This window comes from Nocardia asiatica NBRC 100129 (assembly GCF_000308415.1).
Lineage (GTDB): Bacteria > Actinomycetota > Actinomycetes > Mycobacteriales > Mycobacteriaceae > Nocardia > Nocardia asiatica.
Genome location: NZ_BAFS01000183.1, coordinates 1 through 56,154, shown reverse-complemented (window position 1 = coordinate 56,154; position 56,154 = coordinate 1). Strand labels below are relative to the sequence as shown.

Below are 56,154 nucleotides of genomic sequence, written 5' to 3'. Positions count from 1 at the left end.
CACCGACGAAGAGGGGTGAATTCACGGCCGCGGTGCTGATCGCCGGGATCGGCAACATCTTCCTCGGCGACGACGGATTCGGACCCGAGGTGGTGCGGCGGCTGCCGCGCCACCCCGACCCCGGCGTGCGCGTGGTGGACTACGGCATCCGCGGCATGCATCTCGCCTACGACCTGCTCGATCCCTGGGCCGCCCTGGTGCTGGTCGACGCGGTGCCCGGCCGCGGCGCGCCCGGCCGGGTCGAGGTGTTCCGCGCCGTGCCGGAGGACACCGGCGCCGCGCTCGACGCGCACGCGATGAGCCCGGACGCGGTCTTCGCCGGGGTGCGCGCCCTGGGCGGCGTGCTACCACCCACCGTGGTGGTCGGCTGTCAGGTCGCCCGCGTGGACGAGGGCATCGGCCTGTCCGAGCCGGTCGCCGCGGCGGTGGACGAGGCGGTCGCCGCTGTCGGAGGTGTGCTCGCCGACTTACTGCACACCGGCGCCGCGCCGCTTCCGCCGGCCACAGCGCGACAGGAGGACTGACGGATGTGTCTCGGCATTCCCGGACGGGTGATGGCGATCCCCGAGGGCTACCACGAGCAGATCGCGCTGGTCGAGGTGTCCGGCGAGCCGCGCAGAGTGAACATCGGCCTGCTCGGCGACGATCCGGCGCGCCCGGGTGACTGGGTGATCATCCACATGGGTTTCGCGGTGGAGAAGACCGACGAGGCGGGCGCGGCGGCGGCGCTGGACGGACTGCGGCTGCTGCAACGCGGAGACCTGCCATGACCACCGAGCGGCTGCGGCGGCGGCTCCTGGTGCGCGGCGTGGTGCAAGGCGTCGGGTTCCGCCCGTTCGTCTACACCACCGCCGCCGAACTGGCCCTGTCCGGCAGCGTGGGCAACGACAGCGGCGGCGTCGTCATCGAGGTCGAAGGCGGGCCGGCGGGACTGGACGAGTTCGCCGAGCGGCTGCGGCTGCGGCCGCCTCCGCTGGCGGTGGTCGAATCGGTCGAGCAGACCGACATCCCGGTGCGCGGCGGCACCGGATTCCACATCGCGGGCACCACGCGCGACGGCGGCGGCCGTACGCTGGCCTCACCCGACGTGGCGATCTGCGCGGACTGCGAACGCGAGTTGCGCGATCCCGGCGATCGGCGCTATCGGCACCCGTTCGTCAACTGCACCAACTGCGGTCCGCGCTTCACCATCATCGCGAGCCTGCCCTACGACCGCGAGCGGACGTCGATGGCCGATTTCGCCATGTGCGGCCGGTGCGCGCGGGAGTACGCCGATCCCGCGAACCGCCGTTTCCACGCCCAGCCGATCGCCTGCCCGGACTGTGGTCCGGTGCTGACCTACACCGGACCGGGAGCCGGTGCGCCGCTGACGGCCGCGCGGCGACTGCTGCGCGCGGGCGGCATCCTGGCGGTCAAGGGCATCGGCGGATACCACCTCGCGTGCGACGCCACCAACGAGTCGGCCGTCGCGGAGTTGCGCAGGCGCAAACGGCGCGGAGCCAAACCTTTCGCCGTGATGGCGCCGGATCTCGCCACCGCCCGGGCCATCGTCGCCGTCGACAGCGCCGCCGCGACGCTGCTGACCGGCCCGGCCCGGCCGATAGTGCTGCTCGCGCGCCGATCCCTGCCGGAAGAATCCCGTTCGTCCCGCACGAGGCCCGGCCGGGGCGATGCTGCGGCGCCGGTGGGCGGCGAGACACATCCCGACCCGATCCCGGCTCCGTCGGTGGCGCCCGGCAACCCGGATCTGGGCGTGATGCTCGCCTACACTCCGCTGCACCTGCTGCTGTTCGGCCTGCCCGGCGACCCGCCCGGCCCGCGGGTGCTCGTGATGACCTCGGGCAATCTCGGCGGCGAGCCGATCTGCTACCAGGACGACGACGCCCGGACCCGGCTGGCGGGGCTGGCCGACGGCTGGCTGTCGCACAACCGGCGCATCCTGGTGCCCTGCGACGACTCGGTGGTGCGCTCGCTCGACGGCCGCGAGCTGCCCGTACGGCGCTCGCGCGGTTACGCGCCGCTGCCGCTGCTGCTGCCGGTGCCGCTGCCGCCGACCCTCGCGGTCGGCGCCGACCTCAAGAACACCTGCGCGCTGGCCGAGGGTCGCTACGCCTGGCTGAGCCAGCACATCGGCGACATGGACGACCTGGCCACGCTGCGCTCCTTCGACGCCGCCCAGCGCCACCTCGCGGAACTCACCGGCGTGCGCCCGCGGCAACTGGTCGCCGACGCGCACCCCGGCTACCGCTCCACCGCGTGGGCGCGCGGGCACGCGGGCGAGCGAGCCGTGTACACCGTCCAGCACCACCACGCGCACATCGCCGCCGTGATGGGCGAGCACGGACTCGGCGCCACCGATCAGGTGGTCGGCATCGCCTTCGACGGCACCGGCTTCGGGCCGGACGGCGCGGTGTGGGGCGGCGAGGTCCTGCTGGCGGGCTACAAGGGCTACCGGCGGCTGGCGCACCTGAAGTACGTGCCGCTCGCGGGCGGCGACCTCGCGGTGCGCAGGCCCTATCGCATGGCGCTGGCGCATCTGTGGGCGGCCGGGATCGGCTGGGACGAGGACATCCCGGCGGTCGCCGCGTGCCCGCCCGCCGAGCGATCGGTGCTGGCCCACCAGTTCCGCACCGGATTGGGCTGCGCGCCCACGTCGAGCATGGGCCGGTTGTTCGACGCGGTGTCGTCGCTGTGCGGCGTCCGCCACGAGGTGGATTACGAAGCCCAGGCGGCGATCGAACTGGAAGGACTGTCCCGTACCGGCGCGGACGACGTCATCGCCTACCGGTTCCCGGCGGCGGACGGCGATCCCGCCGCGATCGATCCCGCACCGGTGCTCGCGGCCGTCGTGGCCGACGTTCGCGCGGGCGTGCCCGCACCGGTGGTCGGCGCCCGGTTCCACGCGGCGCTCGCCCGGCTGGTGCTCGACCTCGCGATTCGCTACGCCACCCCGGCGACGGTCGTCGCGCTGTCCGGCGGAGTGTTCCAGAACGCCCTGCTGCTCGCGCGATCGTGCGCGCTGCTGCGCGACAACGGGTTCACCGTGATCACCCACCGCCGACTGCCGCCCAACGACGGCGGCCTCGCATTCGGGCAACTCCTCGCGGGCAGCGAGGGATGAGCGAAGGAGAGCAACGATGTGTCTTGCGGTACCAGGCAAAGTGCTCAGCCTGCACGAGCGGGACGGCACGCTGATGTCGGTCGTCGACTTCGGCGGCGTGCACAAGGACGTGTGCCTGCAATACATCCCGGACGCGGCAATCGGTGACTACGTCGTGGTCCACGTCGGCTTCGCGATCCAGCGACTGGACGAGGACTCCGCGCTGCGGACCCTGGCCGAGTTCGAGCACCTCGGCGTACTGAACGAGGAATTCGGCGACGGCTTCGAGATCGCCGCCGAGCAGGCGGGTGTGGACAATCCCGCCGCCGAGCCACCACGCGAGGAACCGGAGGCGACGTCATGAAGTACCTGGACGAATTCAGCAACCCCGACCTGGCCCAGCGCCTGCTGGATCGGATCCGCGCGGCGACCAGCCGCCGCTGGGCAATCATGGAAGTCTGTGGCGGTCAGACCCATTCGATCATCCGCCACGGCATCGACCAGCTGCTGCCCGAGCAGATCGAGATGATCCACGGCCCCGGCTGCCCGGTCTGCGTCACCCCGCTCGAGGTGATCGACAAGGCGCTGGAGATCGCCGCGCAGCCGGGCGTGATCTTCTGCTCGTTCGGCGACATGCTGCGCGTGCCCGGCAGCGCCAAGGACCTGTTCCGGGTCAAGAGCGAAGGCGGCGACGTGCGGGTGGTGTACTCGCCGCTGGACGCGCTCAACTTGGCCAGGGAGAACCCGGACCGCCAGGTCGTGTTCTTCGGCATCGGTTTCGAGACCACCGCTCCGGCCAACGCCATGACGGTGTACCAGGCCAAGCGGCTCGGCATCGGCAACTTCTCCCTGCTGGTCTCGCACGTGCTGGTCCCGCCTGCCATCGCCGCGATCATGGAGTCGCCGACCTGCCGGGTGCAGGGGTTCCTCGCGGCCGGGCACGTCTGCACCGTGATGGGAACCGACGAGTACCCGCCGCTGGCCGAACGGTACCGGGTCCCGATGGTGGTCACCGGATTCGAGCCGCTGGACATCCTGGAGGGTATCCGGCGCACTGTGCTGCAACTGGAGTCGGGCAGGCACGAACTGGAGAACGCGTATCCGCGGGCGGTGTCCGCGGCGGGAAACCCAGCGGCCAAAGCCATGCTGCAGGACGTGTTCGAGGTCACCGACCGGGGCTGGCGCGGCATCGGCGTGATTCCGCACAGCGGCTGGCGGTTGTCGGATCGCTATCGGGAGTTCGACGCCGAACAGCGCTTCGCCGTGGGCGACATGCACACCGCCGAGTCGACGATCTGCCGCTCCGGCGAGGTGCTGCAAGGGTTGATCAAACCCAACGAGTGCGCCGCCTTCGGCAAGCAGTGCACGCCGCGTAACCCGTTGGGCGCCACCATGGTGTCCTCCGAGGGCGCGTGCGCCGCCTACTACCTGTACCGGCGCCTCGACCTGCCCGCGGAGGTGGCTCATGCGTGAGGAACGCGCGGCGCCCGCGACCATCGACATGGAGGGCTGGGTCTGCCCGATGCCGCTGCGGGACGCGCCGAACATCGTGATGGGCCACGGCGGCGGCGGCGCGATGTCCGGCGAGCTGATCGAGCATCTGTTCCTGCCCGCGTTCGGCTCGGCCGCCACCGCCGACCTGACCGACTCCGCGGTCGTCACGCTCGGTGGGGCGCGATTGGCTTTCTCCACCGATTCTTTCGTGGTCAAGCCGATCGTCTTCCCCGGGGGCACGATCGGCGAGCTCGCGGTCAACGGCACGGTGAACGACCTGGCCATGTCCGGGGCGCGGCCGATGGTGCTGTCCACCGCGTTCATCCTGGAAGAGGGCACCGCGCTGGCCGACATCGCGCGGATCGCGCAGGCGGTCGGCACCGCCGCGCTCGCGGCGGAGGTCCAGCTGGTCACCGGCGACACGAAGGTCGTCGACGCCGGGCACGGCGACGGGATCTACCTCAACACCGCCGGGATCGGTGTGGTCGACCCGGGCGTGGACATCCGGCCGCAGCGCGCGACCCCGGGTGATGTCGTGCTGGTCAGCGGCGACATCGGCGTGCACGGTGTCGCGGTGCTCAGCTGCCGCGAAGGCCTGGAATTCGGCACCACCGTGCTCAGCGACACCGCGCCGCTGCACGGCTTGGTCGCGGCGATGCTGGCCACCGGCGCCGACGTGCACGTGCTGCGCGATCCCACCCGAGGCGGAGTCGCGGCCTCGCTCAACGAGATCGCCCGCGCCGCGAACATCGGTGTGGCGCTGGACGAGCGGCAGCTCCCGGTGCCCGACGGCGTGCGCGACGCGTGCGGACTGCTCGGCTTGGACCCGATGTACGTGGCCAACGAGGGCAAGCTGCTGGCGTTCGTCCCGCCCGAGGACGCCGATCACGTCCTCGCGGCGATGCGGGAGCACCCGCTGGGCGCGCAGGCGGTGGCGATCGGCCGGTGCGTCGCCGAACATCCCGGGATGGTCGTGGCCCGCACCGGGCTCGGTGGTACGCGCGTGGTCGACCTGCCCGCGGGCGAGCAATTGCCGCGAATCTGCTGACGGCCGACCGAACCGGTCCGGAGAGAAAGCGAGGTGGGCGTCATCGGTCGGATCGCCGATAGTCCCGCGGCGCCGCGCGGCCCGCTGGCCCGGCTGGACGGGCGCCGGCGTCGCGGCGTCGCGGGGATGGCGTCGGTCGTCGTCGCCCTGCACGTCCTCGGCTGGTCGGCGCTGCTGCTGCTCGTGGTCCCCGGCGGGTATGTGGTGGACGACGCGGTCTTCGGCGTCGGGCTCGGCGTCACGGCCTACACGCTCGGGATGCGGCACGCGTTCGACGCCGACCACATCGCCGCGATCGACAACACCACCCGCAAGCTGGTCGCGGACGGACGTAAGCCGCTGTCGGTCGGATTCTGGTTCTCCCTCGGGCACTCCACCGTCGTCTTCGCCCTCGTCGCGCTGCTGGCGTTCGGCGTCAAGGCGCTGGCGGGGAGCCTGCGCGAGGAGAACTCCGGGCTGCAACGGTGGACCGGCCTGTTCGGCACCGGCGTCTCGGGGACGTTCCTGCTGGCCATCGGCGTGTTGAACCTGGCCTCGCTGATCGGCATCTGGCGGGTGTTCCGCGGGATGCGGCACGGGACCTGTGACGAAGCCGCGCTGCGGCAGCGATTGAACGACCGCGGCGCCCTGCAACGGGTGATCGGCCCGCTGATCCGGGCGGTGCGCGCACCGTGGCAGATGTACCCCGTCGGGCTGCTGTTCGGGCTGGGTTTCGACACCGTCACCGAGGTGAGCCTGTTGGTGATCGCGGGCGGCGCGGCGGCGACCGACCTGCCGTGGTACGCGATTCTGGTGCTGCCGGTGCTGTTCTCGGCGGGGATGACTCTCTTCGACGCACTCGACGGCGCGTTCATGAACTACGCCTACGGGTGGGCCTTCGCCGGGCCGCTGCGCGCGGTCTACTACAACGTCGTCGTCACGGCGCTGTCGGTTGCCGTAGCCCTGCTGATCGGCGCACAGGAGATCATCTCGCTGCTGGCCGCGGAGTTCGGCATCGCGGAAGGCCCACTGGCCTGGGTCGGCGGGCTGGATCTCGGGGCGATGGGTTTCCTGATCGTCGGGCTGTTCGTGCTCACCTGGGCGGTGGCGGTCGCGGTGTGGCGATTCGGCCGGCTGGAGCAGCGGTGGACTCCCGGGCACGCCGGTGAAAGGCCTTGCTGATGGCGGGCAGCGGAGCGGAGATGTTCGCCCGGTACGCCTACGCCCCCAACCGGCTCGGCTACTGCGGGCCGCCCGACGCGGCCGCGCTGCGGGACGGTTCGGACGAACAGGTGCGGGCGGTGGCGCGCCGGTTCACCGGCGCGTGGCCCTACTTGCGGGTGATGGCCCGGATGACCGGCATCGCCGACCCGCTGGACCGCCGCCTCGTCGAGTCGTACTGGCTGGGCGGCGGCGTCGGCGCGGACCTGGACCCCCGTGAGTTCACCGCGGAGCTGCTGAACCTGCTCGGCCCGGTCGCGGGCGGCTACTGGACGCACCTGACCCCGCGGCTGGCGGAGGAGGCCGCGGCCAACCACTGCTTCCATGTGTTCGGCGTATACCCGTGGTCGCGGCTGCTCCGGCACGGCAACGCGCATCCCCTGCACGTGCTCGACAGCTGCCGGATCAGCTGGGGCACCGTGCTCGACCGCACCGGCGGCGAGGTCGCGCTGCGCTCTCGCGCGCTCGACTGGGACGGCGAGCGTCTCGCGCTGTCGACGGAGACCGTGCGGAGGGTGCCGATCCGGGTGGACGGGTACGCGGCGGTGCCGGACGTCGCGGTGGGGGAGCAGGTGGCGGTGCACTGGGGGCGGCTGTGCGGGCGGCTGGACGATGCCCAGGCGAATGCTCTGACGGCGGGGACGCTGCGTCAGCTGGAGGTCACCAACCGGCGACTCGCCGCGCGGGGAATCTCGGCGAAAAGCTGATCAGCGCGTTTCGGGAATTGTCCGTACTCGACGGTGCGGTGGAATTCCGCACGCTCTCCGACGTGTTTCGCCGACGCGTGTGCGGAGTATGATGTATATGGCTGTCGAGCCCGGCTTCGAGGAGCGACGCGTGGAATCGCCGATGGCTGCAAGTGAAGAATTCATTGCCACCCAGGAATTGTTCCGGGGTGATTCTCACGGTGTGTCGGCGCGTCCCCTCGGCGCCGTGCCCGATGGGCCGATCCGCGTATCGGATTCTGCCCGAGGGGAGGTGAACTACCGTGATGGAGCAGATGATGGGGATGGCACGCGACTGGTGGAATCGCATGTTCCCCGGCATGCCGATGCCGATGCTGCCGATGATGTCGTAGCCGCCACGTGGTAGCTGAAAGCGAATTCGCTCGCGGTGTGGTGTGCCGGTGTTTCGGTTACTCGGCGAAAGAAAGCGGAGCCGCCTATTCGGCGGGCCGCAGAATTCGGTCCGGATAGCCGGCGGTCTCTTCGACGCGGGGGTGTGATGTTCCGCTCGGCGGGTACGTCTGTTCTCGTATCCGATCGAAATGATTGCACCATTCACCTACACGGAGAGCGACTGTCCACTGGTTTCCTGGGCGGCGTCCACGGCGGACCGAGCGGCGTCGGCAGGCCGGGAAGTTCCGGCTCGGTGGCGGTCGACCGATGCGAGGTGATCGACCTCGTTGGAGGCATGCGATGAACGGAGCTTCGCAGCAGGGAAAGCAGCCGGTGAGTGCCGTGCTGGCCGGTCCTTACGGACATCCGTTCCACCCGATCCTGGTCACCGTGCCGATCGGCGCCTGGGTCGCCAGTCTCGTGTTCGACCTCGGGTCGCGGTTCGTCGACGATCCGGAGTTCCTGGCCGAGGGCTCGTCATGGCTGATCGCGATCGGCGTCCTGGGCGCCTTGGCAGCGGCGACGATCGGATTCCTCGACCTGCTCGCGATCCCGACGGGTACGCCCGCCTTCCGCACCGGCTTGCTGCACATGACCCTCAACTTGCTGGTGACCCTCGCCTATGCGATCGGCTTCGTGTGGCGGCTGGGCGCCGATGCGCCCGTCGCGGCCGGGCCGCTCGCGCTGTCGGTGGCCGCCCTGGTGGCGTTGGCGGTCTCGGGGTATCTCGGCGGCAAGCTCGCCTATCACTACGGCGTGCGGGTCGCCGACGAGGCCACCCAGGCAAGCGGCTTCACGCACCGAACCCCTTAGGAGGCACAGATGGGCATCGCCGCGTTGATCTTCTGGTTGCTCACCGCGGGCGGCGGTTTCTTCCTGCTCGGCACGTGGATCGCCAAGGGCGGTACCCGGCAGCCGAATTCGACCCAGCTGCCCGCGCCGGTCGTGTTCGGTCACTTCGCGCTCGCCGTGGCCGGACTGATCCTCTGGATCGTGTACCTCTTCGCCGACGCGGACGCGCTGGCGTGGGTGGCGTTCGTATTGCTGATCCCGGTCGCGCTGCTCGGATTCGCGATGCTGCTGCGCTGGATCCCCACCTACCGCTCCAGGTCCGCCGGTACGGCCGAACCTCCTGAGGCGCACTTCCCGGTCGCCGTCGTCGCCGGACACGGTGTGCTGGCCGTGGCGACCGTCGTGCTGGTGCTCTTGACCGCGCTCGGGGTGGGTTGATCGACCGAGCCGGTACGAACGATGGCCGCGCGAGACGCCGCGCGGCCATCGACATCGTCTCGCCGGCCGTCAGATCTTCCGGATGACCGTGACGACCTTGCCCAGGATCTGCGCGTCGTTACCGGGGATCGGCTCGAAGACCGGGTTGTGCGGCATCAGCCAGACGTCCTTGCCGGTGCGCTTGAACGTCTTCACCGTGGCCTCGCCGTCGATCATCGCCGCTACGATGTCGCCGTTGTCGGCCACGTTCTGCTGCCGCACGACCACCCAGTCGCCGTCGCAGATCGCCGCGTCGATCATGGACTGGCCGACGACCTTCAGCAGGAACAGCGAACCGTCGCCGACCAGTTCGCGCGGCAGCGGGAAGACGTCCTCGACGGCCTGTTCGGCCAGGATCGGGCCACCGGCGGCGATCCGGCCGAGCACCGGGACGAACGTGGGGACGGGCCGATCGACGTCGACGGCGACCTCGCCGTCGTCCACCCCGGCCACCGGCAGGCTGGTCACCGACCGCACCACCTCGTCCAGGCCCCGGACGTCCACGGCGCGCGGCCGATTCGGATCGCGGCGCAGATAGCCTTTGCGCTCCAGGGCGCGTAGCTGATGCGCGACCGACGAGGTGGAGGTCAACCCCACGGCGTCGCCGATCTCCCGAATGCTCGGCGGATAGCCGCGCTCGCTCACCGAGGTGCGGATCACCTCCAGCACCTTGCGCTGACGCACGGTGAGATCCGCCCCGGTACCCGCCGCGTCGGCGCCGCTGTCGGTCTCGTCGCCCGTGTCGTCCGTGTGCCTCACCGCAACCGCCCTTTCCTGCTCTGCCAGGCGGTTGGGTGCCCGGCATGTGTCTGCATGACCTGTCCTGTCTTCGGTTCTTCGAATCTAGTCCGGTCGCGTCACTTGATCAAACATCTGTTCGACGCATGTCGGGCGTTTCTGCTGACTTTGTCACCGGACCGTGGTAGAAATCGAACACCAGTTCTTCGAACACTTGAGCGAATGGCGACTGCACAGGTGTTCGAACACGCAGCCCGGCTCGTATGGCGACGGAGCACCCACACGGAGGTTTGTCCGATGCGCACTGCGCTCAGCGATAGCACCCCATCCATCGATGTGACGACGACGAGGCTCGACAGCGGCATCGCAGGTCTCGATCCGGCGCAGGACGATCTCGGATACGAGACCGCCCGGCTGATGCTGCGCGGCGGTGCACGCGCACGGGCGCTCGCGCTCGCGCACCGGTCCGCGGTCGATCGGCGCCCGCTCGGCGCCCGTCCCGGCGGCGGCGCGGTCGATTACACCCGGGTCGCAGGGACTTTCGCGCAGCGGCACGCGTGCGGTGTCCATCCGATGCGCCGGGTCGAGCAGGCACAGGTCGGTTTCGCGGCGCTGGCCGTCGCCGCCCTGCTCACCGCGCTCGTGGTGATCGGGCTCATCGCCTTGGCGCATGTGCGGGCGGGGGAGTGGGGCGGCGGGCCCGGTGGGGCGGTGTCGGCGGTGGTGGACGGCCCAGGTGCGTCGGAAGGCGGCCACGGGCGCTGAGGGAGAGGAATTCGGCCACGATGCGTGGCCCGAGATGTTGATCGACAAACTAGAACGTGTTGCTACCGTGCTGAAAACGTGATCCGGGCAACACCGCCCGAACGATGGCGGGACCTCTCAGCACATGACACTCCACACCGCGGGCCGCTCGGTTCGCGTTCTCACCCGCGCGGCTGCCCTGTCCTTCAGCCTGGTCTTCGGGATGGGCGCGGCGGCCACCGCTCATGCGGAACCGGCCTATGCGGCGTATCTCGATCTGCCGTCCGTCAACGGTGACGGTGCGGGGGCGGGCGGGCTCAATCCACTGCTGCCGCTGAACGAAGCGGCCCTCGCGGAGGCGGTGCGCCAGGCACGATCGGACTCGGTGGAGCCCCGCCGGTACGCGACCTTGCTCCACCAGTACTGGTTGGTGAGCGCCACCCGTAACGCCGACATCGACCTCGCGACTTGGGATCCCGGACGCGGCCCACGCGCGAACGAACGCGTCTTCAACCAGGTGTACGTCAACTATCTGCGGTTGGCCACCCGGCATCCGGAGTTCTACTGGGCCGGGCTGGCCGGGATCGCGGGCGGATCGTTCGCCTCCGGTTTCTTCGACATGAGCGACGCGGCGGTCGTCCTGGACGTGCCCGGCATCAGGGAACTCGGCGCCGCGGTCGCCGACAGCTTGCGCGCCACCCCGCCGGAATTGGCACGCGCGCTGCCGCAGGACATCCATCTGCTGGCCACCGAGGGTTCCCGCCTGAGCGCCGCGGACGTCACCTGGTACCAGACGCGCCTGATGATCATGCAGAAGCACATCTTCACCGATCTGGTGCCGATGCACGAGGCCTACGTCGCGCTCGGCATGCGCGGCATCGAGGAAATGTACGCGGCGGGCTTGCTCGACGACGACATTCGCGCCGCCTGGCAGTCGATCGCCGCGGGCACCCGGGAGGGCTGTGTCGACGCGCTGGTCCGGATGACCGACCGGGAGCAGAACCACGTCGTCGCCGACCAGTGGGACGAGACGGCGGCGGGACGTGCGCCGATCGGCCGGGTGCTCACCTACGTCAGCACCGTGGCGGGCAAACCCGCCGTTCCCGGCGTCCGCGCGCCCGGCGTGTTCGCCCCGGCCGTGGTCACCGCCGAGGTAGGAGGCCGCAGCCTGGCGCTGCGCGTCCCACTGCCCGGCTTCAACTGGGCCGATCGCGAAACGCGATGGAACTACATCACCGGTGACCTGGTGCCCCGCCACATCGATCTGGAGACCGACCCCGTGCTGGCCGCCGCCGTCCTCGGCGAGGCGTTCTGGGGCAAGCTCGCCCGCGGTCGTCTGGCCGCCCGCTTGCCGGACCTCCTCGCGGACCTGTCCGCGCACTGGCAGATCACCGGATGAGGCTGCCCGGCCGGTTGCCGGGGTGAGTGCGACGATCCGGGGACCCGGACGGGTATCCTCGAAGTGTTATGCAGGCATTCCGCGTGTCGCACGCGGACTGTCTGGTACCGGGGTATAGACCTCGGTACACGGGCTCGTCGGACCGATCGCCGCCACGGCGTTCGATCCGGACGCGAGCACGCGCATCGACGAAGGATTTCTCGGATGCATTGCCCGTTCTGCCGACACCCCGACTCCCGGGTGGTGGACTCGCGCGAGGCCGACGAAGGCGCGGCCATCCGCCGCCGCCGCGCGTGCCCGCAGTGTGGGCGACGGTTCACCACGGTGGAGACCGCCATCCTGTCGGTGGTGAAGCGCAGCGGCGTGACGGAGCCGTTCAGCCGCGAGAAGGTCATCCGCGGCGTGCGGCGGGCCTGCCAAGGCCGGGAAGTCGACGACGACGCGCTGAACCTGCTCGCGCAGCAGGTGGAGGACGCGGTGCGCGCCAAGGGTTCTCCCGAGGTGCCCAGTCACGAGGTGGGCCTGGCCATCCTGGGCCCGCTGCGCGACCTGGACGAGGTGGCCTATCTGCGGTTCGCCTCGGTCTACCGGTCGTTCACCTCGGCCGCGGATTTCGAGCGCGAGATCAACGAGATGCGCAGAGCCCGCGCCGAGGCGCTGTCGGCCGCGGAGTGACTCAGCGCCGGGCCGCCGCGATCGCCTTCTCGATTCGCTTGGCGGACACCGGGAACGGGGTGCCGAGCTTCTGCGCGAACAGGCTGACCCGCAATTCCTCGATCATCCACCAGATCTCGGTGACGGTGGATGCGTGTCTGCGGTTGGCGGGCAGCGACTCGACGAAGCGGTCGTAGGCGGCGAGCACCCGATCGAGTTCGGCCATGCCCTGCCGATCGCGTACGGCCGAGCCGGGCAGTGCCGCGAGTCGCGCCACCGCTGCCTGGAGGTAGCGGGGCAGCTCGCGCAGTCTGGCCGCGCCCGTCTCGGACACGAAGCCCCGGAATACCAGGTTGTCGAGCTGATGGCGGACGTCCTCGGCGATGTCGCGCTCACCGGTTCGCGCGAGCGCCGCGGAAACCTGATGGGCGCCGGCGAGAACCGGCACGACCAGGCGGACGTAGCGCGCGACCGAGGAAGCGAAATCCGGGCGGATCCGGGCGACGAGCGCGTCGAACTCCGCCGGGTCGCGCACCGGACCGCCCGCGGCGGCGAGCAACTCGTCGGCGGCGGCTGCGCGGCAGTCGTCGAGCAGCGCCTCCAGCGAGCCGTACGGATTCTGGCTCAGGGCAAGGCGATCCGCGGGCGACAGGCCCGCGGTGGCGCTGCGGGCCGACGCGGGCAGCGCGTTCAGCAGCAGCGCCCTGGTGCCGAGGCGCATGGCGGCGGCCTGCTCGGTGGGAGAGCTGAGCACCCGGACCGCCACGCCGTCGCCCTCGGCGACGAGCGCGGGGTAGCCGGTGACGGTCTGCCCGGCCACTTCGCGCCGCACCGTCGGCGCGATGGTGCCCAGCGATTCGGAGGTCCACGCCGTGGCCGGTGGGCGTTCCGCCCCGGCGGTGGCCCGGGCGACAGAGGCGGAGACCTGTTCGGCGAGCTGGGTTTTCAGCGCGGCGAGGCTCTTGCCGCGCGCGAGCGTGGCACCGTCCGCGCCGACGGCGGCGAAGGTCATGCGCAGGTGATCGGGCAGCGCGGAGAGGTCGAAATCAGTGGGGGCGATGGACACCGAACCCAGCCGGGACAGCTCGCGCGCCAGCCCGGCGCGCAGCGGCTCCGCCCGCGGGGTGAGCGCCGCCAGCGCGGCGGCGGCGAAGTCGGGAGCGGGAACAACGCTGCGGCGCAACGTCTTCGGCAAGGTCTTGATCAGCGCGGCGGCCAGCTCGTCGCGCATGCCGGGCACCAGCCAGTCGAAGCCGACGGCGCGGACGTGGGCGAGCTGTTCCACCGGAATCCGTACGGTGACGCCGTCCTCCTCGGTGCCGGGCTCGAACTGGTAGGAGAGCGGGAAACTGAGTTCGCCCTGGCGCCAGGAGTCGGGGAAGGCCGCCGGGTCCAGCGCGGCCGCGCCTTCGTTGACCACGGTGGAGGTGGTGAATTCCAGCAGCCCCGGATCTGCTCGCCGGGCGGAGCGCCACCAGCTGTCGAAGTGCCGCACCGAGACGATGTCGGCGGGCAGGCGCTTGTCGTAGAACTCGAACAGCACTTCGTCGTCGACGAGGATGTCCCGGCGGCGGGCGCGGTGCTCCAGGTCGGCGACGTCGTCGAGCAGCGCGCGATTGCGGTGGAAGAACTCGTGCCGGGTCTGCCACTCGCCCTGGACCAGGGCGTGCCGGATGAACAGCTCCCGCGACAATTCGGGGTCGATCCGGCCGTAGTCCACCGCTCTGCCGGTGACCAGCGGAATCCCGTACAACGTGACCCGCTCGTAGGCGCGCGCCGCTCCCCGCTTGGCCGACCAGTGCGGTTCGGAGTAGGTGCGTTTGACGAGATCGCCCGCGAGCCGTTCGGCCCATTCGGGCTCGATCTTCGCGGCCATCCGGCCCCACAGCCGCGAGGTCTCGACAAGTTCGGCGGCCATCACCCACCGCGGCGGTTTCTTCGCCAGCGACGAGCCGGGGAAGATCATGAACTTGGCGTTGCGCGCGCCGAGGAACTCCCGGGATTCCGCCTCCCGGACCCCGATGTGCGACAACATGCCCGCCAGCAGCGCTTGATGGATGGCGGTGGAATCCCAGGGCACGCCTTGGTCCTCCGTGGCTGCACTCGCCATGACGGGCCGATCACGTTCGGCGCCGGATCTCCCGTCGCCTCGGCGCCGTGCCGGGCCGCTTCGGCGCGACCTGCCGGCGGATCCGCGATTCGGTGTTTCGGCGTCGGCTCGGCGCGGGGCGTCGGGCGCTTCCTCCGCTCGCGTCGACCAGCCGAGGCCCTTGGTGATCGTGCGCAGTTGCCCGTGCAGGTCCTGCCATTCCCTGATCCGCAGATAGTGCAGGAATTCCTCCCGGCACAGCCGCCGGAACTGATTGGACGACAACGATTTGCGCTGATCGCCGAGATATTCCCATAGTCGCAGGTAGGCCAGGAAGTCGGAGCCCTCGACCGTGAAGCGCGCGTGCTTGGTGTCGGCGGCCTGCTGCTGGTCGGCGGGCCGCTCTCGGACGTCCTGGATCGACAGCGCCGCGACGACGACCAGCACGTCCGCCAGGCAGCCGTTGCGGTGCGCCTCCACCAGCATCCGCGCCATTCGGGGATCTACCGGCAGCTGGGCCATCTCCCGTCCGATCGGCGTCAGCGTGAGCGCGGCGTCGCCGTCGGCCGAAGTTCTGCCGTCGCGCCGTGCGAGGGCGCCCAGCTCTTCGAGGAGCGCGACACCGTCGCGAATGGCGCGGCGATCCGGCGCCTCGACGAAGGGGAAGTTCTCGATGTCCCCGAGCCCGAGCGCGGTCATCTGGAGGATGACCGCGGCCAGGTTGGTGCGCAGGATCTCCGGTTCGGTGAAAGCCGGCCGGGATTCGAAATCGTCCTCGGAGTACAGGCGGATGCAGATGCCGTCGGCGACGCGACCGCATCGTCCGGACCGCTGCCGCGCCGACGCCTGCGACACCGGTTCGATCGGCAAGCGCTGCACCTTGGTCCGCATGGAGTAGCGGGAGATGCGTGCCGTGCCCGGGTCGACCACGTACCGGATGCCGGGCACCGTGAGCGAGGTCTCCGCGACGTTCGTCGCCAGCACCACCCGGCGCCCGGCGTGCGGGGCGAACACGCGGTGCTGCTCGGCGGTGGACAGCCGGGCGTACAGCGGGAGGATCTCGGTGCGCGGCAGCTTCAGGTCGCGCAGCGCGTCGGCGGTGTCGCGGATCTCGCGTTCGCCGGACAGGAACACCAGCACGTCACCGTCGCCCGCCTCGAACAGCTCGGTGACGGCGGCACCGATCGCGTCCACCGGATCCCGGTCGACGATGCGGGTGTCCTCGTCGTCTTCGTCCGCGTCGGCGCCGGGCAGCTCCAGCGCGAGCGGCCGATAGCGGATCTCCACCGGATAGGAGCGGCCGGAAACTTCGACGATCGGGGCGGGAGTGCCCGCCGCGTCCGCGAAGTGCCGGGCGAACAGCTCGGGATCGATGGTCGCCGAGGTGATGATCACCTTGAGGTCGGGCCTGCGGGGGAGCAGCTGTTTGAGGTAGCCGAGCAGGAAGTCGATGTTGAGGCTGCGTTCGTGCGCCTCGTCGATGATGATCGTGTCGTAGCGGCGCAGCAGCCGGTCGCGCTGGATCTCGGCGAGCAGGATGCCGTCGGTCATCAGTTTGACCAGGGTGTGCTCGGCGGCGTGGTCGGTGAACCGCACCGTGTAGCCGACGACGTCGCCGAGTTCGGTGCCCAGCTCTTCGGCGATGCGCTCGGCCACGGTGCGTGCGGCCAGCCTGCGCGGCTGGGTGTGTCCGATGGTGCCGCGGATGCCGCGGCCGAGTTCCAGGCAGATCTTCGGAATCTGGGTGGTCTTGCCCGAGCCGGTCTCGCCGGCGACGATCACCACCTGATGCTCGGCGATGGCCGCGGCGATGTCCGCGCGACGGGCGGTGACCGGAAGTTGCTCCGGGTAGCGAATCTCCGGCACGGCGGCGCGCCGGGCCTCGACCCGCAGTTCGGCCGCCGCGATCTCGGCTTCGACCTCGCCCAGGTCACCGCCGCGCGCTTTGTCGAGCCTGCGCCGCAGCCGGTGTTCGTCGCGAAGGGAAAGATTCGCCAGACGGGTGCGAAGGTCACGGGAGTCGGTGGCGGCTGTCCTGGTCATTGCATCGACCAGCCTAGCGAAATCCGCCAGCGGATTTTTTGGCGCCGGGCGCCACGGCTGGTAGCCCGATGGAAGCTGGGGCGGTGCGGTGACGCGAGCGGCGGGGAGCGGGATCCGGTAAAGGTGGAGATATGAACGCCCTGTGGCACGGCTTCGCCGACATGGGCGCCGTCGAGCGCGACGGCGCGTTCGTGGTCGCTCGCGGCGACGGCGTCTACGTTTTCGACCGGGCGGGCAATCGCTACCTGGACGCGACCGCCGGCCTGTGGTTCGCCAACGTCGGCCACGGCCGCGGGGAAATCGCCGACGCGGTGGCCGCCCAGTTGCGCAACATCGCGCACTACTCGAATTTCGGTGACATCACCGAACCCGCCACCCAGGAGCTCGCCGAGCGGCTCTCCGGCCTCGCGCCGGTGCCGGGCAGCAAGATCTTCTTCACCTCGGGCGGCTCCGACTCCGTCGACACCGCGACCAAGCTGGCCCGCCGCTACTGGCACGAACTGGGCAGGCCGGACAAGACGATCGTGGTCGGCCGGCGGATGGCCTATCACGGCATGCACGTGGCAGGCACGGCGCTGGCGGGCATACCGGGCAACCGCGAGGGTTACGGCGAGCTGATGCCCGCGACGCGGACTGTGGAGTGGGACGACGCGAAAGCTCTGCTCGCTCTGATCGAGGAGGTCGGCGCGGAGCGGATCGCCGCGTTCTTCTGTGAACCCGTGATCGGCGCGGGCGGTGTGTTCCCGCCGCCGGAGGGCTACCTCGCCGAGGTGCGGCGCATCTGCCGCGACCACGACATCCTGTTCGTGGCCGACGAAGTGGTGACCGGTTTCGGCCGCATCGGAGGAGCCTGGTTCGCGTCGTCGCGTTTCGCGCTCGAACCCGACCTGATGACCACCGCGAAGGGACTGACCTCCGGCTATCTTCCGATGGGCGCGGTCTTCGCCGCACCGCACGTGGCGGAGCCGTTCTTCGCCGGCGGCGTGTGGTGGCGGCACGGCTACACCTATGGCGGCCACGCGGGCGCCGCGGCCGCCGCGCTGGCGAACCTCGACATCATCGAGCGCGAGAGCCTGCTCGACGCGGCTCTGCGCCTGGAATCCAGCCTGCACGAGCGACTGTCGGTGCTCGCGGCACATCCCAGGGTCGCCGAGGTGCGCAGCGGGGTCGGCGCCGTCGCGGCGATTCAGCTCGCCGATCCCGCCGAAGGGCCTGCGCTGGTCAAGACGTTGCGCGCGCAGGGCATCTCCGGTCGTGCCGCGGGCCAAGGCGCCATGCAGGTCTCCCCGGCGTTCGTCATGACCGACGAGCAGGTCGCCGCACTCGTCGACGGATTCACCCGCGCCCTGAACGATGTGTGATTCGCCACGTCCGTGTTCGGCCGCCCCACTCGGTGTCGCAGGGCACGGGTCATAGAAACGCTGTGCGGGTCCGGGCGGCAGTCGCCGGATCGCGCGCACTGTAATTCGAAGCCGTGCTCGGCATAGAACCGGTGCGCGCCCGATTCGAAGCTGACGGAAGCCGCGCAGCGGCCTTGTCGAATGGACGCAACAGGGTGGAAGCGATACCGCGGCGTTGCTGGGTCATGGCGGCGCGTGCATTCGAGTTCGGCGTGCTCGTCCTCGTGGCATTTCAGAGCAGCGCATCCGGCGAGGCACGCCGCTGACGCGACGCAATCGAAAAGGTCACCCGCATCACTGCCGGGATGCGAACATGGAAGGGCGACGACCGTGGTCGCCGTGTTGAGAGGTGGTGGGGTGTGGCGCAATTCGTGCAGGAGTATGCCGTATTGCGGTGGATGGTGGTGGCCGCGTTCGTGATCGCCGCGGGCATCGTGGTGACACGGGTGACGGCGCCCGCGGCGTCGCCGGTCGATTCCGTCCCGGATGCGCCCGCGCCATCGGATGCTGTGGTCGAGCACGCCGAATCCGATGCGGCGCATCTGGTGATGTGCCTGGTCATGCTCGGCATGCTGGTGTTTCCCTCGGGGTCGAGCCCGCACGCGTTGCGCGGTGTGCTCACAGCGATGGCCGTGGTCTTCGCCGGACTGCTACTGATCCGCGCCGCGGAGTACGTCACCGAGGGGCGGCCGCTGCCGATCGACCGGCTGGTTCCACTCGGCTACCACATCGTGGCCGTCGCGGCGATGCTCTACGCGATGTCCGGCCATACGGCCTCCGGTCACGCGGGCGGTCCGGCGCCCGGCCCCGCGCTCGGTCTCGCCGCCTTGTTCCTTCTCGACGCACTCGTGGTCGCGTTCGCCGCCTGCACCGGCTGGGCGCATACGCGGATGCCGGGGCCGCTGGGGCTGCTGGCGCGTTCCGGGGGGTGCGTCGCCGCTCTCACCGGTCCCGCGCGACCGTGGGCGGCGTTGCCGCACGTGGTGATGGATGCCGGTACCGCCTACATGCTGGTGGCCGTGATCGCTGGTTGACCGGGGGACCAATCCGGTCCCCCCCGCATACCGAACCCCTGTTCATGCAGGCACGGGATTCGGCCATGAGCAACGAACACGGTTCTGCTTCATCCCTTCGATCCGGCGATCCGGCGCGAGTGCGAGAGGAACCCGGCGATTCCGCCCTCGCGTGCCCGCTGCCGTCCGGCTACGACCGCTCCCAGGCCACCCTCGCCAGCCGCAAGCTCGCTGCGCTGCTCGCCGCCGCGGGGGCGGGCGATCGCGGCGCCTTCACCGAGTTCTACCAGCTGACCAGTCCGCGGGTGTTCGGGCTGACGGTGCGGATCCTGCGCAGTCACGCCGCCGCGGAAGAGGTGACCCAGGAGGTGTACCTGCAGGTCTGGACGATGGCCGACCGTTACGACGCCACGCTGGCCAGTCCGGTCGGCTGGATCATGATGCTCGCACACCGGCGTGCGGTGGACCGGGTGCGCGCGGAGAGTTCGGCCACCAACCGGGATCTGGTCTACGCGCACGAGCACCTGGCGCGCGACCACGACGTGGTCGCCGAATCGGTCGCCCAGCGCATCGAGGAGCAGCAGGTGGCAGACTGTCTGGAAACTCTGACCCCTACCCAGCGCGAAGCGATCGCACTGGCCTACTACAGCGGGCGGACCTACCGGGAGGTCGCCGATCATCTCTCGGTGCCGCTGCCTACGATCAAGACCCGCATCCGCGACGGGCTGAAGCGATTGGAGAAGTGCTTGTCCGGGGAGCACACCGATGGTTGACACCGCACCGCGGCCGGACGCGGATCTCATCGACCTCGCCTATCCCTGCGCGCTGGACGCGATCGCCGACATCGAACGCAGACATATCGATGCCCGTTTGGCGGCCGCCGACCCCGACGTGCGGCGGGAGTTCTCCGATACGGTCTGGCAGATGCGCGACGTCTTGGGGCGATTGGCGGTGCTCGACGAACTCGCACCGCCGCCGGAGCTGGAAGGCCGGATCCTGGCGGCGCTGCCGGACCGGCGCGAGGGGAGATCGGTCACCCGGATCCCCTCGTGGCGGCGATCGCTGCGCTGGGCGGCGCCGATCGCGGCGGCCGTCTGCCTGGTGGTCGGCGCGAGCTTCGTCGCCGTTCAGTTCACCGGCTCCTCTTCCGACCCCGTGGCCGCCAGTCAGGTACCGGCCGCGCCGGTGGAGCGGACGGTCAGCGGGGCGTTCGCCGGTGGCGGTCTGCTGGTCGTCGACGCCTCGCCGGAACTCGGCCGCGCGGTCGTCGTGTTCGACGGGGTCGCGCCGCCGCCCCCGGGCCGGGTCTATCAGGTGTGGCTGGTCGGCGCAGACGGGCAGCCCCGTTCGGTCGGGGTGCTGAGCGATGCGCCGTCGACCGGCCGGCCACTCGTGACCGGATTCCGGCCGGGCGAGGTCTTGGCGGTGAGCATCGAACCGGACGGCGGCTCGGACGCGCCGAGCGCAGATCCGGTCGTCGGCGTCACCCTGCCGTGAGCCGCGGCTGGATCTCCACCGGCTGGTCGGCGACGACGCGACCGCCGAGGCGCACCCAGCCGTCGGAGTCCCACTGGGTGAACAGTTGCGAGCCCTTGCCCTGGGTGATCATCAACCCTTTCCGCAGCAACGCCGTCAACGCCACGGCAGCGGCTCCGGTCGCCTCGTCCTCCGGGACGCCCATGGTCGGTGCGAACATGCGCGACCGCAGGGCGGCGCGATACTCGTCGGTCCAGGCCCACAGGTAGTGCGGGCCGCCGGGGAACTCTTCCGGGCGCACGGTGGCCAGCTCCTCGGCGTCTTCCAGCTGATGAAAGGTGAACGGGGGCGCCCATTCGCCGCGCGCGGTGATCCAGGTCAAGCCCTCGGTGAGTTCCACCGCCACCGGCCCCGCCGGGACGTCCAGCGTCCGCACCGGGACGCCCTGAGCCGCGAACCACCAGGCGGTGCCCACGGACGGGTGCCCGGCGAAGGGAAGTTCCACCGTGGGGGTGTAGATCCGCACCGCGACGGTGCCGTCCACCGGTTCCTCGACCACCACGGTCTCGCTGTATCCGGCTTTCGCCGCCAACGCCTGCCGATCGACCGCGGCCACGTCGGCCGCGCGTGCGATACCGAGCTCGTTGCCGAACCGGCCCGCCGCGTCGGTGAACACTCGCACCACGTCAACCTGTGTGCTCATGCTCCCCGAGCCTACCCGGGTACGCTGGCGTCGAGCTGTCGTCCGGACCACATGGAAACGCGAAAGAGGCCCCTGCCGCAGGACAGGGGCCTCTTTCCGGTCGAAATCAGATCGCGGCAGTGCTGAGGGCTTCGGTCGACTGCACCGCCTGGCCGACGCCGGCCACGATGGCGGCGGCACGCAGCGATTCGAAGATCACTTCGCGGGACACGCCCGCCTCGCGCAGCGTGTGCTCGTGCGCCTCGAGGCAGTGCGCGCAGCCGTTGATCGAGGAGACCGCGAACGACCAGAGCTCGAAATCGGCCTTCTCGACGCCCGGCGCGCCGATGATCTGCATGCGCAGCCCGGCCCGCAGGTCGTCGTAGCGGCCCCCGAGGAACGCCTTGCCCCGGTAGAACACGTTGTTCATGCCCATGATCGAGGCGGCGCCGAGCGCGGCGTTGTACGCCTCCGCCGACAGCACGTCGGCGGCCTCCTCGGCGATCTCGCGCAGGGTGGTCGTCGACCGGGTCGCGGCCGCCGACGCCAGCAGGGTGCCCCACAGTTGCTGCTCGTTCAGCACCGTGGTGCGCGCGAGGGATGACAGATTGAGCTTGAGGTCCTTGGCGTACTCGGGGAGGGAGTTCTTCAGGTTCTCAATGCTCATGCGGCGATTCCTCTGCTCGATGCGGTCCCGCGCGGGGACCGGGTCGTTGTTCTGTGATGGGGGTGACACACCCGGAACCCGGGTGCGACGGCGGTTCTCAGACGCTGGCGGCCAGGAGCTCGCCTGCGTTGATGGTCGGGTCGCCTTTCTTCCAGTTGCAGGCGCACAGCTCGTCGGACTGCAGCGCGTCCAGCACGCGCAGCACCTCGTCCACGTTGCGGCCCACCGACCCTGCGGTGACCGAGACGAACTGGATCTCGTTGTTCGGGTCGACGATGAAGGTGGCGCGGTCGGCGACACCGTCGGCGTTCAGCACACCGGTGGCCGTGGCCAATTCGCGCTTGAGGTCCGACAGCATGGGGAACGGGAGGGTCTTGAGGTCCTCGTGCTGGGCGCGCCACTGGAAGTGCACGAACTCGTTGTCCACCGACGCGCCGAGCACCTGCGCGTCGCGGTCGGCGAACTCGTCGTTCAGCTTGCCGAACGCGGCGATCTCCGTCGGGCACACGAAAGTGAAGTCCTTGGGCCAGAAGAAGATGACGCGCCACTTGCCCGCGTGGTCGTCGCTGGTGATCCGGGTGAAGTAGTCGTCAGGCTGCTGAGCGTCGACCTTCGACAGGTCACCGCCGATGACTGCGGTGAGGTTGTATGCCGGGAATTGGTCGCCGATGGTCAGCAGGGCCATGCTCGTCTCCTCGTCAAGTTGGTTTGCTACCTGTGTTCTGCGGTATTGCGGGCCCGTCACGGTCTGCCGAAGCACCGCCTCGGGCCGGGCACTCACACCGCGGGTGAAAAGCTCCCCGGCGATCTTGCCCAAGGGTGCGCGAAAGGTAAAGGTGATCAGTCGCACTACACTGATAGGAGTGACTGATCAGACTTATCAGCCCACCCTGTCACAGCTGCGTGCGTTCGTGGCGATCGCGGAATACCGCCATTTCGGCACCGCGGCCGCCCGCCTCGGTGTGAGTCAGCCCACGCTATCGCAGGCGCTCGCGGCGCTGGAGCACGGGCTCGGGCTACAGCTGATCGAACGGAGTACCCGGCGGGTGCTGGTGACCGCGGCGGGGATGCGCTTGCTGCCCAAGGCGATGGCGACGCTGGAAGCCGCCGACCGCTTCGTCGCGTCGGCCACCGGCGACGGACTCGGCGGCACGCTGCGGATGGGCATCATCCCGACGGTAGCCCCTTATGTGCTGCCCGGGTTGCTGCCCGAACTGCGCAAGCGGCTGCCCGAGCTGCGCCCGCAGATCATCGAGGACCAGACCGCCCGATTGCTGGACGGGCTGCGCACCGGCGTGCTCGACGTCGCGCTGCTCGCGGTGCCCACCGAAATGCCCGGCCTGGTCGAGATCCCGCTCTACGCGGAGGAATTCGTGCTGGTCACGCCGCGCGGTCACGAGCTGGCCGGGCGTACCGATCTCGTGGCGTCGGCGCTCGACGCGCAGCCGCTGCTGCTGCTGGACGAGGGGCACTGCCTACGGGACCAGACGCTCGAGGCCTGCCGCTCGGCCGATGTGCACCCGGCCGCCGTCGGCGACACCAGAGCCGCCTCCCTCTCGACCGTGGTGCAGTGCGTCGCGGGCGGGCTCGGCGTGACCCTGATCCCGCAGATGGCCGTCGCGACCGAAACCGCACGGGGCACACTCGATGTCGCGCATTTCTCGGCCCCTGCTCCCGGCCGCGCCATCGGCCTGGTCTTCCGCACGTCCAGTGCTCGCGCCGACGATTACGAATATCTGGCCGCCATTGTCCGTGCCCAGCGGCCGATGTAGGTGCGCGGGACGGGCGCGGCGGGCACAGTGGGTGCGGCAGGCGAGGAGCGGCGAATGGACACCGAGGCACTGGGATCCGGGCGGCTGAGCCGCCTGTCCGGGCTCGACCACGCGCTGTTCGTCTACGGCACGCTGCAGTTCCCCGAGGTGCTGCGCACGCTGATCGGACGCGTCCCGCCGCTGGAACCGGCCGAGCTGACCGGTTGGCGCGCTGCCACGCTGCCGCGGCGGATCTACCCGGGGCTGGTCGCCGCGCCCGGCGGGCTGACCCGTGGCGCCGTGCTGAGCGGGCTCACCGCGCAGGAGTGGACGGTTCTCGACGCCTTCGAGGACGACGAGTACGACCTGCGCAGGGTGCGGCTCGAGGACTGGAGTGCTCCGGTGTGGACCTATGTGTGGACGGTGGCGGCGGATTCGACGGACTGGCAACGGGATCGGTTCGCCGCCGAGCACCTCGAGCGTTTCGCCGCTCGATCCGCCCTGTGGCGCCGTGATCCCGCCAGTTTCCCGGATTCCGCCGGGCCGGGATGGTCGGGTCCGATGGTGTGAGGCCGATGGTGGCGCCGGGACCACATGGTCGGCTCTGGTCGGAGCGACGAGAACGGCCGGGTTGCGATTCCAAGACGACCGGTCGTATATTCGTCGTGTGGCACGATCTCGACGCAGTGAAGACACCCGGCGGCTTCTGGTCGAAGCGGGCGCCTCTGGATTCCTGACCAACGGATACCACGGCACCGGGATCAAACAGATCCTGGACGAGGTGGGTGTGCCGAAGGGATCGTTCTACAACTACTTCGACAGCAAGGAGAGTTTCGGCCGCGCGATCATCGAGCATCACTCACGGTGTGTGCAGCGGAATCTCACCGAGGCGTTCGGCGCCGCCCCGGACCCGGTAAGCGGCTTGCGGGCGTTCTTCGCGCGGCTGATGGACGATTTCGTCGCCGCCGAATTCACCGGCGGCTGTCTCATCGCGAACCTGGGCGGCGAACTGGAGGGCAGTGAACTGCTGCGGGAATCGCTGTCGGCAGCCTGGGGCGCGTGGCGCGATCGCGTCGCCGAGCAACTCGCGCACGGCCAGCGGCTCGGCATGATCCGCTCCGACATCGCCGCCGACGAACTGGCGGATCTGCTGCTCGAGTCCTGGGAGGGCGCGGTGATCAGGATGAAGATCGATCGCACCCTCGCACCGCTGCACAAGTGCCTTGATCGGCTGCTCGGCGACTATTTCCTGCCCTGACTCCGGGGTATCACCGCGCTCGGCGACTTCGGCTGCCCATTCGAAGACGACCGGTCGTATAACAGAAGGGAACGACATGACGAAGACGGTTATCGTGACCGGTTCCTCCAGTGGGATCGGCCGCGATATCGCGCGGGCGTTCGTGACACGCGGCGACAACGTCGTGCTCAACGGACGCGACGCGGACAAACTGACGCGGGTAGCCGCCGAACTGGACGCGCCGGAGCAGGTGGCCACGGTGGCGGGCGACATCGGCGCGACCGCCACCGGAGCGACCCTGGTCGAAGTCGCCGTCGAGCGGTTCGGCGGCGTGGACGTACTGGTCAACAACGCGGGCGTCTTCGGAGCCAAGCCCTTCGTCGAGGTCACCGAGCGCGACCTGGACGGCTACCTGAACGGGAACCTGAAGGGCACCTACTTCACCACGCAGGCCGTGGTGCGGCGGTTCCTGACCCAAGGGCGGGGCGGCAGCATCGTGAACATCGGTACGGTGCTGATCGACCACGCCCTCGCGGGGCTGCCCGCCTCGGCGGCCTTGGTGAGCAAGGGCGGGGTGCACGCGCTGACGACCAGCCTTGCCGCGGAACTCGCCGCCGATGGCATCCGGGTCAACGCGGTAGCCCCCGGCATCATCCGCACCCCGTTGTTCGGCGACGGCGACGAACAGGCCTCCGGCAGGCTCGCGCTGCTGAACCGCATCGGGGAAGTCGCGGAGACCACGGCCGCGGTGGTGTATCTCGCCGACGCCGCATTCACGACCGGACATATCTTGCCCGTCGACGGCGGGTTCATCTCGGGAAGGGCCGCCTGACATGCCATACGTGAACATCAAAGTCACCGACGAAGGCGTGACCCGCGAGCAGAAGGCGCGGCTGATCAAGGGCGTCACGGAGCTGTTGCACGACGTGCTCGGCAAGGCGCCCGCGAGCACGTACGTCGTGATCGATGAGGTGCCCTTGTCGAACTGGGGCGTCGGCGGGGTAGATGTCGAGCGCTGGCGCGAGCAGCAGCGCTCCTGACTCGCGATTCCGCGGAGACTCGCCAACGAAGAAGTCAGCGCGAACCGCTGCGTTTCCGCCCGCGGCCGAGGTCCAGGTACGACAAATACAGCTCGACGGAGGGGAGCTGCGGTGCCGACACTGCTGGAAATCTCGAATCGTCATGCCGCGCGGCGAGCTGCTGGACCGGATCCGCGCGCGCTTCGAGCCGCTGGTCGGCTATCTTCTGCTGCCCGCCTTCTTCATCTACACCGGTCTGAACACCGAGCTCGGCTTGATCTTCGAGCCCGAGGTGCTGACGATGACCGTGGTGGTGCTGGTGGTGTCGTGCGCGGGCAAGTTCGGCGCCGTCGGGCTCGTCGCCCGCTCGCAGGGCATGGGCCGGCGCGATGGGCGCGCTGGCCAACGCGCGCGGACTGATGGAGCTGGTCCTACTGAACGTCGGGTTCTCGGCCGGGTTGATCGCCCCGGAGTTGTACACCGTGCTGGCCGTCATGACGACGGTCACCACGTTCGTCGCGACCCCGTTGCAGCGATGTTCAAGCGCAGCGCGTGGAAGAACGGCATGGTGTTCGGGCCCGGCGGCGAGGAGCCGAAGACGGCGACAGCATCGCAGCGGCCGCACCAGCCGCCCGCGGACCCGGCGCGCCTGTGACCGCGTGACAAACGCCGAATGCGCCGGTCCCGATCGGAACCGGCGCATTCGGGCGCGTCGGCTAGACCCGCAGGGCGTGCGGTTCGATCGCGCCGCGCACCAGCGCTCGCGCGTCGATGGTTTCCGGCTTGTAGGGCAGCCGCGCCAGGCGATCGGTCATGGCCGCGACCGGGTCGTCGATCGTATCCACCAGACCGAACAGGAACGACCACTCGTGCTCGTCGCTGCCGTAGTGCACGACGGTGCCGAACTGGTCGTGGAAACGCTCCCAGGACCGCTTCAGTGTCTCGTTGCGCCACATCGTCGCGCAACCGGCCTGGGCGCTGAGCACGCCTCCGGGCGCGAGCAGCGCGCGACATCGGGACAGGAACTCCGCCTCGTAGAGCCGGTTGTGCTGCGCGTCCTCGACGCGCTCGTCCGGCAGATCGATCACGATGACGTCGTAGCGGGTGCCCGCCTGCGCGGCCGCGGCCAGGAAGTCCCAGCCGTCGGCGTAGTGCACCGTGATCGGCCCCTCGCCCGCGACCGCGGCGGCCAGCTCGTCACTGGTGTAGCCGTAGGGCAGGTGCCGGGCGCACAACTCGACCTCGAGCTGATCGATGTCGACGTGATCGACGTGGGTGGCGCCCGCGGCGACCGACATCTGGCTGGCCACGCCTTCGCCCGAGCCGATGACGAGTACCTTGTCCAGCCGCGCGGCCAGCGCGAAGGCGGGAACCATCATCGCCTCGTGGTAGGTCAGCTGGGAGAACTCGGTGGACTGGCGGTCGTCGTCGGAGAACAGGCTGATGCCCTGCTCGGTCCGCGCGATGACCATGTGCTGGAACGGGGTGTGCGTGTCGACGATCACCTCGTGCAGGTCCCAGATGCGGGTCAGGCCCGCGCCCACCGGCTCCTCGATCCGCTGGCTGCCGTGTCCCCTCCGGATGACCTGCATGCGAACATCCCTGGGCGCCAACGCGTCCCGCAGCAGCTCGACCGCTTTCGACGCGCCGGCGCCGATGCTGCCGCAGGTGAAGACGTCGACGAAGATGTCGCCGGACTCCGGATAGGTGTGAATCGAGGCGTGGGACTCCGACAACAGCGCGAGGACGGTCACCCCCTGCGGTTCGAACTTCTTGTGTACGACATCGCAGATGGTGACGCCCGCCGCGATCAGAGACTCACGCAACGCCGATTCGAGTCGTTCGAGATCGTCGCAGAGGTCCGCGTCGACACCACCGAACTCGGCCAGCACATGCCAACCGGTGAATTCCGCCGTCATGGGCAAACTCACTCTCGCTCAGCGCCCGAGACATGAACGGTCAAGGGCGGAAAACCATTGAAGGACACCGACGAATAACTCGCGGTATAGGCGCCGGTGTCGAGGATTCGAACGCGATCACCGGCTCGCAACGTGGTCGGTAGGAGGACTCGCGTGCGTTGATACAGTACATCGTCGCCGTCGCAGGTCGGACCGGCCACCACCGCCTCGTCGACGGGATCGCCGTCCCGGTCGGTGACGAACCGGTAGGCGATGTACTCGTTCTCGGTCTCGGCCATGCCGTTGTAGCGGCCGATGTCGAGATACACCCAGCGCCGGCCGTCCGGCGCGGTGCGGACGCCGACGACCTCGGCGTGAATCGTGCCCGCCGAACCGACCAGTGCCCGTCCCGGTTCGACGACCAATCCGATTTCATCGGAAAGGAATTCGGCCGCCGCCTGCTCGACGACCGCGGCGATCTCGCCCAGTTCGGGCGCCGGATCGGCATAGGAGATCGGCAGTCCGCCACCGATATTCACGGAGCCGACGGCAACATCCTTGTCGGCCAACGCTTCCGCGATGCGGCCCGCCTGCTCGATGCCGATCCGCCACGAGGCGGGATCCAGTTGCTGGGAGCCGACGTGGAAGTACGGTCCGGCGACGATCAGCCCGAGATCCCTGGCCCGGACCAGCAGCCGGAACGCCTCACCCGGGCTGCACCCGAACTTCGTGCCGAACGGCGTGCGCGACTCCGGCGCCGCGGCGAGGAAGCGGCACTCCACCTCGGAGCCGGGCGCGTGCTCGGCGATGCGCAGCAGGTCGTCTTCGGTGTCGAAGGCGAACCGGCGCACACCCTGGGCATACGCCCGGGCGATGTGGGCGGCCTTCTTGATCGGGTTGCCGTAGCACAACCGCTCCGGCGCCACGCCCAGCCCAAGGCACAAATCGATTTCACCGATGCTGGCGACGTCGAATTCCGCGCCTTCCTCGTCGAGCAGGCGCACGATCTCCGGCACCGGAGCAGCCTTCACGGCGAAACGGATCCTCGTCGCGGCGCCGGTGTCGGTGGACAGGGCGGCGGCGAGTGCGCGGAAATTTCGGCGGACACGCTCGGGATGGATGACAAGGTACGGCGATTCGGGCATAGTTGATCTTTCGCTTGGGCAGCGGGGGAGAGAGTATCAGCGGCCCGTACCCAGAAACGAATCCGTCCAAACCTGGGTTCGCCACGCGGTCGCGGGACCCTGTCCCTATCGCGTGACGGAGCTGCTGACCTGTGCTGATGCGGGACCGTCAGGCGATGCGGGCTCAGCCTGCGACCACGGTGACGTCGTCGAAGACCACTTCGCCCGCGGCGTCGGACTCGGCCAGATCGACCACCGCGTCGATCGACCAGCCGTGGTCGCCCGCCGGGTCGTCCAGCACCTGCCGCACGTGCCAGAACCCGGGTCTTCGTTCCACCTGGAACAACTGGGGGCCCCTGGCATCGGGGCCCGTGCCGATCCGCTCGTACTCCGCGTAGTAGTCCGCGAGCGCCGCTGGCCAGTCCGGACCGGGGCCGAGCGCGGCCAAGTCGTCCCAGCGCCGCAGCGCGGCCAGTTCGACGCGGCGGAACATCGCGTTGCGGACCATAACCCGGAAGGCGCGCTCGTTGGCGGAGATCGGGCGCACCGTCTCCGCGCCGAACGCGACCTGGTCGGCGTCGGTCTCCGCACCCGGGTTGGTCAGTTGCTCCCACTCGTCGAGCAGGCTCGAATCCACTTGACGAACGAGTTCGCCGAGCCATTCGGTGATGTCGTCGAGGTCCTCGGTGCGCGCCGACTCCGGCACCGTGCGCCGCAGCGCGCGGTAGGCGTCGGCGAGGTATCGCAGCACCACGCCCTCGGAGCGGGCCAGCTCGTAGAAGGAGATCAGCTCCGCGAACGTCATGGCGCGCTCGATCATGTCGCGCACCACCGACTTGGGGGCGGGCGCGAACTCCGAGACCCACGGGTGCCCGGCACGGTAGGTCTCGTAGGCCGGTTCGATCAGCTCGGCCAGCGGCTTGGGCCAGGTCACCTCTTCGAGCAGTTCCATCCGCTCGTCGTAGTCGATGCCGTCGGCCTTCATCTCCGCGATCGCCGCGCCGCGCGCCTTGTGCTGCTGGGCCATCAGCAGCTGGCGCGGATCCTCCAACGTGGATTCGATGAGCGACACCACGTCGAGGGTATAACTCGGGGACGCTTTGTCCAGCAGGTCCAGCGCGGCCAGCGCGAACGGGGACAGCGGCTGGTCGAGGGCGAAGTCGCGCTGCAGGTCGACGGTCAGGCGGGCGCGGCGGCCCTGCTCGTCGGGTTCCGGCAGTTGCTGCACCACCCCGGCGTCGCGCAGCGCGCGGTAGAGCCGGATGGCGCGCAGGATGTGCCTGCGCTGGGCCGGACGCGGCTCGTGGTTGTCCTCGAGCAGGTGGCGCATGGCGGTGAAGCAGTTGCCCGGCCGGGCGATGACGTTCAGCAGCATGGCGTTGGTGACCGTGAAACGCGACACCATCGGCTCCGGCTGCGCGGCGACCAAGCGGTCGAAAGTCTCCTCGCTCCAGGAGACGAAGCCCTCCGGCGGTTTGCGCCGCTGCACCTTGCGCTGTTTCTTGGGATCGTCGCCCGCCTTGGCCAGCAAACGGGTGTTCTCCACCTCGTGTTCGGGGGCCTGCACGACGACGGTGCCCATGGTGTCGTAGCCCGCCCGGCCGGCCCGGCCCGCGATCTGGTGGAACTCCCTGGCCTTGAGCCTGCGGGTGCGCACGCCGTCGAACTTGGTCAGGCCGGTGAGCAGCACCGTGCGAATGGGGACGTTGATGCCGACGCCGAGGGTGTCGGTGCCGCACACCACCTTCAGCAGGCCGTCCTGGGCGAGACGCTCCACCAGCCGCCGGTATTTCGGCAGCATGCCCGCGTGATGGACGCCGATGCCGTGCCGGATCAGCCGCGACAGCGTCTTGCCGAAACCGGCGGCGAAACGGAACTCGCCCAGAGCCTCGGCGATCGCGTCCTTCTCCGCGCGGCTCGCGAAATTCACACTGGTCAGCGCCTGCGCGCGCTCCAAGGCGGCGGCCTGGGTGAAGTGCACGACGTACACCGGGGCCTGATGGGTGGTGACGAGTTCCTCGAGGGTCTCGGTGATCGGGGTGCGGGCATAGGAGAAGCTCAGCGGCACCGGGCGCTCGGTGCCGGCGACGATCGCGGTGGAACGTCCGGTCCGGCGCTCCAGATCACGTGCGAAGAAGTCGACTTCACCGAGCGTGGCCGACATGAGCAGGAACTGGGCGCGCGACAGTTCCAGCAGCGGGACCTGCCACGCCCAGCCCCGATCCGGGTCGGCGTAGAAGTGGAACTCGTCCATCACGACTTGGCCGACGTCGGCGTCCGCGCCCTCGCGCAGCGCCAGGTTGGCCAGGATCTCCGCGGTCGCGCAGATGATCGGCGCCTCCGGGTTCACCGCGGCGTCGCCGGTGACCATACCGACGCGCTCGGCCCCGAACACCTCGCAGAGAGCGAAGAATTTCTCGCTCACCAGCGCTTTGATCGGGGCGGTGTAGTAAGTGCGCAGCCCCTGGGTGAGGGCGAACAGATGTGCGCCGACGGCGACCAGCGACTTCCCGGAGCCGGTGGGGGTGGCGAGGATGACGTTGGAACCGGATGCCAGCTCGAGCAGCGCCTCGTCCTGCGCCGGATAGAGCGGGGTGCCCTGCTCGGTGGCCCACATCCCGAAAGACTCGTACAGTGCGTCGGCGTCGGTTCCCGGGATGTCGAGCAGTTCGGTCAGATCCACTCCGACCACCCTACGGCCTCGCGCGCAGGGGCGGTCGAGGGCCCGACCGCCGCGGGATCAGTCCTGCTCGTTCTCTTCGTCGCCGTCGTAGCGGCCCTGTTCGGCGAGGAATCGCTCGAACTCGGCGCCCAGTTCGTCGCCGCTGGGCAACTCGCCGTCGCCGACCAGCAGGCTCGACTGCCGCTCCTGTGCGGTGACGAAACTGTCGTACTGCCGCTCCAGGGCGTGTACCACGGTCTCCACCTCGGCATTGCCCGCGATGTGCTCGTTGACCTGCTCGCGTACTCGGGCGGCGGCCTCGCCGAGCGCGGCCAGCGGGAACTCGAGGCCCGCGTTGTCTGCGACGTTCTCCAGCAGCGTCTGCGCGGCCTCGGGGTAGGCGGTCTGCGCCAAGTAGTGCGGGACGTGCACGGAGAAACCGACCGACTCGTGACCGTGCTGGGCCATGCGGAATTCCAGCAGCGAGGACGCGCTGCCCGGAACCTGGAGTTCGCCCGGCCACCGCTGATGGTCGGAGATCAGGTCGCGGTCGGAGGAATGCGCCGTCACGCCGAGCGGGCGGGTGTGCGGAATCGCCATCGGTATGGCGCTGAGGCCGATACTGCGGCGCACGCCGAGCTGCTCGGCCAGCAGGCGCACCGCGGTGGTGAACTTCTCCCAGCGTAGGTCGGGCTCCAGGCCCGCGAGCAACAGGAACGGGGTCCCCGCGGTGTCGCGCAGCGCCCAGAGGTTCAGCTCCGGCTCGGCGTAATCGGAGAAGTGATCGGTCTTGAACGTCATGAGCGGACGCCGCGAGCGGTAGTCCAGCAGCTCGTCCACGTCGAACGAGGCGACCAGCTCGCTTTCGAGGCTTTCGCGCAGGTGCGTGGTTGCCAGCCGCACCGCGTGCCCGGCGTCGGTGAAACCTTCCAGTCCGTGCACCAGGACCGGGCCCGCGCCGTCGGCGGACGACAGCTGCGGAGCGGGGAACTCCAATTCGTACATTCGCGACTCGTAGTCCATCGCGTACTCCTTCCTGCGCAGATCCTGCGGCCCGGACGCGCACCGCACGCGCCAGTGTGGTTGGCTGCCCGATCGTTCGCCACCCCTGGTGGTGGCACGCGACGAGCAGTCGCCCGAACCGGGGACCACCGTCCATTGTCCCCCATGCCGATGACGGTCATCGCGCACGGCCGGACACCGACCCGTACTCCCAGGCAACAGCATCGGTGGCCCGCGCATTCCCGGCTCGGCGGCGTGGCATCACAGGCTGGGCCCGGGGAGTTTGGCACAGTGGGGATGTGACCGTGGCGGATTCGACGCGTGTGCGGTGGGGCTGGGTGGCGCCGGTCGCCTGCGCGGTACTGCTCGCAGGATGCGGGTCGACGGTGCCGGGGCGGCCGGTCATATCGGCCCCGGCCACGGTGACTCGGCACGTGAGCGCCGAACTACCGACGCTGCTGCCGGATCCGGCCCAGTTCCCGCCGCCGTACACGGCGGTGGTGCTGCCCCAGGAGGCCGTGGCCCAGGCGGCGGGCGACCTGGACGGCATGGGTCGCGGCGCCGACGTCCAGCCCAGCCGGTGCGCGCCGCCGCACCAGGATTTCGGACCCGACCGCACGGCGATGGCGGTCGGCACGGACGACGTCACGCGCGCCACCTTGACCGTCGAATTGACCCGCACCGGCGAGCCGTTGACGTCGCTGCGCGCCAGGACGCGGCAGTGCGAGTCGGTGCGGGTGAGCCGGGCGGGCGCCACCACGACCGTGACGACCGAGCTGGATTCGCCGCCGCCGATCGACGCCGACGACGCCCTGTCTCTGCGCAGGACCGTGCGGCCCCAGTCCGGGGGAGCCGGACTGACCCAGTCCATGCGCACGTACGCCGGGCAGATCGATGACGTGCGGATCACTGTGACGTACATGTCGTTCGCCGATGGCGAACCGGATACCGCGGCATTGGATGCGCTGTTCGCGACTGCTGTGCGTAAAGTGCGGGAGAGATGAAAACGGGCGGCGGGACAGTCGGCCCCGGCGGCACCGTAGCAGGGGCCACCGACCTCGATCGCGATATACGTGACCGGTAGGCGAGTCGTGCACAGCGCGAGGCGAATTCCCCAGACGAGGGGAATCGCCAGGTCGTTGTCCGAGGGCGGAGATCGCCGAGTCGCATCGTCGGAGCATGACCACTTCCGCCACTCCGTTTCCCGCCCCTGATCCGGTCGACGGCGGGGATGCCGACGACAACGACGCATCCCGGCTGTGCCACCGTGCTGATCGCGCGTCGACCTCCCCTGCCGAGGAGGGCCGGGTCACGCCCGGCGTCGTCGCGCGAAGACCGGTTTCCGCCGCGATCACGGGAGAACGGAGCAAGGGAAGTAGGGGAGGGCCGGCTCGGCATATCCGGTGTCGCGACGATCCTCCGCCCTTCCGGGGCATGAATCATGCCGTGCGCGTGTCCGATCCGGGGGAGTTGATCGCCGCCGTGCCCGCGATGCTGGGATTCACTCCGGAACGATCGGTGGTCGTGCTGGTGCTGCGGCCCGGGGTTGCCGACGGGGCGATGGTCGACGCGGTGGTGCGCTTCGACCTGGATTCGCCCGGCGGGCGGCGCGTGCGAGGCGCGACACTGGCCGCCGCGGTCGCGCGGATCTGCGCCCATGACGAGGCGGCCGAGGTGCTGGCGGTCGTCGTCGACGATCGCGCCGTGGCGCCGCGCGCGGGCGGCGACCGGCACGGCTGCGCGTCCGGACGATTCGACGTGCTGGTCGGCTCGCTCGGCAGGCGGTTGGCCGCCGGTGACATCGCGCTCGGCGGAGTGTGGGCGGTGCCTGCGATCGCCGCTGGACAGCGCTGGTGGACGTTGGCCGGACCGGAGCGACGAGGGGTGCTCCGGGATCCGGCCGCCTCCCTGGTGGCGCTGACCCACGTGCTCGACGGCAGGCCGATCCGTGGTTCGCGCTCCGAACTCACCGATCTGATCGCGCTGGACCCGGTCCTTCGGGCCGAGGTGGCCGCGCACATGGAGGACGCGCTCACCCTGGCCCGCGGGCGCGCCGCCCGGGCCGCGCGGCGCGGTGATCCGATCGGATACAGCAGGCAAGCGCTCGACTACGTGCTGTGGCAGATCGCCAACACCGCCTCGGGTGCCGCGCCGATGGCCGCCGAACTCGCGAAAATCGTTGTCGCCCTGCGTGATCGATCGGTACGAGACGTGATGTTCGCGCTGGCGGTCGGCGACCACGCCGATGCGGCAGAGGCCCTGTGGGTCACGCTGACCCGCGCGCTGTCCGGCACGGATCGTGCCGAAGCCGCCGCTCTGCTGGGCTACAGCGCCTACGTCCGCGGCGACGGCCCGCTGGCCGGCATCGCGCTGGAGGCCGCGTTGGCGGCGGATCCGGGACATCCGATGGCGATGCTGCTCGATACCTCGCTGCGCCTGGGCATGCGCCCGGAACAACTGCGTCGCCTCGCGGACAGCGGCTACCGCACCGCCGCAGGCCTCGGCGTCGACCTCGATCGGTCGCCGTCGTGAAAGCGGGTCGTCGGCTCCGAAACCGCCCGTGCGGTACGCGGCCCGCTGACCCTGCACCTTGCTCCGACGGCGCCGGGGCGCGCGTTGCTTCGTCCGGTCACACCGGCCCGCGGCGATCTCGGCGCCGGTGGGCCGGTACGGGAGATCCGGCCCGAGCCGACGCTCGGTCGACTCGGGACCCTCAGGGCCGGTTATTGCGCGCTGTGCGCGCGCGGCCCGAGCGACTGGAAGAAATCCCATGCGTCCGTGACGATCTCGTCGAGGTCGTTGTGCTCGGGGCGCCACCCGAGTTCGGTGATGGCGCGCGCACTGGACGCGATCAGGGTCGCCGGGTCGCCGGGGCGGCGGGGGGCGTCCTGCGCGGTGATCGGCAGGCCGGTGACACGCTCGCAGGCCGAGATCACCTCTCGCACGGAGAAGCCGGTACCGCTGCCGAGGTTGTAGATCCGATGGGTGCCCGCTTCCGCGGTCGCCAGAGCCAGCAGATGGGCCTGGGCGAGGTCGCGGATATGGATGTAGTCGCGGACCGCGGTGCCGTCCTGTGTGGGCCAATCGGTGCCGAAGACCGAGATCGCCTTGCGATGCCCGGCCGCGACCTGCAGCACCAACGGGATGAGATGCGTCTCCACCACCCGGTTCTCGCCGAGACCGCCGTAGGCGCCCGCGACGTTGAAGTACCGCAGGCTGGTCGCGGCCAATCCGTGGGCGACCGCGTACGAGGTGATGGCGTGGTCGATGGCCAATTTCGACGCGCCGTAGGGATTGGTCGGACGGGTCGGGGCCTCTTCGGTGATCGGCACCTGCTCCGGTTCCCCGTAGACCGCCGCGGTGGAGGAGAACACCAGGCGCGGCGTTCCCGTGCGCCGCAGCGCCTCCAGCAGTTCGAACGTCTTCACGACATTGCCGTGCCAGTATTTCTCCGGCTGCTGCACCGACTCGCCCACCAGCGACTGCGCCGCGAAATGCAGGACGCCGTCGAAGGTTTCGGCGGCCAGCAGCTGCGGCGCGGCCTCCGCGAGGTCCCCCTCGACGAACCGGGCGGCGGAAGGGACGCCCTCGGCATTGCCGGTGGACAGATCATCGAGCACGACCACCTCGTGGCCGGCTTCCAGCAGAACCTGCGCGCACACGCCACCGACGTAGCCCGCGCCACCTGTAACCAGAAGTTTCACGTATCAGGCCAACTTCACTTGGACGGCGTGCGCCATCTCGTCGGGCAATTCGAAACCGTCGTGGCCGGGCACGGTGATGACGACCGAACCCGGCTTCGTCTCCACCGTGACGCGAGCGTCGGGCACCACGCCCGCCTCGCGCAGGCGGCCGATCACCTCCGGATCGGTCTGGATGTGCTCGGCGAGCCTGCGCACCACGACCGCGTGCAACTGGCCGTGCGGCAGATCCGACAGGCGCAGCAGCTTCTCGTCGGCGGAGGCGGGCGGGATGATGCCCAACTCGTCCAGGCCGGGGATGGGGTTGCCGTAGGGGGAGGTGGTGGGATGATTGAGCACTTCGACCAGGCGGCGCTCGACGTCCTCGCTCATCACGTGCTCCCAGCGACAGGCCTCGGCGTGCACGTTCTGCCAGTCGAGGCCGATGATGTCGACGAGCAGCCGTTCGGCCAGCCGGTGCTTGCGCATGACCGCGACGGCCATGCTGCGCCCCTTCTCGGTCAGCTCCAGATGACGGTCTCCGGCGACCAGCAGCAGGCCGTCGCGTTCCATCCGGGCGACGGTCTGACTGACGGTGGGGCCGCTCTGTTCGAGGCGCTCGGCGATCCGGGCGCGCAGGGGCACCACGCCCTCCTCCTCGAGGTCGTAGATGGTACGGAGATACATCTCCGTGGTGTCGACCAGATCCTTCACCTGTTACCCCTTCGTCGGCACGAATTCTACCCACGCACGACGGCGCCCCCGTGTGCCGGATCGTGTCGCTCCACGCTGCGCACGACGTCTCCGGCGGCATCGCGGCGACCCGATCGGCGCACGGCAGGCGGCCGTGAGCGGACTTTCTTGTATTTGTACTGCATAGGAACGTTTCGCGGGGTTGCTTGCTTCCCGCTAGCGTTGCGATCATGGCCACTGCACCGCGCGGCGAACGTCGGGCGCCGATCTCGCCCGGGTCGAGCCGGTCCGGAACCGTCGTCTGGACCGAGCGGTTCCTGGATTACGCCTGGACTCCGGAGCATCCGATGAAGCCGGCGCGCTTGAAGTTCACCATGGCGCTGGCGGAAAGTCTCGGACTGCTCGAGGGTGTCGAACTGCTGGAACCCGCCGCCGCGGGACGTCCTGATCTGCTGCGTATCCACACGCCCGACTATCTCGACGCGGTCGAACGCGCCGTGCCGCCGATCGGTTCGCCCGTCGCCGCGCCCTACGGCCTCGGCTCCCCGGACAACCCGGTGTTCCCGCGGATGCACCAGGCCGCGTCCACGATCGTCGGCGGCACCCTGGCCGCGGCCAAGGAGATCGCGGAGGGCCGCACCAAGCGAGCGGTGAGCATCGGCGGTGGCATGCATCACGCGATGGCGGATTCGGCGTCCGGCTTCTGCGTGTACAACGACCCGGCGGTGGCCATCTCCTGGCTGCTCGACCACGGTTTCGACCGGATCGCCTACATCGATGTGGACGTGCACCACGGCGACGGCGTGCAGCGGGCCTTCTACGGCGACCCCCGGGTGCTGACCATTTCGGTGCACCAGCATCCGGCCACGCTGTGGCCCAACACGGGGTGGCCGGAGGAGACCGGTGCGGGCGCGGCGGAAGGCACGTCGATCAACCTGCCCCTGCTGCCCGGCACCCGAGACGCGCAGTGGCTGAGAGGTTTCCACGCCGTGGTGCCGGGCGCGCTGGCCGCGTTCGGTCCGCAGATCGTGGTGAGTCAGTGCGGGGTGGACACGCACCGCGAAGACCCACTGGCCGATATGGAACTCACCGTGGACGGCCAGCGAGCGGCGTTCCGCGCCATGCGCGACCTCGCGGACCGCTATGCCGAAGGACGCTGGCTCGCCGTCGGCGGCGGCGGATACGGCCTGGTCCGCGTCGTGCCACGGGCCTGGACGCACCTGCTGGCCACCGCGCTGGACCGCACCGTCGATCCGGCGACGCCGATTCCGCAGGACTGGATCGAAACGATCCGCGCGGCCGCGCCGCAGGCGGACCCGCCGCGCACCATGGGCGACGGCGGTGACGTCGCCTACCGTCCGTGGGACGGCCCCGGCGGCACCGGCGAGACCGGTGACGCGCGAATCGACCGTGCCCAACGCGCCGTAGACATGGCCGTGCTGGCCACCCGCCGAGCGACTTTCGGGTTGCTAGGTCTCGACCCGGAGGATCCTCGTGACTGACTTCCCCGACACCCCGGACGCTCCCGCCGCGCCGCCCCCGCCGCCGCAGCACTGGTTCGCCGACGTGCTGGCCTCCGACGGCGGCGTCGTCCGGCTGCGTCCGATCACACCCGCCGACGCCGAGCCGCTGCAGGAGTTCCACGGCGCACTGTCCGATCGCACCAGGTACCTCCGGTATTTCGGGCCCTACCCGCGGATCTCGCCCAGAGACCTGTACCGCACCACGCACGTGGACTACCACGATCGGGTCGGGCTGGTGCTGGAACTGGGCGAGTCGATCGTCGCGGTGGGCCGCTACGAACTGCTGGAGCGCGACGGGCCGCGGGCGGCGGAGGTCGCCTTCGTGGTGGCCGACGGGCATCAGGGCCGCGGGCTCGGCTCGATCCTGCTCGAGCACCTGGCCGGCGCCGCCGCCGAGAACAAGATCGAGACCTTCGTCGCCGAGGTGCTCGCGGAGAACACCGTGATGGTGACGGTCTTCCGCGACGCGGGCTATCAAGTGGAGCGCAGCAGGGACGGATCGGTCCTGCATCTCGAGTTCGCCATCGACCCCACCGAAGCGCTGCTGTCGGTGCGCGATTCGCGCGAACGGGCCTCGGAGGCGCGCAGTGTGGGCAATCTGCTCGCCCCGCGGTCGGTGGCGGTGATCGGCGCCACCCCCGCGACCGGGCGGGTCGGCGGCGCGCTGCTGGCCAATCTGCTGTCGGGTCTGTTCCAGGGGCCGGTGTTCCCGGTGAACCCGAACCGCAAGTCGGTGCGGGGAGTGCGGGCATACGCGACAGTCCGGGAGATCCCCGACGAGGTCGATCTCGCTGTGGTCGCGGTACCGCCCGCGGCGATCGGGTCGGTGCTCGACGACTGCATGGCCAAAGGCGTCAAAGGACTCGTGGTACTGACCGCGGGCTTCGGCGAGACCGGCGAGGGGGGTCTGGCGGCCGAACGTGAACTCGTGGCCGCCGCTCGTGGTCACGGGATGCGCGTAGTCGGGCCGAGCGCGCTCGGCATCGCGAACACCGATCCGGCGGTCGCCATGAACGCGACCCTCGCTCCGGTGCTGCCCGGGCGTGGGCGGATCGGGTTCTTCTGCCAATCCGGGCCCTTGGGCGCGGCCATCCTGGGGGAGGCGGCGGCGCGCAATCTGGGCTTGTCGACGTTCGTGTCCGCGGGTAATCGCGCCGATGTCTCCGGCAACGACCTGCTGCAGTACTGGGACAGCGATCCCGACACCGATGTGGTGCTGCTGTATCTGGAGAGCTTCGGCAATCCGCGCAAGTTCTCCCGGATCGCGCGCCGGGTCGCGCGCACCAAACCGATCGTCGCCGTGAGCAGCGGCCGCTCCGCCGTCCAGCCCGCGGGGGACATGGATCGCTCGATCGTGCGGGATCTGTTCGCGCAGGCGGGCATCGTCCAGGTCGACTCGATCTCCGAACTCTTCGACTGCGCGGCTCTGCTGGGTTATCAGCCACTGCCGCGCGGCCAGCGGCTGGCCGTGGTGGGCAACAGCACGGCGCTCAACTGGCTGGCCCTCGACGCGGCGCGCGGTGAGGGCTTGGCGGTCGGCGAGCCGGTCAACCTCGGCCCGCAGGCGACGCCGGGTGCGTACCTGGACGCTCTGGTCGAGGCCCTGCGTTCGGAGGAGACCGACGCGGTGATCGTCGTCTTCGCTCCCCCGGTGCCGCTGCCGACCGCCGGTTTCGCCGACGCGATCCGGGCGGCGGCGGCCGCTGTGCCCGAGGCGGGAAAGCCGATCCTCACCACGTTCGTCGCCGAGCAAGGAATCCCGAACCTGCTCGCGGTGCGCGGTCCGGGTGCTACGGCGGTGCACGGGTCGATTCCGTCGTATCCCGATCCCGAACGCGCCGCACGCGCGCTGGCCCGGGTCCGGCGATACGCCGAATGGCGAACCAGACCGGTGTCGCCGGTGGTGCGGCCGCAGGGGATCGACACCGACCGCGCGCGCCAATTGGTGGCGGACTGGATGGCGGGTTCCGGCGGACGCCGGCTCACCGATCTCGAGACGGTGGAATTGCTGGCCTGCTACGGCATTTCGGTCGTGGAATTCCGCGAGGTGCGCACCGCGGACGAGGCGGTCGCGGCCGCGGAGGAACTCGGCTATCCGGTGGCGGCCAAGGCGACCGGCGAATTGTGGCGGCGCAGGCCTGATCTCACCGGGGTCCGGCTCGATCTGTGGCGGCCGGAAGCGGTGCGGCAGGCGTACGTCGACCTGGCGGAGCTGTGCGGTGACCCGGTGTTGCACATCCAGAAGATGGCGACCAAAGGCGTGGGATGCATCCTGCGCGTGCAGGACGACCCGTCGTTCGGTTCGGTGATCGAGTTCGGTCTGTCCGGACTGATCATCGAATTGCTCGGTGACCGCGCCTATCGGGCACTGCCGTTGACCGCCGACGAGGCCACGGCTCTGATCGACGCGCCGCGCGCCGCGCCTTTGCTGTCGGGCACCCCGGCGAGTCCGCAGGTGGACAAAGCAGCCCTCGCCGAACTCGCCCAGCGTATTTCGGCCTTGTTCGACGACCTGCCGGAAATGCGCGAGCTGGCCTTCGATCCGGTGCTGGCCTCACCGACCTCGGCGGAAATCATCTACGCGCGCGGTCGGATCGGCCCGGAGCCGAGCCGTTTCGACACCGGTCCGCGCCGACTGGGCTGAGCGTCATCGGGATCGCCGCGCCGGTTGCCGTGGGCGGGTGTGGCGCGGCTGCGACGTCGGCTCGCACAGGTCACACCTGGGATGTCCGATAACGGACGAGCGCTGTCACCGCGATGTGGGGATGCCAGGTTCGTCCGAAAGAAAGGCCCACTCGCCATGAAGATCCGAAGTGTTGCTCTGCTATCGCTGCTCGCGGCGGCACTCACCGCGTGTTCGGTCAGCGTCGGCACTCCGAAGGTTCAGGAGGCCGATCTGGAGAAGTCGGTCAAGGACTCGCTCACCGAGAAGGTCGGTCAGCAACCCGATTCGATCGATTGTCCCGGCGATCTCACCGGCAAGGAGGGGACCACGATGCGCTGCACGCTGACCGCGGGCGCCGACACGCTGAACGTGAAACTGACGGTGACCTCGGTGGAAGGCGACACCGTCAAATACGACATCGCGGTGGAAGAAGGCTGAGCCCGGCACGGCGGAAAGGGGGGAAGTACGACACCGCCGACCGGCTCGCACAATACCCGGAGGAGACGGGTACGCGCGGTCACCGGTCGGCGCGGAAAGGTGACCCGGCGGGAGGGTCACCCAGCCGACGCCGGTGCTGCTCGGGAGCATCCGGCGCCGGGGATGATCAGCTGGCGTAGGCGCGGAGCCGATCGGCCCGCTCGCCTTTACGCAGCTTCGACATGACCTCGCGCTCTATCTGACGCACCCGCTCGCGGGAGAGACCGAACAGCTTGCCGATCTGGTCCAGCGTGCGCGGCTGGCCGTCGTCCAAGCCGAAACGCAGCCGGATGACCTGCTGTTCGCGCTCGTCCAAGGTGGCGAGCACGCTGCGCACGTCGTGGTGCAGCAGACCGGCGATGACGGCGGACTCGGCCGAGGTGGCCTCGGAATCCTCGATGAAATCGCCCAGCGGGGCCTCTTCGTCGTTGCCGACCGGCATGTCCAGGCTCACCGGGTCACGGCTGTGGTCGAGCAGATCGGAGATCTTGTCGACCGGGATGCCGGATTCGGTGGCCAGTTCCTCGTCGGTGGCCTCCCGGCCCAGCTGCTGGTGCAGTTCGCGCTTGATCCTGGCGAGCTTGTTCACCTGCTCGACCAGGTGGACGGGCAGGCGGATGGTGCGGCTCTGGTCGGCCATGCCGCGAGTGATGGCCTGACGGATCCACCAGGTGGCATACGTGGAGAACTTGAAGCCTTTGGCGTAGTCGAACTTCTCCATGGCCCGGATCAACCCGAGGTTGCCCTCCTGGATCAGATCGAGCAGCGGCATGCCGCGGCCGGTGTAACGCTTGGCGAGCGAGACAACAAGGCGCAGGTTGGCTTCCAGCAGATGCGACCGGGCGGCCTGACCGTCGCGCACGATGATCGCCAGATCACGCTTGCGGGTGGCCGACAGTCGCTTGCCGGTTTCCAGCAGATGCTGCGCGTAGAGGCCCGCCTCGATGCGCTTGGCCAGCTCGACCTCGTCGGCAGCGGTGAGCAGCGCGGTGCGGCCGATCCCGTTCAGGTACACGCGTACCAGGTCGGCGGCAGGGCTCTGAGCGTCGAGGTCCGAATCGCTGGTGCGCACACGAGTGGTGGCGGGGCTTGTCATGACTTGCCTCCTGTCGGTGGTGTCTCACTCCGATCAACGGACCCGACAGAAAGAAAGTTCCCCGTCACGGCTGGCATAAACCGCTCTGAACAGCGGTTTTCGCCTCGAACGTCTGAGAAGTTCCTGAGAAGCACCGCAACACGGGACGTTCCCCGGCCAGGACCTGCACCGACCGGCGCACGGCTGCCGTGCAGGATCACACGGGCCGGATGAGTCCGTGCCGCACCAATCCGGTGACCACGGACAACGCGTCGGTCGCGAACTGGGCGCTCACCTCCTCGGATCCGTGGGCGAGCGCCAGCAGCTCGATCAGTTCGTACAACGGCAGGCCGTCGGCGTGCATTCCCGCCAGCAGCGAGACTGTGGCCTCATCCACTTCGTGCTGCCAGCGCGGCCCGTCGCCCCGATGCAGCCGCGCCACCTCGGGGGCCCATCCGTCGGCGCCGGGTAGATACACGCGCTCCAACGCGGTCGCCGGTTCCACGACGAAACGTGAAGTCCACGCAACTTTTTCGTCACCGGCGACAGCGCGCAGCCAAGCCGAGCGCTCGAAATACCGGACGGCCTCGTCGCCGAGCGGATCGTCGAAACCGTGGGTGAGATCCTCGGCGAGCAGCTCGGTCGGCCCTTCGATGGCGCGCAGATAGACGAACCCGAACCCGATTCCCTCCACGCGCGCCGCCTCGAAGGCGTCCAGCCACCGCTCCGCACGGGCCTGGGCGGTGGGGTCACGCGGGTCCGAGCCCGCGTCACGCAACCAGGTGCCCACGTACAGCGCGGGGTCGGCGACGTCGCGCTGGACCACCCAGGCGTCCACTCCGTGCGCGGGCAGCCAGGACGAGACGCGCCCGCGCCAGTCCTCGTCCTCGGCATGTACCCAGGCGGCGAGCATCGCGGCGGTGCCTCCGGGCGCGAGCAGGCCCGCGGCCTGCGAGATCACCAATTCGCTTGCGCCGTCGAGCGCGAGGCCGGAATCGCGGTAGGTGTGCTCGACGCGCGCGGGACCCACCACGAACGGCGGATTGGCCACCACCTGGTCGAAGCGCCTGCCCTGGACCGGCTCGAACCAGGAGCCCTCCACCAGTTCGACCTCCAGGCCGTTGAGCGCCGCGGTCGCCTCGGCCAGCCACAGCGCACGCGCGTTGACGTCGGTGCCGGTGACGCGCTGCGCGTAGGAGGCGGCATGCACCGCTTGCACGCCGCAACCGGTGCCGAGGTCGAGCACCGTCCCGACCGGGCGGGTGGGAGTCGCGCGCAGCAGCGAGAGGGAAGCGTGGCCCACGCCCAGGACGTGATCTTCGGTCAGCGTGCGCCGTCGCATGGAATCGTCGAGGTCGGACAGGATCCACTTGGTGCCCGAGCCCGCGTCGAGCGGACGCAGGTCCAGCGCCGCCCGTACCTGGTCGCCGTCGCGGTCCAGCAGGCCCGCGGCGACCGCGCGGTCGAGCGGCACCGGCGCGAGCGCCGCGGCCACCTCCCGCTCCGGTACGGCATCGCCGAGCAGCAGCAGGCGGATCAGCGTGCCCAGCTCACCCGCCGCGCGCGCCGCGCGGCGCACCGGAACCGGCTCCGACCGGCTCAACGCCGCGTGCGCGTCGCCGAGTGCCGCGAGCAAGGTGTCGGCGTCGTAACCCACCCTGGTGAGCGCGGCGCGCAGGTCCGGGCACAGCGCGGTGAGCAGCGATCCGGTGGTGGGCGGTCGATTCGTAGGCACACCGGTACTCTGCCACCGCGGCCCGAGGGCGCAGATCAGGTGCCCGCAGTGTCACCGCGCCGGTCAGATCCCGCCGGGATCGCGGCCGGTGACGCAGTACAGCGCGTCGCCCGGATCGCTCAGCACGATCCAGTGCTCGTGCCGCTGCACCACGGTCGCGCCGAGCGACTCGTGCCAGGCGGCGGTGGCTTCGACGTCGCCCGCGGCCAGATCGACGTGCGCGCTGGTCGGCCGGTTCTCCCCGAGGCGCTGCAACAGCAACTGCGCGGGGAGCTGGCGCTGCGTGTCGCGCAGCAGGGCGAATTCCGGCCGCCTGCCGGGCTGGAACGTCCAACCGGTCAGCGAGGTCCAGAAACGGGTCTCCACCTCGTGGTCGTCGGAGCCGATGTCCAGGCACACCTGGTCCAGACGCGACAAGGTGCCGTCCGGAGCCCGGACGGCGGGGGCGGGCGTGCTCGTGGCGCGCCCGCTCGGAGTCAAGCAGAAGGTCTGGCCGCCGGGGGACCGCAGCACGGCGTAGTCCGGGTGGTTGGCGACCAGCTCGGCGCCCAGGTCGAGCGCGGTGCGAACGGCGGAGGGGATGTCGTCGACGTCCAGGTCGAGGTGCACACCGCCGAGACCGGTCACCGCCTGCATCTTCACGCTCGCCGCGGCGAACAGCGCGGGGTCGGGCAACAAGGTGAGGAATTCGTCGTCCACACCCCGCCGCGCGGAGAGCTGGGTGCCGGTGACCGTGGACCAGAATTCGGCGCAATCGTCGAAGCGTTGGGTCGGGCGGTCCAGGAAGACCCAGATCCACCGAATCATGTTCACTCCTGTCTTGTGGCCCGCGACGGTGCTCGTGGCGCCGCAGGCTCCCTGCGACCCTAGGGACGCGTGCCCGCCTTGTCGAGAAAATACCGGGGCCGCCGCGAATGGCGCGAATTTGATGACATATGGCATTCCAGCCACTCGTTGCGTCGGCATAGTTCCGCCAAGCTCAGCCGGTGACCGAACTTCGAACGCCGGGCCCGGTGCAGCTCCACTCCAGGCCGCGCCGGCGTGTGCACCCCGCGTGGCCGGTCGCGGCCGTCGGCTTCGTCGCGCTGCTGGGCGCGGCCGCCTTCCGGTCGGTGCCCAGTGTGCTGATGGACCCGCTGCACCAGGAGTTCGGGTGGTCGCACGGCACGATCGGGACGGCCGTGTCGCTGAACCTGCTGCTCTACGGGTTGATCTCGCCGTTCGCCGCGGCGCTGATGGATCGCTTCGGCATCCGCCGGGTGGTGGCCTGCGCGCTGCTGCTGGTCGCCGCGGGGAGCGGGCTGACGGTGTTCATGTCCCGGCCGTGGCACCTGGTGCTGACCTGGGGTCTGCTGGTCGGGATCGGCGTGGGGTCGATGTCGATGCCGTTCGTCGCGACGATCACCGGCCGGTGGTTCGTGCGTCAGCGCGGTCTGGTGACCGGCGTGCTCACCGCGGCGGGCGCGACCGGCCAGCTGATCTTCCTGCCGCTGGTGTCGGCGCTGGCGACCGCGCACGGCTGGCGGGCGCCGTCCCTGATCGTCGCCGGGGCAGCGCTGGCCGTCGCGCCGCTGGTGCTGCTGTTCATCCGGGACTATCCGAGCGATCTCGGGGTGCGAGCCTACGGCGCGGCGCCGGACAGCACGGCGGGGCTGCGGGTGCCCGCCGCCGGTGGCGCTTCACGCGCGCTGACCGTGCTCGGGACGATCGCCCGGCGGCCCGGCTTCTGGTTGCTCGCGGGTGGTTTCGCGATCTGCGGGGCGTCGACCAACGGCCTGGTCGGTACCCATTTCGTCAGTGCGGCGCACGAACACGGCATGCCGCCGACCACCGCGGCGAGCCTGCTCGCCCTCGTCGGCGTCTTCGACGTGGCGGGCACCGTCGCGTCGGGCTGGCTGACCGACCGGATCGACCCGCGCTATCTGCTGATCGGCTACTACTCGCTGCGCGGCCTGTCGCTGCTGATCCTGCCCATGCTGCTCGGGCCGGACACGCGGCCGAGTCTGTGGGTGTTCATCGTCTTCTACGGCCTGGACTGGGTGGCCACCGTGCCGCCGACGGTCGTGCTGTGCCGGGAACTGTTCGGCGCCGACGGTCCGGTGGCCTTCGGCTGGGTGTTCGCCTCCCATCAGATCGGCTCGGCGGTGGCGGCCACCGGCGCCGGCGTCATCCGTGATGTGCAGGGCGGCTACGACCTGGCCTGGTATCTGGCGGGCGGGCTGTGCGCCGCGGCGGCCGTGCTGTCGGCCGTCATCCGCCGCGCCCCGGCCACCGACGGGACGTGAGCCCGGCGCGGAACGGGCGCTCGCGGTGTCCGTCGCGTGCGCGGAAACAGCGCTGAGCAGGAGTCAGCCGTCGATGGCCTTGTGTGATCGGGACTCGATGGCCGTGCGCTGACGGTCCCAGCGGCTGGGCTCGTCTTTGCGGCGGGGCGGGCGATCGTTGGCGATCAGCACCGCGATCCAGGGCAGCGGAATGGACGCGACGAGGATCAGGATGGACACCAGCGGATTGCCGAAGGCGCTGTAGGCGATCGCCGCCAGAACCAGGCACGGGATGCGGAACGCCATGATGATGGTGTACCGGCGCACCCGAGCGCGGTGCTGGTCCTCCAGCGAGGGCGCCGCCTCGGTGATCAGCGCCGGGTGTCTGTCGTCACTGCCGGGGAAGTATCCGGGGGAACGGCGGGGCTGCGTCGGCATCGTCACGTCCGGGTGCTCTTCGCGGTCGCGGCCGTCGGCGGATGAGGAATCGCCGTTCTGCTGCATACCCCCGAGTCTTCCACTCGCGGTCCGTCCGCGCACATGGCGGTGGTCGGCTCTCGATTCGCCACAGTGATGTATGCCGTGGTCGGCCCGGCATCTCCTGGATGCGGCATCATGGAACCCGTGAGCACCGACACCATGGTTCGCCCGGATACGACGACCGACGAGACGACGGGCGACGACACCCCGAAGTTCTTCCACTACGTGAAGAAGGACAAGATCGCCGAGAGCGCCGTGATGGGCACCCACGTGGTCGCACTGTGCGGAGAGGTCTTCCCGGTGACCCGCTCGCCCAAGCCCGGTTCTCCGGTGTGCCCGGAGTGCAAGAAGGTCTACGACGGCCTACGCAAGGGCGACTGAGACGCGGATACGTCCCCGGAGGACGGCGCCGCGCGTAGGTCGAACGCGGCCCGTGCGGCGTCGTCCGCCACCGGGCCGGTCTCGTCGCGGTCGGCCGCGTCCTCGTCGGCGCCGCCCTCGCCCCTGACCTGGTTGGCGATCCACTCCTTCACCTGCTCCATGCGCGTCGCGCGGGCGGGCCAGAACTCCTGCACCGCCGCGTTGAACTCCGCGCCGAGGATCACGGCGAAGCCCAGGAAGAAGGTGAACAGCAGGAACGCGATCGGCGTCGCCAGCGCACCGTAGGTGACGCCGGTGCGGGTGACCCAGGACAGGTAGCGGCGCAGCACGTCGCTGGCCGCCATGAAGAAGACCCCCGCCACCAGTGCCCCGCCGAAGAGCCGGTGCCAGGGCAGCGAGGTGTGCAGCGCCAGCTTGTACAGGGTGGTGAGCCCGACGATGAGCAGCAGGCCGACGCCCGGGTAGTAGAAGAAATCCAGCAGTTGCAGGCCGGTCGCCCGCCATGCGGTGGGCAGTACCCGGCCGATCAGCGTCGGCCCCAGCGCCACCAGCGGCAGGATGAACACCGCGGCCACCAGAAACAGCACGTACAGCAGCAGCGCGAAGATGCGCTGCCACACCGGGTGCCGGGCGTCCTGCTGGTCGTGGGCCTCCACGATCGAGTCGACGAAGGTGGCCATCGCCGACGATCCGGCCCACAACGACAGCACGAAGCCCACCGAGACCACCGCGCCGCGACCGCGTCCGAGCACGTCTTGCACCGTCGGCTCGATGAGGTCGGTCACCACGCCGGCGCTGAACAGGTCCTGGCTGAACGCGATGATCTTCGATTCGACGATCTGCACGGTGTCCGGACCGAACCAGCCGCCGACGTAACCGAGACTGCCGAGCACGCCGAGCAGCAGCGGCGCCAGCGAGAGCGTCTGCCAGAACGCCGCCGCCGCCGACTTGGCGAAGATCGAATCCGCCCAGGCTTTCACCGCCACCCGCGCGATCAGCGCGCCGGCCCGCCGGCTCGCCTCCGCTGCGCGCCCGCTCGCCCGCTCGGTCCACGTCCCGCTACGCACGCCGACGCCGCGGGGCGACGGTGTGTCGGGCCGCGGCGGATCGCCCGGGAGGGCGCGGTGATCTGTCATCGTGCATACAGCATCGCGCACTTCGGCGATCGGTATCGGCGTGCGGACGCGACGTGTCGGTGGGCATCCGGTGAACTCCCAGCGTCCCGGCCGACGGCCTGTGACGCCCGTCGCGCACGCCGCGTCGGTTTGGCGACACGCCGGACCCGGCCGCTAGGGTCGTCTGCGTGACTGGGTCGGGTGGCGCCGCTGTGGCGGGAGAAGCGGAGACGCCGGGCGATTCGAGAGCAAGGGGGACCGCCGCGGGCGGCTCCCTCCGCGCCTGGCAGCGACGCGCGCTGACGAAGTATCTGGCCACCAAGCCGAGGGACTTCCTCGCCGTGGCCACCCCGGGCGCGGGAAAGACCACGTTCGCGCTGCGCGTGGCGGCCGAACTGCTGGCCGACCGCACCGTCGACCAGATCACCGTGGTGGCGCCGACCGAACACCTCAAGCACCAGTGGGCGCAGTCGGCGGCGCGCGCCGGCATCGCGCTCGACTCCCGGTTCTCCAATTCCACCGGCGGCACCTCCGGTGACTACCACGGTGTCGTCGTCACCTACGCGCAGGTCGCGGCGCATCCCTTCCGCCACCGTGTGCGCACCGAGAACCGCAGGACGCTGGTCGTTCTCGACGAGATCCACCACGCGGGAGACGCCAAGAGCTGGGGTGAGGCGACCGCCGAGGCGTTCGGCGACGCCACCCGCCGCCTCGCGCTGACCGGCACCCCGTTCCGCAGTGACGACAGCCAGATCCCGTTCGTCGTCTACGAACCCGACGAGTCCGGTTTCCCGAAGTCCCGCGCCGACCACACCTACGGGTACGCCGAGGCGCTCGCCGACGGCGTGGTGCGGCCGGTGGTCTTCCTGGCCTACTCCGGTGAGGCGCACTGGCGCGACAGCGCGGGCGAGGAGTACTCCGCGCGTCTCGGTGAGCCGCTCAACGCCGAGCAGACCGCCCGGGCCTGGCGGACCGCGCTGGACCCGGCGGGCGACTGGATCTCCGCCGTGCTGCGCGCCGCCGACATCCGACTGCGCCAGAAGCGCGCCTCCGGCATGCCGGACGCGGGCGGGCTGGTGATCGCCACCGACCAGGACCGTGCCCGCGACTACGCCGAACTGCTGGAACACATTTCGGGCGAGAAGCCCGCGCTGGTGCTTTCCGACGACCCGGCCTCCTCCAGCCGTATCGCCGAGTTCAGCAACAGCGCGCAGCCCTGGATGGTCGCGGTGCGCATGGTGTCCGAGGGCGTCGACGTGCCGCGCCTGGCCGTCGGGGTCTATGCGACCAGCGCTTCCACGCCGTTGTACTTCGCGCAGGCTATCGGGCGGTTCGTGCGCGCCAGGAAGCCGGGCGAGACCGCGACCGTGTTTCTGCCCTCGGTGCCGGTGCTGCTGGACCTGGCCGCGCAGCTGGAGTTGCAGCGCGACCACGTGATCGGTAAGCCGCATCGCGAGAAGAACGGCCTGGACGACGAACTGCTGACCGAGGCGAACAAACAGCAGGACGAGCCGGGCGAGCAGGAGAAGTCCTTCGTCGCGCTGGCCGCGGACGCCGAACTCGACCAGGTGATCTACGACGGCTCGTCCTTCGGCACCGCGACGTTCGCAGGCAGCGACGAGGAGGCGGACTACCTGGGGATACCGGGACTGCTGGACGCCGAGCAGATGCGCGCGCTGTTGCGCGAGCGGCAGGCCAAGCAAGTTTCCGAGCGGAGCGTTCCCGCGCCCGTCTCCGACCCCGGGCCGCAGGTGGCGAACGCCGCGGAGCGGGTCGCCACCGCCGATCGGCTCGGCGAATTGCGACGCGAACTCAACAGCCTGGTAGCGATGCATCATCACCGCACCGGAAAACCGCACGGCGTGATTCACGGCGAACTGCGCCGGGAATGCGGCGGCCCGCCTACCGCGCTGGCCTCGGCCGAGCAGCTCGGTGAGCGCATCGCCGCGTTGCGCCGGAAATAGTCCGGGTCACCCGGCCGGGGCGGGCCAAGCCGCCATGGCGCAATCGATGGACGCGGTGAGTTCCGCCGGCGTCGCGCCGTCCCGGGCTCGGATGGACAGGCCGTAGAGGACCGTGGTGTAGAAGCCGGCCAGTGCCGCGGTGTCGGTGCCTGCGGGCAGATCGCCCTCCGCGATGCCGCGATCGAGCCGGTGCCGGATGTCGTCGGTCGTCTCGCGGCGCTTTTCGATCAGGAAGTCGCGCACGCTCGTGTTGCGGGTGGTGTAGGTGGAACCGGCGAGCACGACCATGCAGCCGTGCGGCTTGTTCTCCTCGGTGTAGGCGGCCGCGTTGTCCCGCAGCATGGCTTCGATGCTCGCTCGCGCGGTCGGCTCCTCGCGCAGCGCGCGGTCGGTGTAACCGCCGTCGGTGCGTCCGTAGAGTTCGATTGCCGCGCGGAACAGCGCCTCTTTGCCGCCGAACGCGGCGTACACGCTGGGGGAGTTGATGCCCATCGCGGCGGTGAGGTCGCTCATCGACGCGCCTTCGTAGCCGTGCTCCCAGAACACCTCCATGGCGCGGCGCAACGCCTCGGCGCGGTCGAAGGCGCGCGGTCGTCCCCGTTCAGCCATGCCACACCTTTCTGTGTCGATCGTTAAATATACCTCTTGACAGCACCGCGGCCGATGCGCTTGGCTATTTATGTATCGATCGACACAAAATTTGGAGGAGTACCGATGTCGGACCTCACGGGCAAGGTCGCGCTGGTCACCGGCGGCAGTCGCGGTATCGGAGCGGCGATCGCGCGCCGCCTCGCCGCGGCGGGCGCGGACGTCGCGCTGACCTACCAGCACGCCGAGGGGCAGGCGAAGACGGTGGTGGACGCGATCGAGGCGCTCGGACGCCGAGCCGTCGCGATCCAGGCCGACAGCGCCGACGCCGCGGCGGTGCGCGCGGCGGTGGATCGCGCCGTGTCCGAGCTCGGCGGGCTGGACATCCTGGTGAACAACGCGGGGATCTTCCCGGCCAAGCCGTTCGAGGAGTTCACTGTCGCCGAGATCGACAACGCGCTGAACGTGCACGCCCGCGCCGCGTTCGTCGGGGCGCAAGCCGCGGTCGCGCACATGACCGAGGGCGGGCGGATCATCAGCATCGGCACCAACCTGACCGACCACGCGCCGTTCGGCGGTCTGGCGCTCTACAACCTCAGCAAGTCCGCTCTCAACGGCTTCACCAAGGCGTTGGCTCGTGAGCTCGGCCCGCGCGCGATCACAGTGAACCTGGTGCAGCCCGGTTCCACCGACACCGACATGAACCCCGGCGACGGCGCGCACGCGCAGCAGCAGCGCGACCTGACCGCCCTCGGCCGTTTCGGCGCCGCCGACGACGTGGCGGTCATGGTGGCCTTCCTGGCCGGTCCGTCCGGCCGCAGCGTCACCGGCGCGTTCCTCACCGTGGACAGCGGCACCAACGCCTGATCAGCCGGTGAAATACCGTCCGGGCGGAACCCCGACCGCCCGGCGGAACGCCGCGACGTAAGCGCTCGGCGTCGCGTAGCCCACCCGGCCCGCGACCCGGGCGATCGGCAGCCCAGCGGCCAGCAGCGGCAGCGAAGCGGCCAGCCGGATCTGGGTGCGCCATCGACCGAAGCCGAGCCCGGTCTCGGCGACGAACAACCGGGCCAGGGTGCGCGGGCTGACGGCGACGTGGGCGGCGAACTCGGCGAGCGTGCGCGGATCGGACGGATCGGCGGCGAGCGCGTCCGCCACTTGCCGCGCCCGCGGATCGATGGGCGGATGCGCGCCGATCGGGATCACCTCGACCGGCTCGAGCAGGTCGAACACCATCGCCTCGGCGCGCTCGCGCCGCTGCCGAGCGGTGTCGGGGGTGGTCAGCAGGTCGAACAGTTCGTGCAGGAGCCGGCTCACGCGCAGCATGGTCGGCGCGCCGAAGGCGACCGGGCACCGGCCGGGATCGAGGAAGATGCCACGCATCGCCGCGCCGTCGCCGGTGCCGGTGCGGTGGGCGATGCCTGCGGGGATCCACAGCGCTCTGGTCGGCGGCAGCACCCAGCGGTTGTCGCCCACCTCGACCGCGAGGACTCCCCGTGCGGCCCAAGCGATCTGGTGTTGCGGATGTTCGTGCAGATCGAACCAGTGGCCCGCGGGGAGCACACCGGTCCCGAACACCATGGCGGTCGTGCCGGGTGGGACGGGGTGGACCACGGCGTGGCCGTTCTGCGACACAGTTTGTCACCGTAGCCTGTCGTGCCGGGCGTGATCCGTTCCTAGCGTCGAAGGCATGGCGATGAACACATTTCACCGATTGCTGTGCCGCTCCTCGATGTGGGAGAAGGCCAGCGCGACGCGCATCGTGCCGTGGGCGCTGTCCGGTCTGGAACTCGGCGCCGAGACACTGGAGATCGGCCCGGGCTACGGCGCCAATGTCTCCGCGCTGCTGGCCCGGACTTCCACACTCACCGGGGTGGAGATCGATCCGGCGCTGGCCGCCAGGCTCCGTGAGCGGCAAGGCGCGGCGATGACGGTCATCGATGGCGACGGCGCCGACATGCCCCTGCCCGCAGAAGGATTCGACTCCGTGGTGTGCTTCACCATGCTGCACCACGTGCCGACGCCCGGCAGGCAGGACGCGTTGTTCGCCGAAGCCCTGCGGGTACTGCGCCCTGGCGGCGTGTTCGCGGGCAGCGACGGACTCGACGGCCGGCTCTTCCGGCTCATCCACCTGGGCGACACCTGCGTGCCCGTCCCACCGGAGACCGCGGCCGACCGGCTGCGCCGGATCGGTTTCACCGACGTCGAGATCGACACCGGCGCTTCGAGCTTCCGCTTCCGGGCTCGACGGCCGCAGTGAGGTCCGGGCCCTGCTGCCGGTACGAGCGCATCTCGGGCCGCTCCGGTCGGTGACCGGTGGGAGGTCGCAGCGCGGTGCCCTCGAAGCACACCGAACGGTGGCTCCGATCGTGAAAGTGGCGGGCCGTGTACGAAAGCGGCTGGGACCACCGGCCACGTCGAACGCGGTCCGGCCGTTCACCCGGGCGTCGTGGTGAAGAACCGCTCTGGATCCAGCGCGCTGATCGGCGTCCATCGCGCCGGTGGCGCGGACGCGTCGGATTCCTGCGGCGCGGCGGCGAAGTAGCCCTGGATCGCCAGGGCGAGCCGCGGGTACTCATCGATCTGCCGCGCCATCTCGTAGTAGACGGCGAGTACGTGGACACACCGTGCCGAGCGGGCCGGGCAGGAGCAGTCGGTACCCGCGAGCACCGGTGCGACGGAGACTCCGGCCGCGCCGATGGCGCGGTGCATGTCGTCGGTCAGCACGGTCGGGTCCGGCACGACAGCGGCGATGGCCGTGATCGTCTTGCGGGGCAGCGGCGCCACCTCCACGTGCGTCAGCGAGGCTTGACCGCCGCGGTGGATGGTGGCCCGCACCACCCCTCCTTCGACGGTGGCCTGCACACCGTTGTTGCGGGCGATGCTGCGCGCGCGGGGCAGCAGCGGGTCCGGCCGGGTCTGGCGCAGCGGCTCGGCCAGGCGTACCCAGTCCATGCCCCACACGGTGTAGCCGAATTCGTTGTCCGCCATCAATTCTCCCTCTTGCGGCGCAGGACCTCGATCAGCTGGTCGTCGTCCAGCGCGGCCAGCGCCGCGATGCCCGCCGCGTCGCCGAGGTCGCGCAGCGCCGCCTTGCGGTGGTGCATGGCCGCGATGTGCTCTTCCACCGTGGTGGTCGAGGTGAGCGTGGTGACGGTGACCGTGCGGGTCTGGCCGATCCGGTGCACCCGGTCGGAGGCCTGCGCCTCCACGGCCGGGTTCCACCAGCGATCGAAATGGACGACGTCGGCGGCGCGGGTCAGGGTGAGGCCGGTGCCCGCCGCGCGCAGGCTCAGTACCAGCACCGGAGGTCCGTCCTGGGATTGGAACCGGGTGACGATCGCCGCGCGCTCGGTCTGCGTCAGCCCGCCGTGGAAGAACGGGGCGGCCATCCCGAACTGTTCGGCGAAATGCCGGACCAGCAGCTCACCGGTCTGGCGGTACTGGGTGAAAACCAGGGTGGGACTGCCCGTTTCGAGGTTGGCGGCGACGATGTCGGTGCACAGGTCCAGTTTTCCGGAGCGGCCGGCCAGCTCGCCCAGGTCGCCGGTGATCAATCCGGGATGGTTGCACACCTGCCTGAGGGCGGTCAGCGCCGCCAGCACGCGGCCGTGGCGCTCGATCCCCGCGCCGAATCCGTCGTCGACGGCCCGCTCGAGGAGCTGGTCGTAGAGCCGCTCCTGCTCGGTCGTGAGGTCACAGAGCAGGTCGCTGTGGATCTTCGCGGGCAGCGCGGCGGCGACCTGGCTCTTCGTGCGTGCCAGCACGACCGGTTCGATGGCGTCGCGCAACCGCGCCGCGGCGGCTGCCGACCCCTCGTGGATCGGCCGCACGAAGCGGCGCCGGAACTGGGTCCGATGCCCGAACAATCGGGGCGCCACCAGGTGCAGCAAGGCCCACAGCTCGTCGAGATGGTTCTCCACCGGCGTTCCGGTCAGCGCGACGGTAGCGGCCGCATCGATCGCGCGTGCCGCCTTCGCGACTTGGGTCCTCGGGTTCTTGAGTGCCTGCGCCTCGTCGAAGACAGCCGTAGCCCAGTTCCGCTGCGCCAGGTGCCGTCCGTGCAGCCGCAGCGCCGGGTAGCCCGTGACGACGACCGTCGCGGCGTCGGCGTCCACGTCACCGCCACGCCAGACGACCACCCGCAGCCCCGGGGCGAACCGGCCTATCTCGTGGGCCCAGTTGCCGACCAGTGAGGTGGGGCAGACCACCAGCTGCGCCCCGGCCTCGGCGCGGTCGAGCAGGAAGCCGATGGTCTGCACGGTCTTGCCGAGCCCCATTTCGTCGGCGAGCACCGCACCGCCGTGCGCGGCCACGGTCTCGCGCAACCAGCCGATTCCACGGGCCTGGTAGGGCCGCAGCCGAGTCTTCAGCGTCCCCCGCAGCTCCGCGGTGACGGCCTCGGTGTCGTGCAGGACGCCCAGCGCGCGGGGCGCCGAGACGATCGCCGTGCCGGACGCGTCCGGCACGGCATGCCCGGCGATGGGCAGGCTGTCGGCGTCCGCCTCGGTCGGCTGCGCGGCGGGATCGGCGAGGAGGGCGCGCACGAGCCGCTGCCAGGTGCGCATCGACTCTCCGGGGTGCTCGACCGTCGATTCCGCGAGCGTCGGCAGGTCCACCAAGGAGGCGTGGACGTCGGCGACTTCGACGGACCCGTCGGGGGCGGGGACGGCCAGCGCGAGGGTCT

At 70.1% G+C, this 56,154-nt stretch carries 55 protein-coding genes (1 of these 55 only partly in view); 35 read left to right on the top strand and 20 right to left on the bottom strand.

The window, feature by feature from the left end; translation table 11 throughout:
- From ON27_RS17640 to ON27_RS17590, 12 genes are all read left to right on the top strand, one after another.
- On the top strand, positions 1–19 hold the final stretch of the coding sequence (locus ON27_RS17640; protein WP_043728069.1) for a hypothetical protein. Its footprint begins 299 nt before the window's first position; 19 of the gene's 318 nt are visible here — the last part of the coding sequence; its start codon lies beyond the left edge, outside the window; it ends in the stop codon at positions 17–19.
- A 13-nt stretch (positions 20–32) separates the two neighbouring features.
- Complete coding sequence (locus ON27_RS17635; RefSeq protein WP_051046711.1) at positions 33–524, top strand: hydrogenase maturation protease; 492 nt, start codon at positions 33–35, stop codon at positions 522–524.
- Positions 525–527: 3 nt separating this feature from the next.
- Positions 528–770 carry a HypC/HybG/HupF family hydrogenase formation chaperone gene (locus tag ON27_RS17630; RefSeq protein ID WP_043728067.1) on the top strand — a complete coding sequence of 81 codons (243 nt, stop codon included), beginning with the start codon at positions 528–530 and terminating at the stop codon, positions 768–770.
- A complete protein-coding gene (locus ON27_RS17625; protein WP_043728064.1) occupies positions 767–3,121 on the top strand; it encodes a carbamoyltransferase HypF in 2,355 nt (784 codons plus the stop codon). The genes ON27_RS17630 and ON27_RS17625 overlap by 4 nt, the downstream gene beginning before the upstream one ends.
- Positions 3,122–3,137: 16 nt before the next feature.
- A complete protein-coding gene (locus ON27_RS17620) occupies positions 3,138–3,464 on the top strand; it encodes a HypC/HybG/HupF family hydrogenase formation chaperone (protein WP_043728061.1) in 327 nt (108 codons plus the stop codon).
- Complete coding sequence (gene hypD, locus ON27_RS17615) at positions 3,461–4,573, top strand: hydrogenase formation protein HypD (protein ID WP_043728058.1); 1,113 nt, start codon at positions 3,461–3,463, stop codon at positions 4,571–4,573. The genes ON27_RS17620 and hypD overlap by 4 nt, the downstream gene beginning before the upstream one ends.
- On the top strand, positions 4,566–5,642 hold the full coding sequence (gene hypE, locus ON27_RS17610) for a hydrogenase expression/formation protein HypE (RefSeq protein ID WP_043728056.1): 1,077 nt from the start codon (positions 4,566–4,568) through the stop codon (positions 5,640–5,642). The genes hypD and hypE overlap by 8 nt, the downstream gene beginning before the upstream one ends.
- Before the next feature lie 93 nt (positions 5,643–5,735).
- The gene (gene nicT / locus ON27_RS17605; protein ID WP_218003007.1) at positions 5,736–6,803 is read left to right on the top strand and encodes a Nickel transporter NicT; all 1,068 of its coding nucleotides are present in this window, start codon (positions 5,736–5,738) and stop codon (positions 6,801–6,803) included.
- Positions 6,803–7,549 carry a DUF6390 family protein gene (locus ON27_RS17600; RefSeq protein ID WP_043728053.1) on the top strand — a complete coding sequence of 249 codons (747 nt, stop codon included), beginning with the start codon at positions 6,803–6,805 and terminating at the stop codon, positions 7,547–7,549. The genes nicT and ON27_RS17600 overlap by 1 nt, the downstream gene beginning before the upstream one ends.
- 97 nt (positions 7,550–7,646) lie before the next feature.
- Positions 7,647–7,934 carry a hypothetical protein gene (locus ON27_RS42920; protein WP_157227221.1) on the top strand — a complete coding sequence of 96 codons (288 nt, stop codon included), beginning with the start codon at positions 7,647–7,649 and terminating at the stop codon, positions 7,932–7,934.
- Positions 7,935–8,260: 326 nt separating this feature from the next.
- The gene (locus ON27_RS17595; RefSeq protein ID WP_043728050.1) at positions 8,261–8,773 is read left to right on the top strand and encodes a DUF2231 domain-containing protein; all 513 of its coding nucleotides are present in this window, start codon (positions 8,261–8,263) and stop codon (positions 8,771–8,773) included.
- 9 nt (positions 8,774–8,782) lie between these two features.
- The gene (locus tag ON27_RS17590; RefSeq protein WP_043728047.1) at positions 8,783–9,190 is read left to right on the top strand and encodes a hypothetical protein; all 408 of its coding nucleotides are present in this window, start codon (positions 8,783–8,785) and stop codon (positions 9,188–9,190) included.
- A 69-nt stretch (positions 9,191–9,259) separates the two neighbouring features.
- Here ON27_RS17590 and lexA read toward each other — a convergent pair whose 3' ends face one another.
- Positions 9,260–9,988, bottom strand: coding sequence for a transcriptional repressor LexA (gene lexA, locus ON27_RS17585; protein WP_043728045.1), 729 nt, complete (start codon positions 9,986–9,988; stop codon positions 9,260–9,262).
- A 276-nt stretch (positions 9,989–10,264) separates the two neighbouring features.
- On the opposite strand from lexA, the gene ON27_RS17580 reads away from it, so the two are divergent.
- From ON27_RS17580 to nrdR, 3 genes are all read left to right on the top strand, one after another.
- Positions 10,265–10,732: a hypothetical protein gene (locus ON27_RS17580; protein WP_157227220.1), complete on the top strand. Its 468-nt coding sequence runs from the start codon at positions 10,265–10,267 to the stop codon at positions 10,730–10,732.
- 124 nt (positions 10,733–10,856) lie between these two features.
- On the top strand, positions 10,857–12,110 hold the full coding sequence (locus ON27_RS17575) for a hypothetical protein (protein WP_043728039.1): 1,254 nt from the start codon (positions 10,857–10,859) through the stop codon (positions 12,108–12,110).
- Between the two features lie 204 nt (positions 12,111–12,314).
- On the top strand, positions 12,315–12,785 hold the full coding sequence (nrdR, locus tag ON27_RS17570; protein WP_043728036.1) for a transcriptional regulator NrdR: 471 nt from the start codon (positions 12,315–12,317) through the stop codon (positions 12,783–12,785).
- A gap of 1 nt (position 12,786) precedes the next feature.
- On the opposite strand, the gene hrpA is transcribed toward nrdR, so the two are convergent.
- Complete coding sequence (gene hrpA / locus ON27_RS17565; RefSeq protein WP_043728032.1) at positions 12,787–16,896, bottom strand: ATP-dependent RNA helicase HrpA; 4,110 nt, start codon at positions 16,894–16,896, stop codon at positions 12,787–12,789.
- 131 nt (positions 16,897–17,027) lie between these two features.
- Here hrpA and ON27_RS17560 point away from each other — a divergent pair, with 131 nt between their 5' ends.
- The 4 genes from ON27_RS17560 to ON27_RS17540 all read left to right on the top strand — a co-directional run bounded on the left by ON27_RS17560 (position 17,028) and on the right by ON27_RS17540 (position 20,806).
- Positions 17,028–18,257 (top strand): aminotransferase family protein, encoded by a 1,230-nt coding sequence (locus ON27_RS17560; RefSeq protein ID WP_043728029.1) that lies wholly within the window; start codon positions 17,028–17,030, stop codon positions 18,255–18,257.
- Positions 18,258–18,655: 398 nt separating this feature from the next.
- Positions 18,656–19,330 carry a DUF5134 domain-containing protein gene (locus ON27_RS17550; RefSeq protein WP_043728025.1) on the top strand — a complete coding sequence of 225 codons (675 nt, stop codon included), beginning with the start codon at positions 18,656–18,658 and terminating at the stop codon, positions 19,328–19,330.
- Between the two features lie 65 nt (positions 19,331–19,395).
- On the top strand, positions 19,396–20,082 hold the full coding sequence (sigK, locus tag ON27_RS17545; RefSeq protein ID WP_051046710.1) for an ECF RNA polymerase sigma factor SigK: 687 nt from the start codon (positions 19,396–19,398) through the stop codon (positions 20,080–20,082).
- Positions 20,075–20,806 carry an anti-sigma factor gene (locus tag ON27_RS17540; protein WP_051046709.1) on the top strand — a complete coding sequence of 244 codons (732 nt, stop codon included), beginning with the start codon at positions 20,075–20,077 and terminating at the stop codon, positions 20,804–20,806. Before sigK ends, ON27_RS17540 begins: the two co-directional genes overlap by 8 nt.
- On the opposite strand, the gene ON27_RS17535 is transcribed toward ON27_RS17540, so the two are convergent.
- From ON27_RS17535 to ON27_RS17525, 3 genes are all read right to left on the bottom strand, one after another.
- On the bottom strand, positions 20,793–21,488 hold the full coding sequence (locus ON27_RS17535) for a PhzF family phenazine biosynthesis protein (RefSeq protein ID WP_043728021.1): 696 nt from the start codon (positions 21,486–21,488) through the stop codon (positions 20,793–20,795). The two genes, ON27_RS17540 and ON27_RS17535, sit on opposite strands and share 14 nt — an antisense overlap.
- A gap of 106 nt (positions 21,489–21,594) precedes the next feature.
- Entirely contained in the window at positions 21,595–22,134 is a 540-nt protein-coding gene (gene ahpD, locus ON27_RS17530) for an alkylhydroperoxidase, AhpD family (RefSeq protein ID WP_043728018.1), read from the bottom strand.
- Positions 22,135–22,231: 97 nt separating this feature from the next.
- On the bottom strand, positions 22,232–22,819 hold the full coding sequence (locus tag ON27_RS17525; RefSeq protein WP_043728106.1) for a peroxiredoxin: 588 nt from the start codon (positions 22,817–22,819) through the stop codon (positions 22,232–22,234).
- 178 nt (positions 22,820–22,997) lie between these two features.
- On the opposite strand from ON27_RS17525, the gene ON27_RS17520 reads away from it, so the two are divergent.
- From ON27_RS17520 to ON27_RS17495, 6 genes are all read left to right on the top strand, one after another.
- Positions 22,998–23,906: a hydrogen peroxide-inducible genes activator gene (locus ON27_RS17520; protein ID WP_043728015.1), complete on the top strand. Its 909-nt coding sequence runs from the start codon at positions 22,998–23,000 to the stop codon at positions 23,904–23,906.
- 54 nt (positions 23,907–23,960) lie between these two features.
- Positions 23,961–24,455, top strand: coding sequence for a gamma-glutamylcyclotransferase family protein (locus ON27_RS17515; protein ID WP_051046714.1), 495 nt, complete (start codon positions 23,961–23,963; stop codon positions 24,453–24,455).
- 97 nt (positions 24,456–24,552) lie between these two features.
- Positions 24,553–25,143 (top strand): TetR/AcrR family transcriptional regulator, encoded by a 591-nt coding sequence (locus ON27_RS17510; RefSeq protein ID WP_043728009.1) that lies wholly within the window; start codon positions 24,553–24,555, stop codon positions 25,141–25,143.
- A 76-nt stretch (positions 25,144–25,219) separates the two neighbouring features.
- A complete protein-coding gene (locus ON27_RS17505; protein WP_043728006.1) occupies positions 25,220–25,954 on the top strand; it encodes an SDR family NAD(P)-dependent oxidoreductase in 735 nt (244 codons plus the stop codon).
- A gap of 1 nt (position 25,955) precedes the next feature.
- The gene (locus ON27_RS17500; protein WP_043728004.1) at positions 25,956–26,162 is read left to right on the top strand and encodes a tautomerase family protein; all 207 of its coding nucleotides are present in this window, start codon (positions 25,956–25,958) and stop codon (positions 26,160–26,162) included.
- Positions 26,163–26,304: 142 nt separating this feature from the next.
- Positions 26,305–26,796: a cation:proton antiporter domain-containing protein gene (locus ON27_RS17495; protein WP_043728002.1), complete on the top strand. Its 492-nt coding sequence runs from the start codon at positions 26,305–26,307 to the stop codon at positions 26,794–26,796.
- Positions 26,797–26,857: 61 nt separating this feature from the next.
- Here the strand turns inward: ON27_RS17495 and speD are convergent, their stop codons facing one another.
- The 4 genes from speD to ON27_RS17475 all read right to left on the bottom strand — a co-directional run bounded on the left by speD (position 26,858) and on the right by ON27_RS17475 (position 32,848).
- Positions 26,858–28,060, bottom strand: coding sequence for an adenosylmethionine decarboxylase (gene speD / locus ON27_RS17490; RefSeq protein WP_043727998.1), 1,203 nt, complete (start codon positions 28,058–28,060; stop codon positions 26,858–26,860).
- A gap of 8 nt (positions 28,061–28,068) precedes the next feature.
- The gene (locus tag ON27_RS17485; protein ID WP_043727994.1) at positions 28,069–29,184 is read right to left on the bottom strand and encodes a type III PLP-dependent enzyme; all 1,116 of its coding nucleotides are present in this window, start codon (positions 29,182–29,184) and stop codon (positions 28,069–28,071) included.
- 163 nt (positions 29,185–29,347) lie between these two features.
- On the bottom strand, positions 29,348–31,846 hold the full coding sequence (locus tag ON27_RS17480; RefSeq protein ID WP_043727992.1) for a DEAD/DEAH box helicase: 2,499 nt from the start codon (positions 31,844–31,846) through the stop codon (positions 29,348–29,350).
- A 57-nt stretch (positions 31,847–31,903) separates the two neighbouring features.
- Positions 31,904–32,848, bottom strand: a complete 945-nt coding sequence (locus ON27_RS17475) for a proteasome assembly chaperone family protein (protein WP_043728100.1) — start codon at positions 32,846–32,848, stop codon at positions 31,904–31,906.
- A gap of 278 nt (positions 32,849–33,126) precedes the next feature.
- Between ON27_RS17475 and ON27_RS17470 the strand changes: the two genes are divergently transcribed.
- Complete coding sequence (locus ON27_RS17470) at positions 33,127–33,831, top strand: hypothetical protein (RefSeq protein ID WP_051046708.1); 705 nt, start codon at positions 33,127–33,129, stop codon at positions 33,829–33,831.
- A gap of 448 nt (positions 33,832–34,279) precedes the next feature.
- Positions 34,280–35,359, top strand: coding sequence for a DUF4192 domain-containing protein (locus tag ON27_RS17465; RefSeq protein WP_245559991.1), 1,080 nt, complete (start codon positions 34,280–34,282; stop codon positions 35,357–35,359).
- A 191-nt stretch (positions 35,360–35,550) separates the two neighbouring features.
- On the opposite strand, the gene galE is transcribed toward ON27_RS17465, so the two are convergent.
- Both galE and ON27_RS17455 read right to left on the bottom strand, forming a co-directional pair.
- Entirely contained in the window at positions 35,551–36,531 is a 981-nt protein-coding gene (gene galE, locus ON27_RS17460) for a UDP-glucose 4-epimerase GalE (RefSeq protein ID WP_043727983.1), read from the bottom strand.
- 3 nt (positions 36,532–36,534) lie between these two features.
- Positions 36,535–37,221, bottom strand: a complete 687-nt coding sequence (locus ON27_RS17455) for an iron-dependent transcriptional repressor DtxR (protein ID WP_043727979.1) — start codon at positions 37,219–37,221, stop codon at positions 36,535–36,537.
- Between the two features lie 209 nt (positions 37,222–37,430).
- Between ON27_RS17455 and ON27_RS17450 the strand changes: the two genes are divergently transcribed.
- The 3 genes from ON27_RS17450 to ON27_RS17440 all read left to right on the top strand — a co-directional run bounded on the left by ON27_RS17450 (position 37,431) and on the right by ON27_RS17440 (position 41,826).
- Complete coding sequence (locus ON27_RS17450; RefSeq protein ID WP_083887641.1) at positions 37,431–38,702, top strand: acetoin utilization protein AcuC; 1,272 nt, start codon at positions 37,431–37,433, stop codon at positions 38,700–38,702.
- Positions 38,695–41,367 (top strand): bifunctional acetate--CoA ligase family protein/GNAT family N-acetyltransferase, encoded by a 2,673-nt coding sequence (locus ON27_RS17445; RefSeq protein ID WP_043727976.1) that lies wholly within the window; start codon positions 38,695–38,697, stop codon positions 41,365–41,367. Before ON27_RS17450 ends, ON27_RS17445 begins: the two co-directional genes overlap by 8 nt.
- 156 nt (positions 41,368–41,523) lie before the next feature.
- Complete coding sequence (locus ON27_RS17440) at positions 41,524–41,826, top strand: DUF4333 domain-containing protein (RefSeq protein WP_051046707.1); 303 nt, start codon at positions 41,524–41,526, stop codon at positions 41,824–41,826.
- A 166-nt stretch (positions 41,827–41,992) separates the two neighbouring features.
- Here ON27_RS17440 and ON27_RS17435 read toward each other — a convergent pair whose 3' ends face one another.
- The 3 genes from ON27_RS17435 to ON27_RS17425 all read right to left on the bottom strand — a co-directional run bounded on the left by ON27_RS17435 (position 41,993) and on the right by ON27_RS17425 (position 45,482).
- Positions 41,993–42,961, bottom strand: a complete 969-nt coding sequence (locus tag ON27_RS17435; protein WP_043727973.1) for a sigma-70 family RNA polymerase sigma factor — start codon at positions 42,959–42,961, stop codon at positions 41,993–41,995.
- 196 nt (positions 42,962–43,157) lie between these two features.
- Positions 43,158–44,675, bottom strand: a complete 1,518-nt coding sequence (locus ON27_RS17430) for a DUF7782 domain-containing protein (RefSeq protein ID WP_051046706.1) — start codon at positions 44,673–44,675, stop codon at positions 43,158–43,160.
- Between the two features lie 63 nt (positions 44,676–44,738).
- Positions 44,739–45,482 (bottom strand): VOC family protein, encoded by a 744-nt coding sequence (locus tag ON27_RS17425; RefSeq protein WP_043728088.1) that lies wholly within the window; start codon positions 45,480–45,482, stop codon positions 44,739–44,741.
- A 179-nt stretch (positions 45,483–45,661) separates the two neighbouring features.
- Between ON27_RS17425 and ON27_RS17420 the strand changes: the two genes are divergently transcribed.
- Entirely contained in the window at positions 45,662–46,960 is a 1,299-nt protein-coding gene (locus ON27_RS17420) for an MFS transporter (RefSeq protein ID WP_043727970.1), read from the top strand.
- 63 nt (positions 46,961–47,023) lie between these two features.
- Here the strand turns inward: ON27_RS17420 and ON27_RS17415 are convergent, their stop codons facing one another.
- Entirely contained in the window at positions 47,024–47,377 is a 354-nt protein-coding gene (locus tag ON27_RS17415) for a DUF3099 domain-containing protein (RefSeq protein WP_043728085.1), read from the bottom strand.
- Between the two features lie 186 nt (positions 47,378–47,563).
- Between ON27_RS17415 and ON27_RS17410 the strand changes: the two genes are divergently transcribed.
- Positions 47,564–47,800 (top strand): DUF3039 domain-containing protein, encoded by a 237-nt coding sequence (locus ON27_RS17410; protein ID WP_043728083.1) that lies wholly within the window; start codon positions 47,564–47,566, stop codon positions 47,798–47,800.
- On the opposite strand, the gene ON27_RS17405 is transcribed toward ON27_RS17410, so the two are convergent.
- Positions 47,773–48,936 carry a YihY/virulence factor BrkB family protein gene (locus ON27_RS17405; RefSeq protein WP_083887638.1) on the bottom strand — a complete coding sequence of 388 codons (1,164 nt, stop codon included), beginning with the start codon at positions 48,934–48,936 and terminating at the stop codon, positions 47,773–47,775. The two genes, ON27_RS17410 and ON27_RS17405, sit on opposite strands and share 28 nt — an antisense overlap.
- A gap of 191 nt (positions 48,937–49,127) precedes the next feature.
- Here ON27_RS17405 and ON27_RS17400 point away from each other — a divergent pair, with 191 nt between their 5' ends.
- On the top strand, positions 49,128–50,879 hold the full coding sequence (locus ON27_RS17400) for a DEAD/DEAH box helicase (RefSeq protein WP_043727965.1): 1,752 nt from the start codon (positions 49,128–49,130) through the stop codon (positions 50,877–50,879).
- A 6-nt stretch (positions 50,880–50,885) separates the two neighbouring features.
- Here the strand turns inward: ON27_RS17400 and ON27_RS17395 are convergent, their stop codons facing one another.
- The gene (locus tag ON27_RS17395) at positions 50,886–51,488 is read right to left on the bottom strand and encodes a TetR/AcrR family transcriptional regulator (protein WP_043727959.1); all 603 of its coding nucleotides are present in this window, start codon (positions 51,486–51,488) and stop codon (positions 50,886–50,888) included.
- A gap of 105 nt (positions 51,489–51,593) precedes the next feature.
- Here ON27_RS17395 and ON27_RS17390 point away from each other — a divergent pair, with 105 nt between their 5' ends.
- Entirely contained in the window at positions 51,594–52,334 is a 741-nt protein-coding gene (locus ON27_RS17390) for an SDR family NAD(P)-dependent oxidoreductase (RefSeq protein WP_043727955.1), read from the top strand.
- On the opposite strand, the gene ON27_RS17385 is transcribed toward ON27_RS17390, so the two are convergent.
- Positions 52,335–53,102 (bottom strand): AraC family transcriptional regulator, encoded by a 768-nt coding sequence (locus ON27_RS17385; RefSeq protein ID WP_218003006.1) that lies wholly within the window; start codon positions 53,100–53,102, stop codon positions 52,335–52,337.
- A 55-nt stretch (positions 53,103–53,157) separates the two neighbouring features.
- Here ON27_RS17385 and ON27_RS17380 point away from each other — a divergent pair, with 55 nt between their 5' ends.
- A complete protein-coding gene (locus ON27_RS17380; RefSeq protein WP_043727951.1) occupies positions 53,158–53,727 on the top strand; it encodes a class I SAM-dependent methyltransferase in 570 nt (189 codons plus the stop codon).
- Between the two features lie 176 nt (positions 53,728–53,903).
- Here the strand turns inward: ON27_RS17380 and ON27_RS17375 are convergent, their stop codons facing one another.
- On the bottom strand, positions 53,904–54,458 hold the full coding sequence (locus ON27_RS17375) for an SWIM zinc finger family protein (RefSeq protein WP_043727948.1): 555 nt from the start codon (positions 54,456–54,458) through the stop codon (positions 53,904–53,906).
- Positions 54,458–56,154: DEAD/DEAH box helicase (locus tag ON27_RS17370; RefSeq protein WP_043727946.1), on the bottom strand; the 1,697-nt coding region annotated here is incomplete at its 5' end. The genes ON27_RS17375 and ON27_RS17370, both read right to left, overlap by 1 nt.

Coding starts and splice junctions, on each gene's coding strand:
- ON27_RS17630 (WP_043728067.1), top strand. CDS start 528: ATGTGTCTCGGCATTCCCGGACGGGTGATGGCGATCCCCGAGGGCTAC.
- ON27_RS17625 (WP_043728064.1), top strand. CDS start 767: ATGACCACCGAGCGGCTGCGGCGGCGGCTCCTGGTGCGCGGCGTGGTG.
- ON27_RS17620 (WP_043728061.1), top strand. CDS start 3,138: ATGTGTCTTGCGGTACCAGGCAAAGTGCTCAGCCTGCACGAGCGGGAC.
- hypD (WP_043728058.1), top strand. CDS start 3,461: ATGAAGTACCTGGACGAATTCAGCAACCCCGACCTGGCCCAGCGCCTG.
- hypE (WP_043728056.1), top strand. CDS start 4,566: ATGCGTGAGGAACGCGCGGCGCCCGCGACCATCGACATGGAGGGCTGG.
- ON27_RS17600 (WP_043728053.1), top strand. CDS start 6,803: ATGGCGGGCAGCGGAGCGGAGATGTTCGCCCGGTACGCCTACGCCCCC.
- ON27_RS42920 (WP_157227221.1), top strand. CDS start 7,647: ATGGCTGTCGAGCCCGGCTTCGAGGAGCGACGCGTGGAATCGCCGATG.
- ON27_RS17595 (WP_043728050.1), top strand. CDS start 8,261: ATGAACGGAGCTTCGCAGCAGGGAAAGCAGCCGGTGAGTGCCGTGCTG.
- ON27_RS17590 (WP_043728047.1), top strand. CDS start 8,783: ATGGGCATCGCCGCGTTGATCTTCTGGTTGCTCACCGCGGGCGGCGGT.
- ON27_RS17580 (WP_157227220.1), top strand. CDS start 10,265: ATGCGCACTGCGCTCAGCGATAGCACCCCATCCATCGATGTGACGACG.
- ON27_RS17575 (WP_043728039.1), top strand. CDS start 10,857: ATGACACTCCACACCGCGGGCCGCTCGGTTCGCGTTCTCACCCGCGCG.
- nrdR (WP_043728036.1), top strand. CDS start 12,315: ATGCATTGCCCGTTCTGCCGACACCCCGACTCCCGGGTGGTGGACTCG.
- hrpA (WP_043728032.1), bottom strand. CDS start 16,896: ATGACCAGGACAGCCGCCACCGACTCCCGTGACCTTCGCACCCGTCTG.
- ON27_RS17560 (WP_043728029.1), top strand. CDS start 17,028: ATGAACGCCCTGTGGCACGGCTTCGCCGACATGGGCGCCGTCGAGCGC.
- sigK (WP_051046710.1), top strand. CDS start 19,396: ATGAGCAACGAACACGGTTCTGCTTCATCCCTTCGATCCGGCGATCCG.
- ON27_RS17540 (WP_051046709.1), top strand. CDS start 20,075: ATGGTTGACACCGCACCGCGGCCGGACGCGGATCTCATCGACCTCGCC.
- ON27_RS17535 (WP_043728021.1), bottom strand. CDS start 21,488: ATGAGCACACAGGTTGACGTGGTGCGAGTGTTCACCGACGCGGCGGGC.
- ahpD (WP_043728018.1), bottom strand. CDS start 22,134: ATGAGCATTGAGAACCTGAAGAACTCCCTCCCCGAGTACGCCAAGGAC.
- ON27_RS17525 (WP_043728106.1), bottom strand. CDS start 22,819: ATGGCCCTGCTGACCATCGGCGACCAATTCCCGGCATACAACCTCACC.
- ON27_RS17515 (WP_051046714.1), top strand. CDS start 23,961: ATGGACACCGAGGCACTGGGATCCGGGCGGCTGAGCCGCCTGTCCGGG.
- ON27_RS17505 (WP_043728006.1), top strand. CDS start 25,220: ATGACGAAGACGGTTATCGTGACCGGTTCCTCCAGTGGGATCGGCCGC.
- ON27_RS17500 (WP_043728004.1), top strand. CDS start 25,956: ATGCCATACGTGAACATCAAAGTCACCGACGAAGGCGTGACCCGCGAG.
- ON27_RS17495 (WP_043728002.1), top strand. CDS start 26,305: ATGCCGCGCGGCGAGCTGCTGGACCGGATCCGCGCGCGCTTCGAGCCG.
- speD (WP_043727998.1), bottom strand. CDS start 28,060: ATGACGGCGGAATTCACCGGTTGGCATGTGCTGGCCGAGTTCGGTGGT.
- ON27_RS17485 (WP_043727994.1), bottom strand. CDS start 29,184: ATGCCCGAATCGCCGTACCTTGTCATCCATCCCGAGCGTGTCCGCCGA.
- ON27_RS17475 (WP_043728100.1), bottom strand. CDS start 32,848: ATGGACTACGAGTCGCGAATGTACGAATTGGAGTTCCCCGCTCCGCAG.
- ON27_RS17450 (WP_083887641.1), top strand. CDS start 37,431: ATGGCCACTGCACCGCGCGGCGAACGTCGGGCGCCGATCTCGCCCGGG.
- ON27_RS17440 (WP_051046707.1), top strand. CDS start 41,524: ATGAAGATCCGAAGTGTTGCTCTGCTATCGCTGCTCGCGGCGGCACTC.
- ON27_RS17435 (WP_043727973.1), bottom strand. CDS start 42,961: ATGACAAGCCCCGCCACCACTCGTGTGCGCACCAGCGATTCGGACCTC.
- ON27_RS17425 (WP_043728088.1), bottom strand. CDS start 45,482: ATGATTCGGTGGATCTGGGTCTTCCTGGACCGCCCGACCCAACGCTTC.
- ON27_RS17415 (WP_043728085.1), bottom strand. CDS start 47,377: ATGCCGACGCAGCCCCGCCGTTCCCCCGGATACTTCCCCGGCAGTGAC.
- ON27_RS17405 (WP_083887638.1), bottom strand. CDS start 48,936: ATGACAGATCACCGCGCCCTCCCGGGCGATCCGCCGCGGCCCGACACA.
- ON27_RS17395 (WP_043727959.1), bottom strand. CDS start 51,488: ATGGCTGAACGGGGACGACCGCGCGCCTTCGACCGCGCCGAGGCGTTG.
- ON27_RS17390 (WP_043727955.1), top strand. CDS start 51,594: ATGTCGGACCTCACGGGCAAGGTCGCGCTGGTCACCGGCGGCAGTCGC.
- ON27_RS17380 (WP_043727951.1), top strand. CDS start 53,158: ATGGCGATGAACACATTTCACCGATTGCTGTGCCGCTCCTCGATGTGG.
- ON27_RS17375 (WP_043727948.1), bottom strand. CDS start 54,458: ATGGCGGACAACGAATTCGGCTACACCGTGTGGGGCATGGACTGGGTA.